Annotated in this window: 61 protein-coding genes, 1 tRNA gene and 1 pseudogene (2 of these 63 only partly in view); 46 read left to right on the top strand and 17 right to left on the bottom strand. The window is 71.4% G+C overall.

Annotated features, from left to right (window positions below; translation table 11 throughout):
- Window positions 1–351 carry the start of a helix-turn-helix transcriptional regulator gene (locus FHU36_RS30575; RefSeq protein WP_185087216.1) on the bottom strand. The gene continues 648 nt to the left of window position 1, outside the view, so 351 of the gene's 999 nt are visible here — the first part of the coding sequence; it begins with the start codon at window positions 349–351; its stop codon lies off the left edge, out of view.
- A 44-nt stretch (window positions 352–395) separates the two neighbouring features.
- On the opposite strand from FHU36_RS30575, the gene FHU36_RS30570 reads away from it, so the two are divergent.
- Genes FHU36_RS30570 through FHU36_RS30565 form a run of 3 tightly spaced genes read left to right on the top strand, consistent with a single transcriptional unit; the run spans window position 396 to window position 1396 of the window.
- Entirely contained in the window at window positions 396–848 is a 453-nt protein-coding gene (locus FHU36_RS30570) for a hypothetical protein (RefSeq protein WP_185087215.1), read from the top strand.
- A gap of 46 nt (window positions 849–894) precedes the next feature.
- Window positions 895–1149, top strand: coding sequence for an NAD-dependent epimerase/dehydratase family protein (locus FHU36_RS46940; protein ID WP_376774164.1), 255 nt, complete (start codon window positions 895–897; stop codon window positions 1147–1149).
- Window positions 1064–1396, top strand: a complete 333-nt coding sequence (locus tag FHU36_RS30565; RefSeq protein WP_376774163.1) for an SDR family oxidoreductase — start codon at window positions 1064–1066, stop codon at window positions 1394–1396. Before FHU36_RS46940 ends, FHU36_RS30565 begins: the two co-directional genes overlap by 86 nt.
- Here the strand turns inward: FHU36_RS30565 and FHU36_RS30560 are convergent.
- Window positions 1390–1851, bottom strand: coding sequence for a hypothetical protein (locus FHU36_RS30560; RefSeq protein ID WP_185087213.1), 462 nt, complete (start codon window positions 1849–1851; stop codon window positions 1390–1392). The two genes, FHU36_RS30565 and FHU36_RS30560, sit on opposite strands and share 7 nt — an antisense overlap.
- Window positions 1852–2029: 178 nt before the next feature.
- Between FHU36_RS30560 and FHU36_RS30555 the strand changes: the two genes are divergently transcribed.
- A complete protein-coding gene (locus FHU36_RS30555) occupies window positions 2030–2815 on the top strand; it encodes a neutral zinc metallopeptidase (RefSeq protein ID WP_185087212.1) in 786 nt (261 codons plus the stop codon).
- 153 nt (window positions 2816–2968) lie between these two features.
- On the opposite strand, the gene FHU36_RS45930 is transcribed toward FHU36_RS30555, so the two are convergent.
- The 3 genes from FHU36_RS45930 to FHU36_RS30540 all read right to left on the bottom strand — a co-directional run bounded on the left by FHU36_RS45930 (window position 2969) and on the right by FHU36_RS30540 (window position 6043).
- A complete protein-coding gene (locus tag FHU36_RS45930) occupies window positions 2969–3958 on the bottom strand; it encodes a lytic polysaccharide monooxygenase auxiliary activity family 9 protein (protein WP_185087211.1) in 990 nt (329 codons plus the stop codon).
- Between the two features lie 75 nt (window positions 3959–4033).
- Complete coding sequence (locus tag FHU36_RS30545; RefSeq protein WP_185087210.1) at window positions 4034–5344, bottom strand: sensor histidine kinase; 1311 nt, start codon at window positions 5342–5344, stop codon at window positions 4034–4036.
- A gap of 21 nt (window positions 5345–5365) precedes the next feature.
- Window positions 5366–6043 carry a response regulator transcription factor gene (locus FHU36_RS30540; protein ID WP_185087209.1) on the bottom strand — a complete coding sequence of 226 codons (678 nt, stop codon included), beginning with the start codon at window positions 6041–6043 and terminating at the stop codon, window positions 5366–5368.
- A 27-nt stretch (window positions 6044–6070) separates the two neighbouring features.
- Here FHU36_RS30540 and FHU36_RS30535 point away from each other — a divergent pair, with 27 nt between their 5' ends.
- Both FHU36_RS30535 and FHU36_RS30530 read left to right on the top strand, forming a co-directional pair.
- Window positions 6071–6586, top strand: a complete 516-nt coding sequence (locus FHU36_RS30535) for a hypothetical protein (protein ID WP_185087208.1) — start codon at window positions 6071–6073, stop codon at window positions 6584–6586.
- On the top strand, window positions 6586–7167 hold the full coding sequence (locus tag FHU36_RS30530) for a TetR/AcrR family transcriptional regulator (RefSeq protein ID WP_185087207.1): 582 nt from the start codon (window positions 6586–6588) through the stop codon (window positions 7165–7167). Before FHU36_RS30535 ends, FHU36_RS30530 begins: the two co-directional genes overlap by 1 nt.
- A 3-nt stretch (window positions 7168–7170) precedes the next feature.
- Here FHU36_RS30530 and FHU36_RS30525 read toward each other — a convergent pair whose 3' ends face one another.
- Window positions 7171–7665, bottom strand: a complete 495-nt coding sequence (locus FHU36_RS30525) for a 2-thiouracil desulfurase family protein (protein ID WP_185087206.1) — start codon at window positions 7663–7665, stop codon at window positions 7171–7173.
- An 85-nt stretch (window positions 7666–7750) separates the two neighbouring features.
- On the opposite strand from FHU36_RS30525, the gene FHU36_RS30520 reads away from it, so the two are divergent.
- The 4 genes and pseudogenes from FHU36_RS30520 (at window position 7751) to FHU36_RS30505 (ending at window position 10021) form a co-directional block, all read left to right on the top strand.
- Complete coding sequence (locus FHU36_RS30520) at window positions 7751–8116, top strand: hypothetical protein (protein WP_185087205.1); 366 nt, start codon at window positions 7751–7753, stop codon at window positions 8114–8116.
- Complete coding sequence (locus tag FHU36_RS30515; RefSeq protein ID WP_185087204.1) at window positions 8113–8493, top strand: hypothetical protein; 381 nt, start codon at window positions 8113–8115, stop codon at window positions 8491–8493. Before FHU36_RS30520 ends, FHU36_RS30515 begins: the two co-directional genes overlap by 4 nt.
- A 31-nt stretch (window positions 8494–8524) precedes the next feature.
- Window positions 8525–9169, top strand: coding sequence for an SRPBCC family protein (locus FHU36_RS30510; protein ID WP_185087203.1), 645 nt, complete (start codon window positions 8525–8527; stop codon window positions 9167–9169).
- Window positions 9170–9401: 232 nt separating this feature from the next.
- A pseudogene (locus tag FHU36_RS30505) lies at window positions 9402–10021 on the top strand (transposase).
- 36 nt (window positions 10022–10057) lie between these two features.
- Here FHU36_RS30505 and FHU36_RS30500 read toward each other — a convergent pair.
- Window positions 10058–11317 (bottom strand): MFS transporter, encoded by a 1260-nt coding sequence (locus FHU36_RS30500; protein ID WP_185087202.1) that lies wholly within the window; start codon window positions 11315–11317, stop codon window positions 10058–10060.
- A 31-nt stretch (window positions 11318–11348) separates the two neighbouring features.
- Between FHU36_RS30500 and FHU36_RS30495 the strand changes: the two genes are divergently transcribed.
- The 11 genes from FHU36_RS30495 (at window position 11349) to FHU36_RS30445 (ending at window position 19136) form a co-directional block, all read left to right on the top strand.
- Entirely contained in the window at window positions 11349–12407 is a 1059-nt protein-coding gene (locus FHU36_RS30495) for a LacI family DNA-binding transcriptional regulator (RefSeq protein ID WP_312891922.1), read from the top strand.
- Window positions 12408–12986: 579 nt separating this feature from the next.
- The gene (locus FHU36_RS30490; RefSeq protein ID WP_185087201.1) at window positions 12987–13421 is read left to right on the top strand and encodes an SRPBCC domain-containing protein; all 435 of its coding nucleotides are present in this window, start codon (window positions 12987–12989) and stop codon (window positions 13419–13421) included.
- The gene (locus tag FHU36_RS30485; protein ID WP_185087200.1) at window positions 13408–13752 is read left to right on the top strand and encodes an ArsR/SmtB family transcription factor; all 345 of its coding nucleotides are present in this window, start codon (window positions 13408–13410) and stop codon (window positions 13750–13752) included. The genes FHU36_RS30490 and FHU36_RS30485 overlap by 14 nt, the downstream gene beginning before the upstream one ends.
- 21 nt (window positions 13753–13773) lie before the next feature.
- Window positions 13774–14157, top strand: a complete 384-nt coding sequence (locus FHU36_RS30480; protein ID WP_185087199.1) for a VOC family protein — start codon at window positions 13774–13776, stop codon at window positions 14155–14157.
- Between the two features lie 211 nt (window positions 14158–14368).
- Entirely contained in the window at window positions 14369–15613 is a 1245-nt protein-coding gene (locus FHU36_RS30475; RefSeq protein WP_185087198.1) for an MFS transporter, read from the top strand.
- Window positions 15610–16434 carry an alanyl-tRNA editing protein gene (locus tag FHU36_RS30470; protein ID WP_185087197.1) on the top strand — a complete coding sequence of 275 codons (825 nt, stop codon included), beginning with the start codon at window positions 15610–15612 and terminating at the stop codon, window positions 16432–16434. Before FHU36_RS30475 ends, FHU36_RS30470 begins: the two co-directional genes overlap by 4 nt.
- A 104-nt stretch (window positions 16435–16538) precedes the next feature.
- Complete coding sequence (locus tag FHU36_RS30465) at window positions 16539–16820, top strand: sigma factor (protein WP_185087196.1); 282 nt, start codon at window positions 16539–16541, stop codon at window positions 16818–16820.
- 155 nt (window positions 16821–16975) lie between these two features.
- The gene (locus FHU36_RS30460; RefSeq protein ID WP_185087195.1) at window positions 16976–18211 is read left to right on the top strand and encodes an RNA-guided endonuclease InsQ/TnpB family protein; all 1236 of its coding nucleotides are present in this window, start codon (window positions 16976–16978) and stop codon (window positions 18209–18211) included.
- Window positions 18198–18497 (top strand): RNA polymerase sigma factor, encoded by a 300-nt coding sequence (locus tag FHU36_RS30455; protein ID WP_185087194.1) that lies wholly within the window; start codon window positions 18198–18200, stop codon window positions 18495–18497. Before FHU36_RS30460 ends, FHU36_RS30455 begins: the two co-directional genes overlap by 14 nt.
- 313 nt (window positions 18498–18810) lie before the next feature.
- Window positions 18811–18981, top strand: coding sequence for a hypothetical protein (locus FHU36_RS30450; protein ID WP_185087193.1), 171 nt, complete (start codon window positions 18811–18813; stop codon window positions 18979–18981).
- An 82-nt stretch (window positions 18982–19063) separates the two neighbouring features.
- Window positions 19064–19136 (top strand) — tRNA-Ala (locus tag FHU36_RS30445).
- A gap of 109 nt (window positions 19137–19245) precedes the next feature.
- On the opposite strand, the gene FHU36_RS30440 is transcribed toward FHU36_RS30445, so the two are convergent.
- Window positions 19246–20172, bottom strand: a complete 927-nt coding sequence (locus FHU36_RS30440) for a helix-turn-helix transcriptional regulator (protein WP_185087192.1) — start codon at window positions 20170–20172, stop codon at window positions 19246–19248.
- Between the two features lie 218 nt (window positions 20173–20390).
- On the opposite strand from FHU36_RS30440, the gene FHU36_RS30435 reads away from it, so the two are divergent.
- Together FHU36_RS30435 and FHU36_RS30430 are read left to right on the top strand one after the other, a co-directional pair.
- Window positions 20391–20531: a hypothetical protein gene (locus FHU36_RS30435; RefSeq protein ID WP_185087191.1), complete on the top strand. Its 141-nt coding sequence runs from the start codon at window positions 20391–20393 to the stop codon at window positions 20529–20531.
- 258 nt (window positions 20532–20789) lie between these two features.
- The gene (locus tag FHU36_RS30430; protein ID WP_185087190.1) at window positions 20790–22679 is read left to right on the top strand and encodes an ABC transporter ATP-binding protein; all 1890 of its coding nucleotides are present in this window, start codon (window positions 20790–20792) and stop codon (window positions 22677–22679) included.
- Here the strand turns inward: FHU36_RS30430 and FHU36_RS30425 are convergent.
- Window positions 22571–23095, bottom strand: coding sequence for a S26 family signal peptidase (locus FHU36_RS30425; protein WP_185087189.1), 525 nt, complete (start codon window positions 23093–23095; stop codon window positions 22571–22573). The genes FHU36_RS30430 and FHU36_RS30425 overlap by 109 nt on opposite strands.
- Before the next feature lie 177 nt (window positions 23096–23272).
- On the opposite strand from FHU36_RS30425, the gene FHU36_RS30420 reads away from it, so the two are divergent.
- Entirely contained in the window at window positions 23273–24169 is an 897-nt protein-coding gene (locus tag FHU36_RS30420; RefSeq protein WP_185087188.1) for a phosphatidylinositol-specific phospholipase C/glycerophosphodiester phosphodiesterase family protein, read from the top strand.
- 97 nt (window positions 24170–24266) lie between these two features.
- Here FHU36_RS30420 and FHU36_RS30415 read toward each other — a convergent pair whose 3' ends face one another.
- Window positions 24267–25007 (bottom strand): NAD(P)-dependent oxidoreductase, encoded by a 741-nt coding sequence (locus tag FHU36_RS30415; RefSeq protein WP_185087187.1) that lies wholly within the window; start codon window positions 25005–25007, stop codon window positions 24267–24269.
- A 104-nt stretch (window positions 25008–25111) separates the two neighbouring features.
- Between FHU36_RS30415 and FHU36_RS30410 the strand changes: the two genes are divergently transcribed.
- The 11 genes from FHU36_RS30410 (at window position 25112) to FHU36_RS30360 (ending at window position 31467) form a co-directional block, all read left to right on the top strand.
- Entirely contained in the window at window positions 25112–25474 is a 363-nt protein-coding gene (locus FHU36_RS30410; RefSeq protein ID WP_376774162.1) for a winged helix-turn-helix transcriptional regulator, read from the top strand.
- Window positions 25475–25763: 289 nt separating this feature from the next.
- Window positions 25764–26324 carry a hypothetical protein gene (locus FHU36_RS30405; RefSeq protein ID WP_185087186.1) on the top strand — a complete coding sequence of 187 codons (561 nt, stop codon included), beginning with the start codon at window positions 25764–25766 and terminating at the stop codon, window positions 26322–26324.
- A gap of 6 nt (window positions 26325–26330) precedes the next feature.
- Window positions 26331–27641 (top strand): SRPBCC family protein, encoded by a 1311-nt coding sequence (locus FHU36_RS30400; protein WP_246502610.1) that lies wholly within the window; start codon window positions 26331–26333, stop codon window positions 27639–27641.
- 27 nt (window positions 27642–27668) lie between these two features.
- Window positions 27669–28085: a gas vesicle protein GvpJ gene (gene gvpJ / locus FHU36_RS30395; RefSeq protein ID WP_185087185.1), complete on the top strand. Its 417-nt coding sequence runs from the start codon at window positions 27669–27671 to the stop codon at window positions 28083–28085.
- Between the two features lies 1 nt (window position 28086).
- Window positions 28087–28917 carry a GvpL/GvpF family gas vesicle protein gene (locus FHU36_RS30390; protein ID WP_185087184.1) on the top strand — a complete coding sequence of 277 codons (831 nt, stop codon included), beginning with the start codon at window positions 28087–28089 and terminating at the stop codon, window positions 28915–28917.
- Entirely contained in the window at window positions 28917–29189 is a 273-nt protein-coding gene (locus tag FHU36_RS30385) for a gas vesicle protein GvpG (protein WP_185087183.1), read from the top strand. Before FHU36_RS30390 ends, FHU36_RS30385 begins: the two co-directional genes overlap by 1 nt.
- A 4-nt stretch (window positions 29190–29193) precedes the next feature.
- Window positions 29194–29655 carry a gas vesicle protein GvpO gene (gene gvpO / locus FHU36_RS43800; protein ID WP_185087182.1) on the top strand — a complete coding sequence of 154 codons (462 nt, stop codon included), beginning with the start codon at window positions 29194–29196 and terminating at the stop codon, window positions 29653–29655.
- An 8-nt stretch (window positions 29656–29663) separates the two neighbouring features.
- A complete protein-coding gene (locus FHU36_RS30375) occupies window positions 29664–30149 on the top strand; it encodes a gas vesicle protein (protein WP_221496628.1) in 486 nt (161 codons plus the stop codon).
- Complete coding sequence (locus FHU36_RS30370) at window positions 30139–30942, top strand: GvpL/GvpF family gas vesicle protein (protein ID WP_185087180.1); 804 nt, start codon at window positions 30139–30141, stop codon at window positions 30940–30942. The genes FHU36_RS30375 and FHU36_RS30370 overlap by 11 nt, the downstream gene beginning before the upstream one ends.
- Complete coding sequence (locus FHU36_RS30365; RefSeq protein ID WP_185087179.1) at window positions 30939–31166, top strand: gas vesicle protein; 228 nt, start codon at window positions 30939–30941, stop codon at window positions 31164–31166. The genes FHU36_RS30370 and FHU36_RS30365 overlap by 4 nt, the downstream gene beginning before the upstream one ends.
- Complete coding sequence (locus tag FHU36_RS30360) at window positions 31147–31467, top strand: gas vesicle protein K (RefSeq protein ID WP_185087178.1); 321 nt, start codon at window positions 31147–31149, stop codon at window positions 31465–31467. The genes FHU36_RS30365 and FHU36_RS30360 overlap by 20 nt, the downstream gene beginning before the upstream one ends.
- 6 nt (window positions 31468–31473) lie before the next feature.
- Here FHU36_RS30360 and FHU36_RS30355 read toward each other — a convergent pair whose 3' ends face one another.
- From FHU36_RS30355 to FHU36_RS30330, 6 genes are all read right to left on the bottom strand, one after another.
- Window positions 31474–32079 (bottom strand): DUF1707 SHOCT-like domain-containing protein, encoded by a 606-nt coding sequence (locus FHU36_RS30355; protein ID WP_185087177.1) that lies wholly within the window; start codon window positions 32077–32079, stop codon window positions 31474–31476.
- Between the two features lie 131 nt (window positions 32080–32210).
- Window positions 32211–36224: an Ig-like domain-containing protein gene (locus tag FHU36_RS46585; protein ID WP_185087176.1), complete on the bottom strand. Its 4014-nt coding sequence runs from the start codon at window positions 36222–36224 to the stop codon at window positions 32211–32213.
- A gap of 101 nt (window positions 36225–36325) precedes the next feature.
- Window positions 36326–38230, bottom strand: a complete 1905-nt coding sequence (locus tag FHU36_RS30345; RefSeq protein WP_185087175.1) for a glycoside hydrolase family 127 protein — start codon at window positions 38228–38230, stop codon at window positions 36326–36328.
- The gene (locus FHU36_RS30340; protein WP_185087174.1) at window positions 38223–38987 is read right to left on the bottom strand and encodes a carbohydrate ABC transporter permease; all 765 of its coding nucleotides are present in this window, start codon (window positions 38985–38987) and stop codon (window positions 38223–38225) included. Before FHU36_RS30340 ends, FHU36_RS30345 begins: the two co-directional genes overlap by 8 nt.
- Entirely contained in the window at window positions 38984–39898 is a 915-nt protein-coding gene (locus FHU36_RS30335; protein WP_185087173.1) for a carbohydrate ABC transporter permease, read from the bottom strand. Before FHU36_RS30335 ends, FHU36_RS30340 begins: the two co-directional genes overlap by 4 nt.
- Complete coding sequence (locus FHU36_RS30330; protein ID WP_185087172.1) at window positions 39895–41157, bottom strand: ABC transporter substrate-binding protein; 1263 nt, start codon at window positions 41155–41157, stop codon at window positions 39895–39897. Before FHU36_RS30330 ends, FHU36_RS30335 begins: the two co-directional genes overlap by 4 nt.
- 122 nt (window positions 41158–41279) lie before the next feature.
- Here FHU36_RS30330 and FHU36_RS30325 point away from each other — a divergent pair, with 122 nt between their 5' ends.
- The 11 genes from FHU36_RS30325 to FHU36_RS30275 all read left to right on the top strand — a co-directional run bounded on the left by FHU36_RS30325 (window position 41280) and on the right by FHU36_RS30275 (window position 53714).
- Window positions 41280–42284, top strand: a complete 1005-nt coding sequence (locus FHU36_RS30325) for a LacI family DNA-binding transcriptional regulator (protein ID WP_185087171.1) — start codon at window positions 41280–41282, stop codon at window positions 42282–42284.
- Window positions 42285–42604: 320 nt separating this feature from the next.
- Window positions 42605–43588, top strand: coding sequence for a LacI family DNA-binding transcriptional regulator (locus tag FHU36_RS30320; RefSeq protein WP_185087742.1), 984 nt, complete (start codon window positions 42605–42607; stop codon window positions 43586–43588).
- 72 nt (window positions 43589–43660) lie between these two features.
- The gene (locus tag FHU36_RS30315; protein WP_185087170.1) at window positions 43661–44647 is read left to right on the top strand and encodes an ABC transporter substrate-binding protein; all 987 of its coding nucleotides are present in this window, start codon (window positions 43661–43663) and stop codon (window positions 44645–44647) included.
- Between the two features lie 90 nt (window positions 44648–44737).
- Window positions 44738–46246 (top strand): sugar ABC transporter ATP-binding protein, encoded by a 1509-nt coding sequence (locus tag FHU36_RS30310; protein WP_185087169.1) that lies wholly within the window; start codon window positions 44738–44740, stop codon window positions 46244–46246.
- Window positions 46243–47256, top strand: coding sequence for an ABC transporter permease (locus tag FHU36_RS30305; protein WP_185087168.1), 1014 nt, complete (start codon window positions 46243–46245; stop codon window positions 47254–47256). The genes FHU36_RS30310 and FHU36_RS30305 overlap by 4 nt, the downstream gene beginning before the upstream one ends.
- On the top strand, window positions 47253–48251 hold the full coding sequence (yjfF, locus tag FHU36_RS30300; RefSeq protein WP_185087167.1) for a galactofuranose ABC transporter, permease protein YjfF: 999 nt from the start codon (window positions 47253–47255) through the stop codon (window positions 48249–48251). The genes FHU36_RS30305 and yjfF overlap by 4 nt, the downstream gene beginning before the upstream one ends.
- A gap of 67 nt (window positions 48252–48318) precedes the next feature.
- Window positions 48319–49944: a ribulokinase gene (gene araB / locus FHU36_RS30295; protein ID WP_376774179.1), complete on the top strand. Its 1626-nt coding sequence runs from the start codon at window positions 48319–48321 to the stop codon at window positions 49942–49944.
- Window positions 49941–50603, top strand: coding sequence for an L-ribulose-5-phosphate 4-epimerase (locus FHU36_RS30290; RefSeq protein WP_185087165.1), 663 nt, complete (start codon window positions 49941–49943; stop codon window positions 50601–50603). The genes araB and FHU36_RS30290 overlap by 4 nt, the downstream gene beginning before the upstream one ends.
- Window positions 50600–52054: an L-arabinose isomerase gene (araA, locus tag FHU36_RS30285; RefSeq protein WP_185087164.1), complete on the top strand. Its 1455-nt coding sequence runs from the start codon at window positions 50600–50602 to the stop codon at window positions 52052–52054. The genes FHU36_RS30290 and araA overlap by 4 nt, the downstream gene beginning before the upstream one ends.
- 23 nt (window positions 52055–52077) lie before the next feature.
- A complete protein-coding gene (locus FHU36_RS30280) occupies window positions 52078–53286 on the top strand; it encodes an FAD-binding protein (RefSeq protein WP_312891920.1) in 1209 nt (402 codons plus the stop codon).
- A gap of 26 nt (window positions 53287–53312) precedes the next feature.
- The gene (locus tag FHU36_RS30275) at window positions 53313–53714 is read left to right on the top strand and encodes a DUF3224 domain-containing protein (protein ID WP_246502609.1); all 402 of its coding nucleotides are present in this window, start codon (window positions 53313–53315) and stop codon (window positions 53712–53714) included.
- Between the two features lie 4 nt (window positions 53715–53718).
- Here FHU36_RS30275 and glpK read toward each other — a convergent pair whose 3' ends face one another.
- Window positions 53719–54345: the 3' portion of a glycerol kinase GlpK gene (glpK, locus tag FHU36_RS30270; RefSeq protein ID WP_185087161.1), read on the bottom strand. 882 nt of this gene lie beyond the right edge of the window; the window shows 627 of its 1509 coding nt (coding positions 883–1509); its start codon lies off the right edge, out of view; its stop codon occupies window positions 53719–53721.

The following is a 54345-nucleotide window of genomic DNA, read 5'->3' as shown; positions in this document are numbered from 1 at the left end:
GGCCCGGTCGCGCAGCTCCACGGGCAGCGCGGCCATCAGCTTGAGCTGGGCGGCGGTCACCACCGCGCCCAGGCCCAGCTCGGCCGCCGGTCCCGGCAGCCCGGCGAGGAACAGCGACTCCGCCTCGTCGCCCGTCAGCCCGGTCAACCTGGTGCGGTAGCCGGCCAGCAACTGGTAGCCGCCGTTCGGGCCGGCGTCGCCGTACAGGGGGATGCCGGCGGAGTGGAGCGACTCGACGTCGCGGTAGATCGTCCGTACCGAGACCTCCAGCCGGTCGGCGAGCTCCCGAGCGGTCATGCGCCCGCGCGTCTGCAGCAGCAGGAGGATCGAGACGAGCCGGGAAGCGCGCATGTCACTGACATTACCTGTCAGTGACTCCGGCTTACGGTCCCTCCATGAACGACTTCGACTTCCTCACCGGCACCTGGAACGTCGCCAACCGCAGGCTGGTCAAGCCGCTGTCCGGCAGCGACGAGTGGGACGAGTTCCCCGGCACCACGGTCGACACCCGGCACTTCGCCGGGGCGGCGAACTTCGACGAGATCGTCTTCCCGACCAAGGGCTTCTCCGGGCTGACCCTGCGCCTCTACAACCCGGCCACCGAGCTGTGGTCGATCTACTGGGCGAGCAGCGCGCGGGGCGTGCTCGACCTGCCGCCCATGGTCGGCCGCTTCGACGGGCCCAGAGGGGAGTTCTACGCCGACGACTCCCACCAGGGCACGCCGGTGCGCTGCCGGTTCGTCTGGACGGTCCACGGGCCGGACTCCTGCCGGTGGGAGCAGGCGTTCTCCGTGGACGGCGAACGCACCTGGGAGACCAACTGGACCATGGACTTCACCCGGGCGTGACGCCGGCCTGCTGTCACATCCGGCGGGCCCGTCCCGTCCCGTAGGCATGACGTGCGTACTGGTGACCGGTGGCAGCGGACGGCTCGGGCGGGCCGTCCTGGACAGGCTCGCGGCGGCGGGCCACGAGGTGCGGGCGGCAAGCCGTACGGGCCGGCGGGGTGCCGTGGACGATCCTGCGGGCGACGCAGTTTCACGCGTTCGTGAACCAGGCGTTCGTGAACCAGGCGTTCACCGCGATGGCGCGGCTCGGCGCCCTGGTGGCCGACCCGGGGGTGCGGGCGCAGCCGGTGGACGTGCGTGACGTGGCCGCCCGCCTTGTCACGCTGGTGGAGCGGGGGCCCGGCGGGCGGGTCGAGGAGATCGGCGGGCCGCAGGTGCTGTCGATGGCGGAGGCGGCGACCCAGTGGCTGCGCGCCCGGGACAGTCGGCGGCCGGTGTTGCGGGTGCGGGTGCCCGGGGGGCCGGGCCGCGCGTTCAGGGCCGGCCACCTGACGTCCGAGGGTGCGACCGGGATGATCAGGTGGGCTGACTACCTGGCCGGTCAGTAGGACGGGCCGGCCGGCGGCTGGGGCGGGTGCTGCCAGCCGGGCTGCTGCTGGGGGTGCGGGCTCTGGGGCTGCGGGCTCTGGGGGTGCGGGCCCTGAGGATGCGGGCTCTGCCAGGCCGGCTGCCGCGGGTCCCGGGCTGGTGGCCGGCGGGCGATCACGGCCCAGATCAGCAGCCCGGTGCCGGTGAAGGTGACCGCCGTCTGGATCACGTTCTCGATCAGGATGACGACCGAGACGGACTGCGTGCCGACCATCTCCACGATCATGGGCAGGGTGAAGGAGCGCACCACGCCCAGGATGAGGCCGAACAGCAGCACCACGCAGCCCCACAGGCCCAGCGTGGCCGCCGAGCCGTGCTCCTTCCGCCCGCGCGCCATGAGGACGACGCCCACCACCAGCAGGACGGCCACGACCAGCGAGAGCAGAACGTTGACGAAGGCGTAGCCCATGCTCATGTCATCCACTTCCGGGAGAGATCCATCGAGGGTACGTTACGCACCCCGGCCGGGTCCCGCCACCGCGAATGGCGACCGGGACAACGAAACAATTCATTCTCGTCAACGGTGAGCGACGCTCGGTGACGACGAATACGCGAGTTGCGGTTACCTGATCCTGGCCTTACTGTCGCGGCTCATGAGAATCCGCTATTTCGCGGTGCCGGCCTGTGCCGCACTGATCCCCCTCGCGAGTGCGGGTGCGGCCGCGGCGCAGACCGCCTATCCCGTCAAGAACGCCACCCTCACCAAGAACGCGCTGTACGAGACGGGTGCCCTGCCCGCCACCACATGCGCGGAAAAGAAAGTGAGGGTCAATGACCGCGCTTTGGCCAAGGCGTACCTCGACGGCATTGTCGAGTGCCTCGACACCACATGGGAGCAGCACCTCACCGGTGCCGGGCTGCCGTTCAAGAAGATTCGCGTGAAGCACGTCGCCAAAGCGCCCAAGAAGTGGTGTGGATTTACCACGGGCAAGGACGACTCGCAGGCCTACTACTGCGCGGGCAACAACACCCTCATGATCCAGCTCGGCAGGTCGTGGCTGGGCCAGCCGCACGACCTGTGGCTCGCCTACGTGGCCTCGTCCCTGTACGGCCTCCACGTGCAGAACCTCGTCGGCGTCGACGCCGCGTACGAGAAGCTGCCGTACCGCACCACGTCCGAGGACATGGAACAGACGCGGCGGAGGAACCTGCAGACCGAATGCCTGAGCGGCGCCTTCCTGAAGAGCGTCTGGCCGCTGGACGGCAGGCACTCCAGGGACTGGCAGCAGCTCCTCGGCCTCATGGAGGGCGACCGCAGCGGCGAGGGCCGCTGGTACGGCAGGACGTCCAGCATCAAGGCGTGGCTGAAGGCCGGGTACGCGACGGGTGACGTGGGCTCGTGCAACACGTGGGCCGCGTCCTCCAAGAAGGTCGCTTGACCTCCCTGTGCCGGTGAACCGGCCCCTGTGCCGCACCGGCACAGGGGCCGCGCCCGTCTCCCGGACGCGTGCTGATCCGCGTCCCGCGCCGGGGCGGTGGGATTCCCCGGGGACGCGGGTGGGGGGTCGGCCCGGGAGACGGTCTGGGGGAGGTCAGCCGGTGACCTTCAGGGTGGTGCGTGCCAGGGAGCCGTCCGCGCAGGTCGCCGTGACCGGGAAGGTGCCCGTTCCGGCGGCCTTGAGCGTGGTGGTCCAGGAGCGCGTCGTCGCCGGCGGGGAGGTGCGGCGCGGGGTGAAGGCGCCGGAGGTGACGGCGCGCACGCCCGAGCCGCAGACGGCCGTGACCTTCACCTGGGAGCCCGGTCCGGCTGTGCCCGTGCCGAGCCCGATGCCGGCGTTCATCCGCGCCACCGGGGTCCCGCCGCCGGGCTGGTCGGTGGGCGTCGGCGTGGGCTTGGGGGTGGCGGTGGGGGTGCCCGTCGGAGTGGGTGCGGGGTTGGGGTTGCCGCCGCCGAAGGTGACGTCGGAGCAGGAGTAGAACGCCTCGGGGCTGTCGCTGCGCTGCCAGATGGCGTAGACGAGGTGCCGGCCGCTCTTGACCGGCAGCCGGCCGCTCAGGGTGTACGCGCCGTTGGACAGGGCCGGGTCCCGCTGCGTGAGGAAGGGCCTGGACTCCAGGTCCGACCACTTCAGCGGCTTGGTGGGGTCGTAGCCGTCCTTGGTGACGTAGAGCTCGAAGGCGCCCTTGTGCGGGGCGGTGGCCCGGTAGGTGAAGGTGTGGGCGGCGCCGCTCGTCAGCGAGGTGCTCGGCCAGTCGGCCCGTGCCTGGTCGAAGCCGCGGTACTTGTCGCGGCCCGCGCTGCACAGCCTGCCGTCCGGGATCAGCTCCCGGTGCCGGCCCGCGGCGGCGGCGAGGTTGACCTCGTTCCAGTCGTAGAGCGGCTGGGTGCCGCCGAGCTCCACGGCCTTCCTGCAGGCGGCCGAGTCCGGGCTCTCCGGGCCCTCGGTGTAACAGACCATGGTCCGGCTGGGCGGGTTGTTCATGGTGCCGTGGGCGACGGCGGGGGCGGGTGCCACAGTCAGGGTGAGCAGTGCGGGGGCGACCAGGGCGGTGGCGACGAGCGCCTTGCGGGTGATCTGCATGTGGATCACCTTGGACCACGAAAATCGGCGAAATATGGCGCTTAATCCGCCTTTAAGGTCGGCTTGAGTGCCTCTTCAGCCCCGGCGTCCGGAGCGGCCCCCGCGGGGGCGGTCCAGCGGGGTACGACGGAGCCAGAGCTGCACCTGTGCCCCGCCCAGCGACGAGCGGTCCAGCCGCAGCGAGCCGCCGGTCGACTCGGCCAGCCTGCGCGCGATGTCCAGCCCCAGCCCGGTGGATCCGGCGCCGCTCGCCCCTCGCTCCAGCGCGGCGTCCGGGTCGCGGATGCCGGGCCCGGCGTCGGCCACGAGGATGCCCACCGCGTCCTCGCCCTCGTGCAGGGTGACGCCGAACGCCGTGCCCTCGGCGGTGTGCCGGAAGACGTTGCCGAGCAGCGCGTCCACGGCGGCGGTCAGCTCGCCCGCCGGTACCGGCACGGACACGGGCAGCGTCGCGCCGGTGAGCCGCCACGGTCGGCTCTGGTCCTCGGCCAGCGCCGACCAGAACGTCAGCCGGTCACGCAGCACCTCGGCGGCGTCGCACGACCGGGGCGCCCGGGCGGGCCGCCGGGCCGCCGTGATGATCGTGTCGACCTCCTCCTCCAGCCGGGCGAGCGCCCGCCTGCTCGGCTCGGCCGGCGGGCCGAGCTGGTCGAGGCTGAGCCGCAGCGCGGTGAGCGGCGTGCGGAGCCGGTGCGACAGGTCGGCCGCCAGCTCGCGTTCGGCCGCGAGCAGCCTGGTCACCCGGGCGGCCATCGCGTTGAACGCCGTCGCCGCCGCGACCAGCTCGGCCGGCCCGTCCGGGTGGATGCGTTCGCCGAGATCCCCCTCGCCCAGCGCGGTGGCCGCGGAGCCGAGCCGGCGCGCAGCGCGGACCACCCGCGCGCCGAGGCGGTCCCCGACCAGCACCGAGCCGAGCACCAGCACCACCGCCACCCCGCTCAGCACCGCCCACGAGGCGGTGACGCCCCGCGTCAGCTCACCGGCGGGCACGAACACCTCGATGACCGCGCCCCGGTCCTCGTCCAGCGCGACCGGCCGCAGCAGCGCGTACCCGCCGGGCAGCTCGACCCGGCTCGCGCTCGTCCGCGCCACCGCCCTGGCCACCTCACCGCGCGGCGCCCGCGAGACGCCCGTGGTCGGGCCGTCCTTGACATGGATCGCCAGCCGGCCGTGCCGGCCCGCCTCGGTGCGGGCCATCGCCAGGCCCAGTTCGTCCGCCTCGGTCGTCAGCGCGAGCACCGGCACCAGCGCCGACGCCTGGCGCTCGGCGTCCGACAGCGCTCGCGACCGCGCGGTCTCCTTGACGACCAGCGCGAGCGGCACGAGGAACGCCAGCGCCACCATCGAGGTGACCGCGACCATCAGCACGGCCAGTGTCCGCCTCATGAGGCCCGCCGCATCCGGCCGCTACCGGGGAGCGGAGAGCATCACGCCGACGCCGCGCACCGTGTGCAGGTAGCGGGGCCGCGCGGCGCTCTCTCCCAGCTTGCGGCGCAGCCACGACAGGTGCACGTCGATCGTCTGGTCGTCGCCGTACGCCTGCCGCCACACCTCGGTCAGCAGCTCCTGCCGGCCGACCACCCGGTCGGCCCGGACGGCCAGGTAGGCGAGCAGGTCGAACTCCCGCCTGGTGAGCGAGATCGGTCCGCCGTCGAGGACGGCCTCGCGCCGGTTGACGTCCACGACCAGCCCGCCCACCCTGACCGCCTCCGGCGGGGCGGCCGGCCTGGCCCTGCGCAGCACCGCGTCCAGCCGGGCGCCCAGGTGGTCCCCGGAGAACGGCTTGACCAGGTAGTCGTCGGCGCCCGCCTCCAGCAGCCTGACGATCTCCGCCTCGTCGTCACGGGCCGTGGCCACGATGACCGGCACGTCGGAGACGCCGCGGACCATCCGCAGGGCCTCCGCGCCGTCCAGGTCGGGCAGGCCGAGATCGAGGACGACCGCGTCGGGCGCCCGCTGGGAGATCTCCCGCAGCGCGTCCAGAGCGCAGCCCGCGCTGCGGACCGCGTGCCGCCGCCTGGCGAGCTCATGGATGATGGCAGACCTGACCAATTCGTCGTCTTCGACTACGAGCACCGTCGCCATGCGCACCAACCGTACATAATGCCTCTCATGCGGCGGGCCCTTCGATACGCGGCGATCTGGTGCGGAGCCACCGCGGTCGCCGTGTCGGTGTCGTGGTTCGGCGTACGGGGGGTGCTGGGCGGCGGGTTCGCCGGTGACGTGCGGCTGCTGCCGTTCGCGCCGGAGGCGGTCGCGGACGGCGCCACCCCCACCCCGCCCCGGGCCGTCACGCGCACGCCCGAACGGAGGACGGCCGGCCCTTCCACGTCAGCACCCTCCACGTCAGGGCCCGCCGCGCAGCGGCCTCGCCGGTCGTCCCTGCCCGCGAAGACCCCGGCCGCCGGCGGCGGGGAGCTCAAGGTGGTGACGGTGAGGGGCGGCGAGGTGGCGTTCAGGCTCGGCGCCGCGGACTGCCGCCTGGTGTCCGCCACCCCCGCCACCGGTTACACCGCGAAGGTCACCCGCGCCACCGGCTGGATCAGGGTGGATCTGGCCAGGGGGGAGCACGGCACGGGTGTCTGGTGCATCGGCCACGAGCGGCGTACCGACACCTGGGAGTACTGATGGGCGGCAGCCGCCGCTGGGGCCGGTCCACCAGCACCCGCGAGGCGCTGCTGCGCGCCGCCCGCGAGGTGTTCCTGGCCAGGGGGTACGGCGAGGCCACGGTGGCCGACATCGTCCAGGCGTCGGGCATCAGCGTGGGCAGCCTCTACCACCACTTCGGCGGCAAGCCGGGCCTGTTCCTCGCCCTGTGGGAGCAGTTCATGCGCGGCCAGGAGGAGCGCACCTCGCGGGCGGCCAGGGCGGTCGGGGGCACCGGCGAACGGTTCCTCGCCGGGGCCCGCGCCTACCTCGAAGGCTCCTGGGAGGACCGCGACCTGGCCCGGTTGTTCCTGGAGAGCGACGGGCCGGCCGAGTTCGACGCGGTGCGCAGGCAGCGCGGCTGGGACTGGATCGGCGGCAACAAGCGGCTCCTCGGCCTGGACGACACCCGGCGCAGCCACGTGCTGGTCGTGCTCCTGACGACCATGATGCGCGAGGCGGGCCGCGAGGTGGCCGTCTGCGAGTCGGAGCGCGAGGCCACCGAGACGATCGACGAGGCGATCCGGCTGGTCAGGCGGGTGCTGCCGGCGTCGGCCGACTGACGGTCACGACTCCAGGACACGCAGGTGGTCGGCGGCCTCGGCGAGGTGGTCCTCGGTGAAGACGCGGATGCCGTTGGCCTCCAGCAGCGCCGCGGTGACCCCCTGGCCGGGCGTGCGCCGGCCCTGGAACGTGCCGTCGTAGATCGCCAGGGCGCCGCACGACGGGCTGCCCTCCTTCAGCACCGCCAGCCGTACCCCGAAGGACCGTGCGACCGCGAGCGCCGCCTGCGCGCCCGACAGGAACTCCGCCGTCACGTCGGAACCGTCGGCGGCCAGCACCCGCGCCGCGCCCGCCAGCACCGCGGCGCCGCCCGCCCCGCCCTCGATCTCGGCGGCCGGCCGCGGCGTCGGCAGCCCGCCCTCCACCTCGGGGCAGAACGGCACCAGGCGGCCCTCGTCGCGCCACTCGGCCAGCCGCGCGTCGGCGCTGGTCTTGGCGCCGCCGTCGTAGCGCACCCGCCGGCCCATGAGGCACGCGCTGACCAGGATCCTCTCCATGCCTTCGATCCTACGAGCGCCCCGGGTGCGGGGCGGCGTCGGCGGAATCCGGGGGCGGCCCCCGCGGGCGATAACCTTTGCGCTGATGAACACCACCGTCGCCACGATCGTCATCACCGGGTCCCTGCTGCTCGCGCTGGCGAGCCTCGTCACGGCGATCCGGGACCGGGCCATGGGCATGGTCCTGCTGGTCGGCTTCGTGCTGCTGGAAGTTGCCGTGCTGGCCCAGGCCGGCATCGTGATCGCGGCCGTCGCCGGAGGCGAGGGCGCGGACGTGTCCAAGGGCACGCTGTTCGGCTATCTCGGCGGCCAGGCCGTCATCCCGCCCGCCGGGGTGTTCCTGGCGCTGGCCGAGCGCAGCCGGTGGGGTTCGGCGATCCTCGTCGTGGCCGGGTTCGCGATCGCGGTGATGACGGCGCGGCTGCTGCAGATCTGGCAGGGCGTGGCATGAGCGTGCCGTCGACGGGCACCGGGCCGGGCCGCGCGCTGGTCGCCGTCTACGGGCTGTTCGCGCTCGCCGCCGGGGCTCGGGCCACCGTGCAGATCCTCACCAGGTTCGGGGAGGCGCCGCTGGCCTACTCGCTGTCGGCCTTCGCCGCGCTGGTCTACGTGCTGCTCACCGTCGCGCTGGTGCGCGGCGCGCGGCGGCTCGCGCTGGCGGCGCTGTTCGTCGAGCTGGCGGGCGTCCTGGTCATCGGCACGGCCAGCCTGCTCGATCCGGCCGCCTTCCCCGAGGCGACCGTGTGGTCGGTGTACGGCAAGGGCTACCTGTTCATTCCGCTCGTGCTGCCGCTGGTCGGCCTCTACTGGTTGCTGCGCCGACGTTAGGCCCGGCGCCGTCGGGGAAGCCAGCATCTCCATGAGTACGATCGAGCATTCCGTAGACGTCAACGTTCCGATCAGGGTCGCCTACAACCAGTGGACCCAGTTCGAGAGCTTCCCCGAGTTCATGGAAGGCGTCGAGTCGGTCAAGCAGCTATCCGACACGCGCACCCACTGGATCACCGAGATCGCCGGGGTGAAGCGCGAGTTCGATGCGGAGATCACCGAGCAGCACCCGGACGAGCGCATCGCCTGGCACTCGATCGACAAGCCGCGCCAGGCCGGGGTGGTGACGTTCCACCGCCTCAACGACGACACCACCAAGGTCACGCTCCAGATGGAGTACGACCCCGAGGGCTTCGTCGAGACGGCCGGTGACTGGCTGCAACTCGTCCGCCTGCGCGTCCGCGGCGACATGGAGCGGTTCAAGGCGTTCATCGAGTCGCGCGGCGGCGAGACCGGCGCGTGGCGCGGCGACGTGCCCGGCCCGCACCAGCACGGCTCCGGCTACGACGCCGGCGGCGCCGTGCCGCCCGGCACCGGCGGGAACGTGCCTCCCGGGACGGTCGGCGGCCCCGACCTCACTCCCGGCGGCACCCCCGGCAGCGGCTCCACGCTGCCCCCGCCCGGCCCGATCCCGACCCGCGACGAGCCGCCCCAGGGCCCGCGTCCCGTCCTCTGACCTGGTGACGCCTCCGCTAAGAGGTACCTCACCCAGGGCGCACGAAGCCCCCGAGCGATCGGGGGCTTCGCTTGCGTTCTGAGGTGATCGTCCGGTGACAGCGACCCTTCGAGCTTGTGTCATCGAACTTCGACCGACTTAGAAGTGCTAGCAAAATGATCACTATGGTCTCTTGGGAGCCGGTGGGCCAGTTGGATCACGGTTTGTGAGGAAAGGTGAGCAGCCGCCGTGGATGGTGCGTGACAGCCTGTGGGAGCGGGTCGAGCCGCTGCTGCCGAAGGTGGAGCGGCGCGCGCGTCATCCGGGTCGTAAGCGCCTGGACGATCGCAAGGTGTTGTGCGGGATCTTGTTCGTGCTCTACACCGGGATCCCGTGGTAGTTCCTGCCTCAAGAGCTGGGGTTCGGGTCGGGAATGACCTGTTGGCGCCGCTTGCGGGACTGGCATGAAGCCGGGTTTGGGAGCGGCTGCATCAGACCTTGCTGTCGGAGTTGCACGCCGCGGGGCAGCTGGACTGGTCGAGGGCGGTGATCGACAGCTCGCACGTACGCGCGCTCAAGAAGATCCCATCGGTCCGCGGACGGGTCGGGCGGCCCCGCAAGCGGCCCGACTGCCTGCTCGCCGACCGCGGCTACGACCACGACAAGTACCGGCGCCTGGTGTGGAGTGCCGGCATCAAGCCGATCATCGCTCGCCGAGGCACCCCGCACGGTAGCGGCCTGGGCGTGCATCGCTACGTGGTCGAGCGGACCATCGCGCTGCTGCACTGGTTCCGCCGTCTGCGCATCCGTTGGGAGGTCCGCGATGACATCCACGAAGCCTTCATGACTCTGGCCGCTGCCATCGTCTGCTGACGCCGCCTCGTCCGCTGATCATTTGTTTGAAGCCTCTTAAGGCTCCGGGGTCCTGTGCGTTCGGGCTGGTCGCGTGCGAATCGAGTACGGCGTCTCGTCGGGAGAGCGGACGTCCGCTGCTCGCTTGAGCGCCGACAGTACCGGGATCGTCGCCAGAAGCACGGCGGTCAGTGCGGCGATGCCCAGAAACGCCTGCTGCACTCCGGTGGCGTCAGCGAGCAGGCCGAAGAATGCGGGGCCGGCGAGGTAACCGACATAGGCGACTGTGGAGATGGCGGACGTGGCTCGTCCGCGTGACTCGTCGGGGATCGGTCGAAGCCCGTAGGACAGCAAGGTGGGAAAGAGTATCGAGGTGCCTGCTGCGGCAGTGACGATGCCCACCAGTGCGAGCGGCAGCGTGGGCGCGAACGCCGTTAGGACGCCTCCGGTCGTGGCGATCACGCTTCCGCTGGCCAACGTGACGATCGGGCGTCGGAATGTGATCGTGGCGGCGGCGAAACGGGCCAGCGCGGCCGTCGTGGCGAACGCCGCCGGCGCGACGGCGGCCAGCGGGGACGAGGCTGCGAACTCGTCGGTCAGCAGGACAGCACACCAGGACTGGTAGGCATTCTCCGATGCGAACGCCAATGCGCCGACCGCACCGATCATGAGCAGGGCGATCCACCGCAACGCGCGACCGGCGTGCGTCGGCGCGTCCTGGCTCTTGGGTACGACAGCGTCCTGAGCGGGGACTGAGCGCGTCGCGGCGATAACGGCCAGACCGAGGGCCACGGTGACTACGGCGGCGGCGGCGAAGTTCGCCAGCAGGCTGTCGGCCAGTCCGGTAAGCGCACCGGCGCCCAGGCTGGAGACGGCGACCGTGGCGGAGAACGCCGCGTGTGAGCGGGCCACGATGGGGCGTCCGGTCCGCTTTTCAACCGTCGCCGCCAGCGTGTTGATCGCCACATCAGACGCTCCCGAACTGGCTCCTGCCAGGAGGATGCCGGCGCATAATGCGGCATAGGTCGCCGACGTGACGGAAACCACGAGGCCCATGACGCCCAGCAGTGCGAGCAGCACGCCGGCGACACGGAGCCCGAGCGCGTCGATGAGCCGCCCGGTCAGCAGCATGGCGGGCAGAGCCCCGGCGGCCACGAAGAGCAGTGCGATGCCGAACTCTGCATCGCTCACCTCGGCTTGGGTTCGCAGCAGGGGGAGGCTGGCACCCCACACACCCCAGAAAGTGCCGAATCCGGCGAAGCCGAGGAACGGCGCGGCACGGAGCACTGTGGCGGGGCGAGCGATCTGAGTCGACATATGTGTAACGCTACACAGATAGGATGGTCCTGTGCCAACCAGCCGTAGACGTGTGACGCTGAAGGACGTGGCGGCTCGTGCGGGAGTGTCACCCATGACCGCCTCCTATGCCTTCACCCGGCCTGCACGGGTCGCGACCGCCACCCGCGAGCGCGTGCGCCGCGCGGCCAGCGAGCTGGGGTATCGCCCGGACGCCGTGGGGCGTGCGCTGAAATCCGGTCGTACGCACCAGCTCGGGGTGGTTTTCAGCGAGCACCTGGCGTATGCCTTCGACGATCCCCAAGCGGCACAGTTCCTGGCCGGGGTCGCAGAGGTCTGCGTAGAGGAAGGCCGAGGTCTCACCTTCATCCCCACGCGCGGCGACGCCGCAGACGCTGATCGGGTGCTGTCCGCGGCAGTCGATGGTTTCGTGTTGTGGACCACCGCGGAGGACGATCCGGTGCTGGCGGCGGTCGGCGGCGATCCCCGCCCCGCCGTCATCCAGGGGGGTCCACCACGTCAGGGAATCACGTGTGTCACCCAGGACGACTACCGGGCCGCACGCGCGGTCGCCTCCCATGGACTCCGTGACGGCCGGACGCCCGTACTGATCTCATTCCCGCTCGATCGCCACCGCGAGCACATGGTGACGACCGTCGCGAACCTGCCGTCACGCGCACCGTTTCCCGTCACCGACGCCCGTCTGCGCGGCTACCGTACCGCCATCGAACAGGCCGGGCTCAGCTGGACGAGTACACCCGTCGCTGTCGTGGCACGCAACACTCAGGCAGATGGCGCCGCGGCAGCGCGAGAACTCGCCCCCCAACTCACTCCCCATGCGCTCATCATCGCCATGAGCGACGAACTCGCCCTAGGAGCCCACCAGACCCTCCGCGAGACTCACCCGGAGGCGGCCTACCTCGGCTGGGACGCGTCACCAGCCGGCCAACGGCTCGGCATCACGTCCGTCACCAACCCGCTACGAGACCAAGGCCGCCGCTGCGCGCACCTGGCGCTCAACCCCGACCAGCCGAACGGCCAAGAGATCCCATGGTCCATCACATCCGCATCCGCCTCCAGTACCGGCGCCTCCGACGCCCACGGGCTATAACCCCTTGAGCGGGCCCCACACGTGCATCACTCGGCGGTTGGACAGGCCTCAACATCGGCGGTTCGCCGCGATGATGTCCGGCCTGGACATTCACATTCAATACGACCTCGGTGAGGGACACCCGCTGCTCGGACGCCGTATGCCTGATCTCGACCTGGTCACCGCGGCCTCGACATCGCTCCATGGGCAGTTGATCGACGCCGAGGGATCAGCCGCTCGATAACCACCCACAGCTCATCACTGACCTCCCACGGCTTCAGCCGCGCCATCCTCTCGCCTTCGCTACCGCGAGCGATCAAGCACAGACAAAGATCATTCTGTTAGGGGTTCTTAGGACGCCGTCTGATCGCGGAGGCGTCGATCAGGACGGCATCGATCCCGGCCCGGCGAACCTGGTGAGGGCACGCCCCGACCAGGCCGCCGGTCCGGTCGTGCAGGTGGCCGTCCAAGCCGGTGAGGGATCCCGCATGTGCGGGTGCGTAGGAGGTCGCCCTCCGTGCCGGGGCTGCTTGCGGGCAACGATCGCAACCTGTAGGTTGCCTCTTAATGGCAACCTACAGGTTGCGAAGGAGGGTGGGCATGGTTTCGGACACGATCGAACGTGTGGCGGTGCTACGACACCCCATCGAGCGGGTGTGGGCCGCGCTGACCACCGCAGAGGGGCTCTCGCGGTGGTTCGGCTCGGCAGCGGAGATAGATCTGCGGCCCGGCGGGCGAGCGTTCTTCCGTTGGGACGACCTCGACGAGGAATCCGTCGCCACGATCGCGGTGGTCGACCCACCACGCCGTTTCGCGTTCAGGTGGGGAATCGAGGGCCTGCCGGAGGATGACGCACCGCAGACGCTTGTCGACTTCACCCTGGAGCCGGTGCCGGGCGGCACCCGGCTGCGCCTCGTGGAGAGCGGGTTCGCCCAGGCCGCCGATGACGTGGCCCGCTCCGCCCGCAAGGCCAACAGTCAGGGATGGGACACAGAGCTCGTCGACCTGGAGACCTACCTCGATGCGGCCGCCTGATTCACAAGGGCAGGCCGTCGCGGTGTTCGCGGCGCTCACCGATCCGACGCGGCGGGCGCTGCTGGAGGAGCTCGCCCGCGCCGGGCCCGCAACCGTCACTGATCTGGCGCGACGGTTGCCGATCAGCCGCCAGGCGGTCGCCAAGCACCTGGGCCAGCTCGCCGAAGCGGGCCTGATCAGCTCCGGCGAACCGGCCGGCCGCCGCCATCCCTACCGGTTGGAACCGGCCGCCATTCGCACGGCCCAGGTGTGGCTGGCCAGGCTCGCCAACAGGTGGGATGACCGGCTGGCTGCGCTGGAACGTGCACTTGACGCCACCGACACGGACTGAAACTGAAGGAGTCACGCAACAGTGAGCAAGCCTGAATTCACGGCCGGCCTGAACCTCGCCATGAAGATCCCCAAGGCACAGTACGAGGCCACCGTGGCCTTCTACCGCGACACCCTGGGCTTCGACGTCAAAGAGGACGATGTCTCCTACGCCCCGACCGTCTCGCGAACTCATTCGGTGCGGTTCGGTCCCACTACGCTGTGGCTCGACTGTGTCGACAACTACAGCCGGCCCGACCTGTGGCTACAACTGCACACCGATGACCTCGACGCGGCGACGAGCAAACTGGCCGACATCGGTATCCACCCGTGTGACGAGGTGGAGCCCCTGGAGAACCTCGATTCCAGAACCCACTGGATCAAGAACCCGGCCGGTATCGTCCATCTGCTCGCCGAGTCCGGCTGATCCTGATGTCCTGGTGAGGCATCCCGGTGAGGTGAGCAGCCACCCGCCCCAGGATGTGGGCCGGGCGTACGGCACACGGGCGAGGGTGGGTCCTGGCCGGACGGGTGACCTTGAAACGCGAGCTTCGCCATATGCCAGGAATAAAACGCCATTTCGGGCCTGTTAGCATGCGAGTCATCCCATGACCCCATGACCGAAGGATCGACTCCGCATGACTGTGCTCGCCCCCGAGTCCAGAGACCGGACCAGGCCCCTGGCCTGGCTGCTCGTGCTGGGGATCGTCCTCGCAGCGCTGAACCTGCGCACCGCCGTGACCAGCGTGGGGCCTCTGCTGGACCAGCTCGCCGGCGCGCTCGGCATGACCAGCGTCGGCACCGGGCTGCTCACCACCCTGCCCGTGCTGGCGTTCGCCACCGTCGGCGCGGTCACGCCCACCCTGGCCCTCCGGATCGGCGAGCACCGCCTGCTGCTCCTCGCGCTCGTCACGCTCGGCGTCGGACTGCTCGTGCGGTCGGTCGTCGGCTCGGCGACGGTCTTCCTGCTCAGCAGCGCGCTCGCCCTGTCGGGCGGCGCCGTCGGCAACGTGCTCATCCCGACGCTGATCAAGCGGCACTTCCCGGCCCGGACCGGGGTCATGACCACCGTCTACACTACCGCCCTCGCCGCGGGCACGATGCTGGCGGCCGCCGCCACGGTGCCCATCGAGCGGGCCTCGGGCGACTGGCACATCGCGCTCGGCGTGTGGGCCGCGCTGGCCGCCGTGGCCGCGCTCCCGTGGCTGGCGCTCCTGGGCAGCGAGCCCGAGCGCCGCGGCCGGCAGGGCACCGGCCTTCGCCGGCTCGCCCGCAGCCGGCTCGCCTGGATGGTCGCCGTCTACTTCGGCACCCAGTCCACGATCGCGTACGTCATGTTCGGCTGGCTGCCCACGATCCTCACCGACGCCGGCTACAGCACCGGGCAGGCGGGGGTCGTGCTCGGCGTCTTCACCGCCCTGAGCATCCCCATCTCGATCCTGGTGCCCACGGTCGCCGCGCGCTTCCGCGACCAGCGGCCGGTCGTGGCCGGCCTGGTGGCGTTCTACGCGGTGGGGTTCCTCGGGCTGTGGTTCGCGCCGCCCTCGACCGCGATGGTCTGGGTGATGCTCATCGGCGTCGGCATGGGCTCGTTCCCGCTGGCGCTCATGATGCTGGCGCTGCGCACCCGCACCGCCGAGGCCACGGCCGCGCTGTCCGCCTTCGGGCAGAGCGCCGGCTACCTCATGGCCGGCGCCGGGCCGCTCGCCGTCGGCGTGCTGCACGACCTGAGCGGCGGTTGGGCGCTGCCGTACGTGCTGCTCTTCGCGGTCCTCTCCGCGCAGCTCTACACCGGCCTGTACGCGGGCCGCGAGCGATTCATCGAGGACGAGCGCGGGGCGGAGCGTCGCGCCCGCGCCGGAGCTGGCAAGATGGCCGCGTGAATTCGACAGTTGTCACCTTCCCGAACGGTCATGTCACCGGCCGCTCGGAGATCGTCGGGGCCGTGCCGGTGGGGGCCCGGCACGGCCTCGTCGTCAGCGAGACCCCGTTCCACCCGCTCGACCACACCTGGCCCGACCAGCCCGCCGACCTGGGCACGCTCGGCGGGCTGCCGGTCGTCGACTGCGTGACGGGCGCCTGGTCCGAGCAGGAGGGCCTCCACCTCGGGGCGGACATCCCCGTACGGCGCGGCGCCGACGACTGGCAGTGGCTGGTCGTGCACGTGACCGACACCCCGCTGCCGGTGGGGGAGACCGTCGACCTGGTGGTGGACGCCGAGCACCGGGCCGCCCTGTCGGCCGGGCACACCGCCTGTCACCTGGCCGCCCTCGCCCTGAACGCCGCCCTCGCCGGTCACTGGCGCAAGGAAGCGGCGCGTGACGGACTCGGGCATCCCGACTTCGACCAGACGGCGATCACCTCGTCCCGCATCACGCCGTTCGGCAGCGTGGACGTCTACCGGCTGGGCAAGTCGCTGCGCAAGAAGGGCTTCCCCGCCGACGACCTGGACCTCGACCGGATCGCCGCGGACGTGAACGAGCGGCTCGCGACCTGGGTCGCCGCCGGCGCGCCCGTCCGGATCGACGTGCCCGGACCCTGGCTCACCGCCCGCCGCACCTGGCACTGCGCGCTGCCCGAGGGGGAGGTCTCGATCCCGTGCGGCGGCACGCACGTCGCGCGGACGTCGGAGCTGGGCGCGGTCACCGTCTCGCTGTCCCGGGAGGACGCGACCCTCACCATGCGCACCACCGTGACCCGCTGACCGGCCGCGCGGGGGTGCAGGACGCCGGTACGCGGTCGCCGTGAAGAAAGCGGGAGCGCGCGGGCAATAACGGTGTCCGCTGCCCGACGAAAGGCATCTCCCGCATGAGACTCAGCAGCGATCACCCACCGGATCGCGCCCTGCTGGACCCCGTCCTCACCCCCCGGCTCGGCGCGGGTGGCGCCGGCTCGCCCGACGACACCGACGCCGAGGTGATCCGGCGCTCCCTGCACGACCCCGAGGGGTTCGCCGAGATCTTCCGCAGGCACTTCACGGCGATCCACCGCTACGCCGCCGCCCGGCTGGGCGCCGCCGCGGACGACGTCGCCGCGGAGACGTTCCTCGCGGCGTTCCGCCAGCGGGAGCGCTACCGGAATCGTCGGTAGTGCTCCGGCCTTCAGGCCGGGGGTGAAGCCGACCGTCCCGCGTAGCGGGACAGGGATAGCCGATTCGCCGCCAGGCGGACCGGCGTCCACCTGGCTCACAGGGGCCGGTTCTGATATCGCCGTACTCGGCCATAAACCAACTGTAGGGTGATCGGGTGCAGTTGCGGTACTCCTACCGGATCGACCCGACCCCCGGCCAGCGGATCGACCTGGCCAAGGCATTCGGGTGCGCCCGCGTGGTGTTCAACGACGCGCTCGCGCTGCGCAATCACGCTCATGAGCAAGGACTGCCGTTCCTCACCGACGCCGACCTGTCCCGCGCTGTGATCACCGAGGCGAAGAAGACCCCGCGGCGGGCCTGGCTGGGCGAGGTGTCCGCCGTGGTACTCCAGCAGGCCCTGGCGGACTGCACCACCGCGTTCCGCAACTTCTTCGCCTCTGTCTCCGGCAGGCGCAAGGGGCCGAAACTCGCGCCGCCCCGCTTCCGGTCCCGCAAGGACAACCGGCAGGCGATCCAGTTCACCAAGAACGCCCGCTTCTCGATCACCGCGCAGGGCAGGCTGCGCTTGCCGAAGATCGGGGATGTGGCGGTGCGCTGGTCACGGGAACTGCCCGCCGAGCCGTCGTCGGTCACGGTCTTCAAGGACGCGGCCGGGCGATACTTCGCCTCGTTCGTGCTCCAGGTGACCCAGACGGCGTTGCCCGAGACGGGTGCCGAGACGGGCACTGAGACCGGCACTGAGACCGGCGCTGAGACGGGGATCGACCTGGGGCTGGGGCACTTCGCCGTCCTGGCCGACGGCACCAAGGTGTCCTCGCCGAGATTCCTGCGCCGTGCGGAGAAGAAGCTTAGGAAACTCCAGCGGGCGCTGTCGCGCAAGCAGAAAGGATCGAGCAACCGGGCCAGGGCCCGCCTGCGGGTTGCCCGCCAGCACGCCAGGGTCGCCGACGCGCGCCGCGAGTTCCACCATCAGGCCTCCACGCGGATTATCCGCGACAACCAAGCGGTGTATGTGGAGGACCTGGCGGTCAAGGGACTGGCCCGCACCCGGTTGGCCAAGAGCGTCCACGATGCCGGGTGGTCGGCGTTCGTGGGCATGCTGGAGTACAAGGCGAAGCTGTATGGCAGGTACTTCGCCAAGGTCGGCCGGTTCTTCCCCTCCTCCAAGCTGTGTTCGGCGTGCGGTGTCGTCGCCGAGGCGATGCCGCTGTCGGTGCGGGAGTGGACCTGCCCGTGCGGGGTCACCCACGACCGGGATGTGAACGCCGCGATCAACATTCTCGCCGCCGGACGGGCGGAGAGGCAAAACGCCTGTGGAGATCAGGTAAGACCCGGATCCGTCCGGGCACAGGTCAGCGAAACAGGAAGCCGGGGAAGTGCCGCCGCGTGAACGGGACGGCACAGGCCAGAATCTCCGGGTTTCAGCCCGGAGAGCGCGTCAAGACACCACACGACAGGACGCTCGGGCGTGGCTGTTCGGCATCGCCACCAACCTGATCCGGCGCCATCACCGCGACGAGGCGCGCCTGTACCGGACGTGGGAACGGGCGCGTGACGCCTCGCTCGTCGACGGCGGCGCGCTGACCGAGGACTCCGGCGACCAGCAGCGCAGGCTCTCGGCCGCCCTCGGCGCTCTGCGGCCCGGGGATCGGGACGTGCTGTTGCTCGTCGCGTAAGGCGGGCTCAGCTACGTCGAGGTGGCCGACGCGCTCGGCAGGCTGCTCGCCGAGGCCCGCGAACCGTCCCCGCCCCCGCCGGTGACCCGCCTCGGGCGGTTCGGCCGGACGGTCCGGCGGGCGGGGGCGGGCGGGGGCGGGCGCGGTGCGGCCGCGCATGACCAGGGGCGTGGCGGGAGGGGGACCCGGAGATAGCCGTGTTCCTCTGCGAGGACGACTCCTTGTGGCCCAACTGCGGAGGCCGCGGCCTCCCCGAGGGCGACGGCGAAGGCCCGCCGGAGCCCGTCGGCGGGGGAAAGGCGGCCACGCTGACATGCCGGAGTCGTTCGAGGTGAAGCTGAAGCGGGACGCCGACGCGAGAACCGTCCTGGAGGCGGCCGGGCGGCTGCCGGGGATGTCCACCGCGATCAACCGTGAGTGCGTGGCGCGGAGCTTTCTGGAGCGGCTCCTGACGGATCGGGACGAGTGCCGTTCGACGCCGTGAGCGGGGCGAGGCGGGTCGCCGCCGTGGGATCGCGGTGTGGCACGCGGGTGCCGGGATTCCGATACACTTGGCGACGGCTCGCGGGGCTATGGCGCAGTTGGTAGCGCGCCTCCATGGCATGGAGGAGGTCTGGGGTTCGAATCCCCATAGCTCCACCGCAGTTCGGTTCCGCCCGACAACCCCTCCCTCGTGGAGGGGTTTCGTGTTTTCCGGCGGTCCGCACCCGGTGGCCCGCTCCGCGCGGGCCACCGCATGCTCCGCGGGCTAGATCCAGCCCTGCCGCTGGGCGAACAACGCCGCCTGGAAGCGGTTGGCGGCGCCGAGCCGGTCGAGCAGTTCGGCCACGTGCCGGCGATACGTCCGCAGGCTCACGCCCATCTCCCTGGCCGCCACCTCGTCCTTGCCGGCGCTGGACAGCAGGTGCAGGACCTGCCGTTCCCGTGGCGTGAGGGCCGGCGCCTGGTCGGGTTCGAGGTCGGTCGCGTGCGCCCACACCCGCTCGAACAGGTCCACCATCGTGGCCACGGCCCCGGCCTGCCGGAACATCAGGGCACCCGAGCCTGACGCGTTCGGCACGGTGGGGACGAACGCCATGGCCCGGTCGAAGATCACCATCTGCTGCGCGGGCTCCTCGATGACCCGGTGGTGATCGCCCGCGCGGTGCAGCGCGAGGACGTACTCGATGACGTCCTGGCGGCGCAGACTGCCCCGCGGGACGATGGTGCGCCACCGGACGCCCTCGGTCAGCCGCTTCAGGTACGTGGGCAGCATCTCGGGGACGGCGCGCCGCCGGACGGACTGGATGGTCATCACCTCGTACGCGTCGGCCGCCATGGACCACAGCCGCTCGTTCACCTGCTCGACGCCGTCGATCCGCTCCACCCCGATGGCGGAGCCGGTGCTCTGGTCCTCGGCGGTCAGCATGTGCAGCGTCTCCCAGGCGGCCGAGATGCGGCGCTGCTCCGCACTGGTCTCCAGCAGGCGCCGCCTGATCAGGCGGCTGATCGCGAGGCCCGGCTCGATGGCGACCGCCTTGCCGTCGGCGTCCAGCCGCACCAGCTCGAGCTGCGTGAGCCGGGCCATGGACGCCCGCGTCGCTCCGGGGTCGCCGGGGGGCGCTCCGTCACCGCGTAGGAGGGCTCGATAGACCGTCTCGTCGAGTGCGGTCAGTCCGAGACTGCTCAGGCTCATGGGCGCTCCCGAAGTCAAGCATGAGGGGGGCGAAGCGGGCAGGCGCGCCGGCCTGACATCAACCTGCACGAGAGTGCAGGTTGATGTCAGGCAACCGTGCTTACCCGCGTTGTGCGTCTGGGGCTATTGTCCTGCCGTCGGCGAGGTTGATCACCACGGTGCCGCGCCGGCCCCCCTGGCGACCGCAGCCGCCAGGCCGTACTACGAGGAGGACCACCATGATCCGCTCCCTCAACAAGATCGCGGACCGCATGCTCACCAGGCTGCTCCCAGCCTCGACCGCCCAGGCCGACGTCTGCTTCTGGACGCCCACCGGCGTCAGGTGCTGCGTCATCGCCGGCAAGACCTACTGCAGGTGACCGACCGCCGACGCCGACACCTGCTGGTGGACGAAGTACGGCACCCGGTGCCGCATCGTGGCAGGCATCACCACCTGCCGCTGATCGGCTGAGCGTGTCCGGTGGCCGGCCCGCGCCGGCCACCGGACCGCACGACCGGCCGCCCCCACCATCCCCTCCCCGCCCACCGTTAGGGACGCAGGTGACCAGTCTCATGCCCGCCGGCGGGCAGAGCGCCATGATCGCGCAGACCGTACCTTCTGTGGAATATTGACCGGCATGGCGGGTTCCACGTTACGGCGCATCCGCATCGTCGCCGCGCTGGCCTGGCAGGCGAACCCCGCGGCCACCGCCGGTGCCGCGTTCCTCGGCGTCTGCACCGGCCTCGCGCCCGTGGTCACGGCCTGGCTGACCAAGCTCGTGCTCGACGCCCTCGCCCGCGGCGAAGGCGCCGCCGGCCTGGTGCCCCTGGCCGCCGGCCTGGCCGTCGCCGGCCTGGCGATCATCGTGCTGCCCCACGTGGCGGAGTACGCCCAGTCACAGCTGCGCAGGGACCTGCGCCTGCTCATCTACGACCGGCTGTTCCGGGCCGTCAACACCCACCCGGGTCTCAGCCGGTTCGAGAACCCCTCCTTCCACGACACCCTCCGGCTGGCCTACGAGTCCAGCAACAACGCGCCCGACCGGCTCATCGTGGGCGCCCTGATGATCGGCCAGGCGGTCATCACCCTGTCGGGCTTCGCCGTCACACTGCTGGCCGTCAACCCGCTCATGGTCGCTGTCATCGTGGTGGCCGCGCTGCCCTCGGTCCGCATCCAGCTCGTGCTCAGCCGCCAACGGGCCGAGGTGATGTGGGACATCACCCCCGCCATGCGCAGGCAGATCTTCTACGGCGACCTCCTGACCAGGCCCGAGGCGGCCAAGGAGGTGCGGCTGTTCGGCCTGGGCGACCACCTGCGGGGGCGGATGCTCGACGAGGTGCGCGGAATCAACCGCGCCGAGCGCGACCTCGATCGCAGGACCCTGCGCAGCCAGGGGGTGATGGCGCTGCTCGGCAGCGTCGTCGCGGGCGGCGGACTGCTGTGGGCCATCCTGAGCGCCGCCTCGGGCGGCATCACCGTCGGCGACGTGACGGTGTTCGTCGCCGCCGTCGCCGGGGTGCAGGGAGCGCTGACCACGATCGTCGGCCAGTGGGCGGACGCCCACAACGCCCTGCTGATGTTCGGCCACTACACGGAGGTCGTGGAGGCCGAGCCCGACCTGCCCGTCCCCGCCGATCCGGCACCGCTGCCCGCCCTGCGCGCGGGCATCGAGCTGCGCGACGTGTGGTTCCGCTACAGCGAGGAACACCCCTGGATCCTGCGCGGCGTCGACCTGTTCATCCCGTCGGGCCGCACCGTCGCGCTCGTGGGGGTCAACGGCGCGGGCAAGAGCACCCTGGTCAAGCTGCTGTGCCGGCTGTACGACCCGGAACGCGGGCACATCAGGTGGGACGGGGTGGACCTGCGCGAGGCGCATCCGTCGCAGCTCCGCGAACGGATCGGCGCGGTGTTCCAGGACTACATGGACTACGACCTGAGCGCGGCCGACAACATCCGGCTCGGCGACCTCAGCGCGGGTGACGACCGCGAACGCGTCCAGGACTCGGCCCGCCAGGCCGGCATCCACGACGCGCTCACGGCCCTGCCGCGCGGGTACGACACGATGCTCAGCCGCATCTTCGGCGACCGCGACGACCAGGCCGGGGTCGCCCTGTCGGGCGGGCAGTGGCAGCGCCTCGCCCTGGCCCGCGCGTTCATGCGCCGCCGCCAGGACCTGCTCATCCTGGACGAGCCCAGCTCCGGCCTCGACGCCCAGGCGGAGCACGAGGTGCACGCCAGCCTGCGCCGCTACCGGGGCGACCGGACGAGCGTGCTCATCTCGCACCGGCTCGGCACCGTGCGCGACGCCGACCTCATCGTGGTGCTGAGCGACGGGCGCATCATCGAACGGGGCACGCACGAGGAGCTGATGGCCACGGGCGGAGAGTACGCCCGGCTGTTCACCCTGCAGGCGAGCGGCTACGAGAGCGGTGACGACGGTCCCGGCTCGCCGGGCGACGCGGCGGCGGACGTGCCGGACGAGAGCCCGCGCACCACCACGCCGAGGATGCGGTCGGCCGGCACGTAGCCCCACATCCGCGAGTCGGCGCTGTCCGTGCCGTCACCCAGCACGACCAGCGAGCCCTCGGGCACCGTCGCACCGGCGTCCGCCGCCACCGCGCGCAGCACGTCGGCCGGCACCGGGTCGCCCGGCAGCGCGGCGACCCGCTTGATGGCCCACGTCGTGCTGCGCGGCGCGGGCAACGGCCCGGCGGGCCAGCCACCGGGCCGGGCCGACTCGAACACCACCACCTGGCCCCGGCTCAGCTCCCGGGAGGCGACGCGCCGCACGAGCACCCGGTCGCCCGGCGCGTACGTGGGCCACATGCTCACACCGCTCACCTCGACCGCCACGAACCTGCGCCTCAGCACCACGACCAGCAGCGCGAGCGCCACGACGAGCAGCGCGACGAACCCGCCGGCGAGGACGACCGCGTTCGACATGGCCTCACTCTAGTGCTGTGGCGATCTTCGACACCGCCCCTACAGGCACACATCATGCCGTCTTCGCCTATTTGGCGAAATGTCACTCCGGTAACACCTGACACGCATAGCGTGGCACGTGATCACTGCTCGCTCCCCGCATCCGTGACCCGCTCCCCGCATCCCCAAGGAGACGTGATGTTCCGTCGAGCCCTCGGCGCGCTGGTCGCCGCAGGCGCCCTGCTGCTGCCGGCCGCCCCCGCCGCGGCGACGACCGGCGCCGAGCCGCTGGCCCGTGCCCACGCCCACAACGACTACGAGCACGAGCGACCCCTCCTCGACGCGCTCGACCACGGCTTCACCAGCGTCGAGGCCGACATCTACCTCGTGGACGGCGAGCTGCGCGTCGGGCACGACCCGGAGGATCTGCGGCCGGGCCGCACCCTCCAGTCGCTCTACCTCGACCCGCTGGCCGGCCGCGTCCGTGAGGGGCACGGGCGGGTCTTCCCCGGCAGCCGCCAGCGGCTCCAGCTCCTCGTCGACATCAAGAACAACGGCGCCGCCACCTACACCGAGCTGGACCGCGTGCTGCGCTCGTACCGCAAGATGCTCACGGCCTACCACCGCGGCAGGGTCAAGCCCGGCGCCGTGACCGTGGTCGTCAGCGGGGACCGGCCGCGCGACCTCATGGCCGCCCAGCGCGATCGGTACGCCTTCTACGACGGCCGGCTGGCCGACCTGGGACTCGGCGGGGCGTCGCTCATCCCGCTGATCAGCGACAACTGGACCAAGCACTTCACCTGGCGGGGCGACGGCGAGATGCCGCAGGCCGAGCGGGACCGGCTGCGTGAGATCGTCCGGACCGCGCACCGTGACGGGCAGCGGGTGCGCTTCTGGGCGACCCCCGACACCGCCGGGCCCGCGCGCGAGGCGCTCTGGCGTGAGCTCGTGGCGGCGGACGTGGACCACATCAACACCGACGACCTGGCCGGGCTCCAGCGGTTCCTGCGCGCCCACGACGCCGACCGCCTCCAGGCGGACGCCCCCGACCAGGGCCAGGAGGGTGAGCAGGACCAGGAGCGCGCCGCCGCGTAGCGGCCGTCGGCACCCGTCGCGCTCCGGGTGCCGCCTGCTCTGATGACGTATGGCCGGGGGTAGTCACCCTTGCCTCCCTGGGGCCTCCCTGGGCCGGTCAGGGGCCGGCGACGGCGGCCAGGGTGCGGTGGTGTGCGGGCGTCTCGACCTCGTCGATCAACGCCACCGCGAGGTCCGCGTACGGGAACGGGGTGTCGCCGGAGGACGGGAGCACCTGGCCGCCGCCGATCCGGTAGCGGCCGGTGCGCGGGGCGTCGTCGAGGAAGACGGGCGGCGGCGCCAGCACCAGCCAGTCCACGCCGGTGTCGGCGTCGCGCAGCACCTCCAGCTCGGCGGCGTGGCCGAGGGAGAACGCCCGCGCATCGGGCGGGAAGCCCGGCGTGTCGTGGACCATGACGCCGGGCGCCGCCTCCAGGGTGGTGCCGATGCCGGCCAGCACGAGGCGGCCGACGCCCGCGCGGGCGAGGCCGTCGAGCAGGGCGTGCGCCGCGGCCACGTAGAAGTCCACCGAGGGCACGTCGAGACGGGCCGCGACGCTGATCACCGCGTCGTGTCCCGCCGCCGCGGCCGCCACGCTCCCGGCGTCGGTGACGTCACCGGCGACCAGCCTCACCCCGCCGACCCCGGGCATGGCCCGGCCACCGCCACGCTCCCCGTCCACCCTCAGGCTTCCGCCCTCGGCCGGGTCCCCCTCCGTTGCGGGGTGGAGGCGGAGGAGCTCGCGGTGCTTGGCCGGGTCGCGGACGACGGCGGTGACGTGGTGGCCGCGGGCGACGGCCTCCGCCACCACGTGGCGGCCCGCACGCCCGCCCGCGCCGAAGATGACGATCTTGCTCATGAGGGATGCTCCGTTCGCCGGACCGGCCCGGTCGCCGGCCGATGTGGCGGACGCTAGCGGGCGCCCCCTTGGTTTCCGCAACGATACCTGCGTACGCTCGCCCCGTGACGCAGCCCCTCGACCCCGACATGTTCCGCGCGTGCGCGCAGGTCACACCGCTGATCCAGGTCGGCGACAAGTGGACCGCGAAGATCATCAGATGTCTGGAGGCGGGCCCCAGGCGCTTCTCCGAGCTGCGGGTGCCGTTGCGCGGGATCACGCCGAAGGTGCTCACCGAAACCCTGCGGGCGATGGAACGCGACGGGCTCGTGACGCGCACCGTCTACGCGGAGGTGCCGGCCCGGGTCGAGTACGAGCTGAGCCCGCTCGGCCGGACGCTGCTGAAGCCGCTGGCCGCCGCCTGCGAGTGGGCCGTCGCGCACATGGCCGAGGTGACGCACGCCCGTCAGGTGTACGAGCCCCTGTAGGGCCTTTCCGGATGGCGGGACGGCCCCGTGAGCCCCGTCATGCGTGCAGGACGAACGCCGGGTGGCGCACCCCGATGTGTCATGCCCGCCCGGCGGCGTTTTGACCTGCGGATTCGCGCCTCCGCGCTGGTAAACGGGACCGATCCCAAGATCTCTGTAAATCGGCAGCTTACAAAATGTCAAGTCTGTCCGCTTTATTGCCATTTGGGTTTCTCTATCCCCTTCATGGGCATGTGCCACCCGGCTGGTGACGGCCAGCCGGTGCTCGACACAGTTGGGAGCGCATGTCATGAATGACCGGGCCAGAGTGGCGATGGCCCTCGCCGCGGGCTACTACCTCGGGCGGCGCCACAAATTGCGCTTGGCGACGATGTTGGCGGCAGCCGGTGTCGCTCGCAACCTGCGAAAGGGCGACAGCGGCGGCCTGCTGAAGCACGGGATCAAGCTGCTGGGCCAGTCTCCTCAGATGGAGGAGATGACGAACCGGCTGCGCGGGGAGCTCATGGAGGTCGGCAAGGCCGCGGCCGTGGCCGCGACCAGCAGGCAGCTCGAAACCCTGACCTCAAGGCTCCACGAGCGCGCCGAATCGCTGCGCCAGCCGGGCGAGCCCGAGGGCGGGCGGGCGCGTGACGAGGAAGACGAGTACGACGAGGAAAGCGCGTACGACGAGTTCGACGAGGAAGAGCCCGAAGAGGAGCCCGAAGAGGAGAAGCCCAAGCCCCGCGCGAGAAGCACGAAGAGCACCAAGAGCACCAAGAGCACCGCCGGCACGAAGAGCGCCGCGAGCGCGGACAAGCCGGTCACCAGAACCCGTCGTCCCACTGCCGGCACGAGCCGGGCGGGGAGGTGAATCCGCATGGCTGACGTGACGAAGGCGACCCGGCCGGCGCGCCAGGCGGCGGGCCGGGGACGGCAGGCCGCGGACCAGGCCGTGGGCAAAGGGCGGCAGGCCGCCGAGGAAGGCCCGCAGAAGATGCTGCCGGACGGGCTGACGAGTGAGCTGGGGTCGGCGCTGCAGAACGTGGCCATGGCCCTGGCCGAACGAGCCCTGTCCTCCGTGACGGGCAAGGTGGAGGGCGTCACCGGGAGGCTCACCGACTTCGCCCAGGGCGACGGCGGTGGTGGCGGCCTGCTGGGCGCGATCACCGGCTCCGACAAGTCGCCCGGATCGGTCCTCGCCGGGGCGGCGACGGGCGCGTTCAAGGGCGCGGTCGGCAGCCTGTTCAAGGGCAAGGGCAAGGGCAGCAAGAAGCTCAAGCTGACCAACATCATCGAGACCATCGACGTGGGAGCGCCGCGGCGGGTGGTCTACAACCAGTGGACCCAGTTCCAGGAATTCCCGTCGTTCATGAAGAAGGTCGAGAAGGTCAACCAGGAGTCCGACGAGAAGCTCTCCTGGAAGGCGCAGATCTTCCTGTCGCACCGGGAGTGGAAGTCGACCATCCGCGAACAGGTGCCGGACGAGCGGATCATCTGGCGATCCGAGGGCGCCAAGGGATACGTGGACGGGGCCGTGACCTTCCACGAGCTGACGCCCGACCTCACCCGCGTGGTCGTCGTCCTCGAGTACCACCCGCAGGGCCTCTTCGAGCGCACCGGCAACCTCTGGCGCGCGCAGGGCCGGCGGGCGCGTCTGGAGCTGAAGCACTTCAGGCGGCACGTCATGACGAACGTCATGCTCCACCCCGAGGAGATGGAGGAAGGCGGGTGGCGCGGCGAGATCCACGACGGCGAGGTGGTCAAGGATCACGAGACGGCCATGAACGAGGAGCGCGAGCGGGAGGAAGGCGAAGAGGAGGAGCCGACGGACGAGCTCGAGGAAGGCGAGGAGGAGCCCGAGGAGGGCGAGCGCGCCAAGGCCGAAGAGGAAGAAGAGGAAGAGGAAGAGGAGCCCGAGGAGGGCGAGCGCGCCGCCGAAGAGGAGGAGGAAGAGGAAGAGGAAGAGGAGCCCGAGGAGGAAGAGGAAGAGGAGGAGGAGCCTGCCGAGACCGCCGAGGCCGAGGAGGAGGAGCCCGAGGAGGAAGAACCTCCGCGCCGCGCCCGCGCCGCTCCGGCCGCCCGTGGCAGGAGCCGTGGCCAGGGCGCCGAACGTCCGGTACGGCGCCGCCGCACGGGGGCCGAGGAGGAAGCGCCGGCACGTCGCAAGGCGGGTTCCCGCGGCAAGTGAGGCCCGCGCCGATCAAGGAGTGAACACATGACTGTGCAGCCCGCGTCATCCGGCGCAGTGGCCCAGCAATCCTCCGCGTCGGGTCTGGCCGATGTGATCGACACGATCCTGGACAAGGGCCTGGTGATCGACGCCTACGTCCGGGTGTCACTCGTCGGCATCGAGCTGCTGACCATCGACGCGCGCATCGTGGTGGCCAGCGTCGACACCTACCTGCGCTTCGCCGAGGCGGTGAACCGGCTGGACCTCGCCGAGACGGGCGACCAGCAGGGGCTGCCCGAGCTGATGCAGAACGTGACGAAGAGCGGCGCGGCCGGCAAGACCAAGGGGGCCGCCCAGGGCGTCCTGGAGGCGGCCGGCGACAAGCTGCAGGACATCGTCGGCGAACTGGCTCCGGACGCCGAACGGGGGTCCGCCCGGGGGCGACGCAAAGGGGAGGGCTGACATGGCCAGACGTACTGCCACCAAGACCGGCGCGGCCTCCGCGGCCGGTGAGCGGGAGGACGAGCGGGCCCGCCCGCAACGGGTCGGCACCTACCTGTACGGGATCGTGCCGGCGGACGTCGAGGTGGCCGAGGACGCGCGGGGCGTGGGAGACCCGCCCGCCCCGGTGACGCTGCTGCGGCACGGGGAGGTCGGCGCCCTGGTGAGCGACCTGACCGGCAAGGGGCCGCTCGGGACGCCGAACGACCTGCTCGCGCACGAGCGGCTGCTCGACGCCACCGCCGCCGAGGTGCCGGTGCTGCCCATCAGGTTCGGGGCGGTGGTGACGGGCCCCGACGAGATCGTGGCGGAGCTGCTCACCCCGTTCCACGACGAGTTCCTCTCGGCGCTGAAGCAGTTGGAGGGGCGGGCCGAGTACGTGGTCAAGGGCCGCTACGACGAACGGACGGTGCTCGCCGAGGTGCTGGAGGAGAACCCCGAGGTGGCGCGGCTGCGCGACCAGATCAGGGAACAGCCCGAGGAGGTGACCCGCGACGCGCGCATCCAGATCGGGGAGATCGTCAGTGCGGCGATCACGGCCAAGCGGGAGGCCGACACACAGGCGGCGCACGACGCCCTGGCTCCGCTGTCCGTGATGGTCGCCGTGCGCGAGCCGACCCACGAGCAGGACGCCGTCCACCTGGCGCTCCTCGTCGAGACGGAACGCCAGGGCGAGCTGGAGGAGGCCGTGAAGGAGCTCGCCGGACAGTGGGCGGGACGGGTGACCACGCGCCTGCTCGGCCCGCTGGCGCCGTACGACTTCGTCGTGACCCCGGCCGCGGGTGAGGGCTGATGGGGCTCCTCGGGCTGCTGTTCGGCTGGCCGCTGGCGCCGGTCCGCGGCGTGATCCGGCTGGGCGAGCTCATCCAGGAGCAGGTCGAGCGTGAGATGAGCGACCCGGTCGCCGTCCGGCGGGAGCTGGAGGAGCTCGACCGGGTCGCCGCCGCCGGCCTCATCTCGGAGGAGGAGCACGCCGAGCGGATGCAGGAGGTGCTGCAACGCATGATCGGCCCGCCCGCAGAGGTCGACGCGGCCGCGACGGAGCCCGAGGACGGGGAGAGGTGATCTCGTGCCTGCCAGGCGAAGGACACGCGACACGCGAGAGGCCGACGACGTGGAGCCCGTCGAGCAGTACGACGAGGAGCCCGTCGGCCAGTTCGAGGACGGCGACGAGGAAGACGCGGACGAGAACGACGACCAGGACGCCGACCTGGACGACTACGAGGACGAGGAAGACGAGGACGAGGACGAGGCGCACGCGCCGCTGAACGCCATGACGGCCGGCGCGGCCGGGCTGCGCCACATCACCGAGCTGACCTCCCAGCCGGCTCAGGGCGTCACGCTGGTGAAGCCCGAGGGCGGGGGCTGGCTGGTCGGTGTGGAGGTGGTCGAGGACCGCCGCATCCCCTCGTCCGGCGACATCCTGGCCCTCTACGAGGCCGAGCTGGACGAGGAGGGCAACCTGCGGTCCTACCGGAGGCTGCGGCGCTACCGGCGCGGCAGCGGCGACCTGGGTGAGGCGGCGCGATGATGGAACCGATGCGTCAGGGGCCCGCCGGACGCGTGTCGACCGGCTCGGCCGGGGGCCGCGAGCCGACGAACCTGGGCGACATCCTGGAGCGGGTCCTCGACCGGGGCGTGATCATCGCCGGTGACATCCGGGTGAACCTCCTGGACATCGAGCTGCTGACGATCAAGTTGCGGCTCATCATCGCCTCGGTCGACACGGCCAAGGAGATGGGCATCGACTGGTGGGAGCACGACCCGTGGCTGTCCGGGGGCGACCGGCACCTCAGGGCGGAGAACCGCCGGCTGCGCGAGCGCGTCGCCGAGCTGGAGGAGGGCCGCCCGGCGCACCCCTCCATCGAGGGGACGGTCGAGTACGAGGACGAGGAGCCGCCGCGCAGGCCGCGGACCGAGTACGAGGAGGAGGAGCCGCCGCGCAGACCGCGGACCGGGTCCACGGCGGAGCGGGACCGCCGCCGCGCGGCACGGCCGGAGGAAAGGAGGCGGCATGGCCGCTGACGCGGGCACGTACCTGTACGCGGTCGCGCGCGACGCCGGGACCACCCTTCCGGCGGACCTGACGGGCATGGCCGGGTCGGCGGTGCGGGCGATCACCGGGTCGGGCCTGGCCGCCTACGTGAGCACGGTACCGCTCGACGAGTTCGGCGAGGAGCCGCTGCGGCGGTCCATGGAGGACCTCGACTGGCTGGACCGCACCGCCCGCGCCCACCACCACGTGGTGGAGGCGGTGGCACGGCTGGCCCCGACCGTCCCGGTCCGGCTGGTGACCGTCTACTCCGGCGACGATCAGGTGCGCGCGCTGCTGGACGAGCGGCACGACGACTTCGAGCAGGCCCTCGCCCGTGTCGCCGGCCGGCGGGAGTGGGGGGTGAAGGTGTACGCGGGAGCCGGGGAGGGGTCCTCCGGCGACGCGCCGGACGAGGGGGCGCGGGCGGCCTCGCCCGGGACGGCGTACCTGAAACGGCGGCAGGCGAGTCTGCGCAGCCGCGAGGAGGCGTTGCGGCGGGCCGGCGCCCGCGCAGAGCACGTCCACGACGTGCTGCGGTCCATCGCGGCCGCCAGCCGGCGGCACCGGGCGCAGGACCCGCAGCTTTCCGGGCGCGCGGAGGGGATGGTGCTGAACGGCGCCTACCTGGTGGACGACGACCGCGGCGAGGAGTTCGCGCGCGCCCTGGAGGAGCTGCGCGCCCAGGGTGGCGAGATCGAGCTCACGGGCCCGTGGGCGCCCTACTCGTTCGCGGTCCTGGACGACCCGGCAGGAGACGTCCGCGGGGACGGGGGCGCGGCGTGACGTTCGAGGAGACGCGCGGCGCCGCCCTGGCCGCCGAGGGGCGCCTGCCGTCGGAGCGGGTGGCCCTGGTCGACCTGCTGGACCGGCTGCTGGCCGGCGGCGTGGTCATCAGCGGCGACCTCGTCCTGTCCATCGCCGACATCGACCTGGTCCGCATCTCCATCCGGGCGTTGATCACCTCGATCCGGGAGTCCGAACCCTACGATGTCCTCGACCAGCCCTGACCGGCCCGGCCGGGAGGCGCGCTCGCCCCGGCTGCGCATCGAGACCGATCCCGAGGCGGTGGAGCGCGACCTGTCCCGGCTCGTGCTCACGCTCGTCGAGCTGGTGCGCCAGCTCGTCGAGCGCCAGTCGATCCGCCGGATGGAGCAGGGCGACCTGTCGGACGAGCAGGTCGAGACGCTGGGGTTGACGCTGATGAAGCTGGAGGAGGCCATGAACGAGCTGTGCGAGCGGTTCGACCTGACCCCGGCCGACCTCAACCTGGATCTGGGGCCGCTCGGCACGCTCCTGCCGGAGGACTAGGCGGGACTATCCGGCGCTGTCGTCCTTGCGGCCCTCGCGGCGCTTGCGCATGGTGCCGACCCCGCCCCAGAACGCGAGGCCGGTGACCACCACCCGGGGACCGCCCGGCCGGCCCGGCCCGTTGGCCCGGTGGTCGAAGCCGCCCATGATCCCGACGCCGGAGACCTCCACGTCGGCGTCCTCGGGGACGATGACGCCGACGCCGCCCATGATCGCGAACGCCCTGATCCGGATCTCGTTCCCGTCGAGGATCGCCTCGCGCAGGTCGATCGTGCCGCCGCCCCACACCGTCACGGACGTGAACGTCCGGGCCGCCCGCCAGCGGCCGGCCCGGGTGAAACCGCCCATGAACGCCAGCCCCAGCTTGCCGGCCCGGCTGCGCGCCCCGCCGCTCGCGGGCTCCGTCCGCGGCGTCGTGTCGGGCAGGTCGTGGGTGATCCGCTCCAGCTCGCCGTAGGTCCTGGCGGAGTAGACGAGGTCGAGCCGCTCGTGGAACTCCGTCATCGGCAGCCGGCCCTCCTCCGTGGCCGCGCGCAGGATGTCTAGCGTGCGGTCGCGATCACGGTCGGAGGGGCGCATCTGCCGGGGATCGCGATCGGGGAGGTCGGACATGGTTGCGAGCGTAGCGGTCATTCCACCAGATTTCATGTCCGCACGGCCTCGTGTGGATCACGCTTCACCGCCGGTGCGAGCGGGCCGGCCCCCGCCCGCGGGAGGGGCGGGCGGGGGCGGGACGAATGGTCCTACTCGACGGTGACCGTCGCCCTGGCGGCGACCGTGGTGCCCGCCACCTCCCCGGTCACCGTGAACGTGCCCGGCGCGGCGTACTGCTCAGGCGAGATCGCCGCCCAGGTGACGGCGGCCGAGCTGTCCTTGGAGCCGTCGTTGTAGGTGGCCACGACGGTCGACGGCATCGACGGCGCCGTGCCCGCCTCGGTCCGCACCTGCTCCTCGCCGACAGAAGTGATCGTCACGGCCGGGTTCGCCCGGACGTACACGGTGGCCCGGACCGGCTCGCTCAGTCCCTCTGCCAGGCCGGTGACGGCGAAGCTGGTGCCCCCGGTCCGCACCTGCTCGGGCGTCACCTGCTGCCAGGTCACGGCGGCCGTGCCGCGGCCGCCGTCGGCGTACAGCGTCTCGACCGAGGCGGGCAGCCTGGGCAGCGTGCCGGCGGCCGTCGGCACGTGCACGGGGCGCACCGAGTCCGGCGGCACCGCGTACGTCCTGACCTCCAGCAGCCCGACCGACGCCTGCGCGGCTTCGAGCTGGACGCGCAGCCGGGTGGTGGCCACGGTGTCGAAGGAGACCGCGTTGTAGGCGTCGGCGGCCACCGGGTAGGACCCCGCCCCGGTGACGTCGGCGAACTCCTGGCCGTTCCACGCCTGGATCTTCCACGACGCGGGGACGCGGACGCCGCCGCCGTCGTCGAAGAAGTACACCTCGGCCTTGTTCAGCCGCACCGGCGACGGCCATTGCAGTTGCACCCACTGGGTGCCCTGCTGCGGCCAGGTGCCCCAGCGCGGGTTGGCGCCGTCGTTGGAGCGCGGCGGGTCGATGCCGTCGTTGACCGCCGCGACCTTCTCCCACGGTGAGGTGTAGGAGGCGGTGGCCGTCGCGGAGGGGGCGACGTTGACCTGGGCGCTGAGCGGGGTGACGGTGACGGTCACCGTGCTCGACGCCGACTTCGCGCCGTCCGTGGCGGTGAGCCTCAGCCGGTACGTGCCCGCCTCGGTGAACGACGCGACCGTGCCGGTGCCGGCCGGGTCGGTGAAGAACGCCTCACCGGGACCGTCCACCACGCTCCACTGCGTGGTCAGCGCCCCCGACGGCAGAGCGTCGTCCTTGACGACCGCCTCCAGCCGCGCCTGGCCGGGCCGGCTGAACGTCGCGTCGGGCACGGCCAGCACGTACGGCGCCGCGTTCGACACCGGCGGCGGCGTCGAGCCCGTCGCGTACGCCTGGACCTCCTTCAGCCCGGTCGCGTGGCCGGGGCGGTGGGTGACGAGCACCCGCAGCCTGGCCGTCGTCACCTCGCCGAAGCGCACGGTGTTGAGGTTGGCCCGCGGGTAGACGGGCTGCCTGGCCTGCTCAGGCACGTCCTTCCAGGTGTCGCCGTCGAGCCACTGCACCGAGTAGAACGCCGGCTCGCTGTAGCCGTTCGCCTTGCGGTCGTTGGTGAAGTACAGCCGCACCAGGTCGACCGGCCGGGCCGTGCCCAGGTCCACCTCCAGCCAGTCCTGCGGCCTGCCGGAACCCTTGCTGCCCCAGTACGGCTCGTTGACGGTGAAGCCGTCGGCCGCCGGGGCGGCGTCGCCGTGCGAGGCCGTCGCCTTGACGACCAGGTTGTCCCGGGTGGAGCGCAGGTCCACGCCGGCCTTCTGGAACAGGTCCTCGACCCGCTCGCCCGTGAGCCTCACCTGCTCGGGGGAGCGCATGGCCGGGGCCTTCTCGGCGTGCAGCACGGTCCCGCCCTCGACCTTGCCGGTCGCCGGGTCCCAGACGGCGTGCTCCAGCCCGGACAACGTGACCTTGCGCTTGCCGTCCACGAGGACGGAGTAGCCCTCGGGCACGCCCTCGTAGTGGGTGGTCCCGTCGCCCGGCCGGTCCCAGACGATGGTCAGGTCGCTGCCGCGGTAGTTGATCCCGTTGACGGTGAAGCGGTCCCAGCCGATGTCCACCGGCCACAGCTCGACCTTGCCGTCGGAACGGGGGCGCAGACCCATCGCGTCCTCGATGACGGTCCAGTTGCTGCTGCCGAGGATCGTGTGGTGGATCCACGACCGGTAGTTGATCGTCTTGGTGTTCGGGTTCCAGTCGGCCCAGAACTCGTTGGCGTCGGGATAGCGGGTGTCACCGCCGACGAACTGCGACCAGGCGTTCCAGTAGAGGAGCTGCTTGTACTGCTCGGCCGTGATGTGCGGCGAGGCGTAGTCGCGCAGCGCCTTGGAGAACAGGGCGAAGTTCCGGGTCGAGTTGATCTGGGAGAAGTTGTTGGAGCCCGGCTTGCCCTGGGCGGCGGCCTCCGCCTTGTCCTTCTGGTTGGCGGTGTAGGCCGGGAAGATCGGGTACTCGGCGGGGTCGGACCACAGGCGCAGCGCCTCCCGGTACTTCGGGTCGTCCGCCGGCACCAGACCCGTCGCGTACGGGATGTAGTTGTTGGACTCCTTCCACGGGATCAGGTCGCCCGTCTGCAGGTCGCGATGCTTGAACAGCTTGTTCTCGTCGTCCCAGAGCAGGCTGAGCATGCCGGTCCGCACCTTGTCGGCCACGCCGCGCAGCTCCGCCGCCTTCGCCGGGTCGCCGATCAGCGTGTACGCCTGGGCCGCCGCCATCGCGTTGGCGTAGACGTAGGCGCCTTCGAGCCGCTCGTTGGCCCGGTCGTAGTAGTGGAACGACACCGCGTCGGCGTCGTTGCCGGTCATCGCCTCCCAGTCGTACTCGATGATCCCGTTGTCGTTGGAGTCGTAGGCGGCGAGCTGGCCGTAGACGTCCTTCTCGGCATAGCGGGCCAGGTTGCGCAGGATCCCCGGCTGGCCGCCGTGGAGCTGATAGCTCTCCAGCGCCGCGGCCGAGATGTACTGGGTGTAGCTGTTGGACCAGTTCTCCGGGTCGCCGGGGTTGTCGGTGTACCTGGAGTTGCGCGACACCTCACCCGCCGACACCCACGGCCCGTAGGAGTAGATCGGGTCGCGCAGGTACTTCAGGTCCTGGACGAACATCGGCACGGTCAGCACGATGGCGTTGTTGTAGCCCAGCGCCCCCTCGACCGACGTCGGGAACTGGAAGTCGTTGCCCGGGATGTCGGCGTCGAGGAAGTTGAACCGCATCAACCACCAGCGGTAGTAGACGTGCTTCTTGATGTTCTCGTCGGGCACGTCGATGTAGGGCAGGTTCTCGGCCCACCAGGCGTTGTAGTCCTGGAGCTGCCGCCTGAGCGCCTTCTGGGGCGAGCGGCCCTTGTAGCCGTCGTACTCGGGGCGAGAGCCGGCCAGCTCCTCGGTGACGAAGCCCATCTGTACCTTGGTGTGCTCGGTCCTGCCCGGCTGGACGGTCAGCGTGCCCTTGAGCTCGCCGCCGGCCGCCTTCAGGCCGTCGCCGCTCAGCCTCGGGAAGATCGTGGTGAGCCGGTTCTTCGCGGTGACCACGCCGGTCAGCTCGCGGTCGCCGTCGGCGGTCCTCGCGTACGGCGAGACGACGCTGACCGGCACGTCCCGTGGGGCGTCACCGGTGTTGGTGACCGCCAGCGTGGTGACGGCCACGTTCTCGTGGGTGATGAACTTCTTGACGCTCACGGCCAGGCCGTCGCCGGTGTACCGGCCGGTCCAGTGGCTGGGCATCTGCAGCCGGCCGGCCTTGTCCTCGGTGAGGTCCGCGCCCAGGGAGATCGTGTAGGCGTCGCGGTTGTCGATGCTCTCCCAGTAGGCGACGCTGCCGCCGAACCCGAGCTTCGCCGGGTCGTGCTCCTTCATGAACAGCGCCCGGCCGCGGGTCATCAGCCACGGCCCGGCGGGGTCGTCGCCGGGGCGGGCCAACATGCGGTCGATCCAGTAGGAGTCGCCGCCCTTCTCCTTCTTGTAGATCTCCTCCATCATCTTGCGCGGGTGGTAGCCGACGGGCTCGTCCGGGACCGGGTCGGGGCCGGTGAAGACCGGCATGCCGAGGGTGTCCTGGACGGCCCGCGCCGACGCCGGCGGGGCGCCGGCGACCAGCCCGCCCGCGAGGGCCAGGGCGACCAGGCAGGGCAGAGATTTGCGCACAGGTCCTCCAAACAGGAGTGGTACACGGCGGCCGTCGCCTGGCTCGGCGACGCGCCGCCACGAGGGGGTGCTGCTCGGGATGAGGGCGCGGTGCCGGTCCGTCAGGGACGCTCGCCGGCGACGGGGAGCCAGACGCGCATCGTGGCGGGGCCGCGGTTGCCCCACCGGTGGTACGGCACGAGCCGCAGCACGGTGTCCGTGCCGCCGCCGGTGCCGCCGGGCCGGTCCTGCTCCGCGCGGTACGGCCAGCCGTTCGCGTCCGGAGCGGCCCGGACGGCGGCGATCTCCAGTTCGACCACCTCGTCGCCGGGCCTGTCGGCCGGCACGTCGGCGGGCGGGGTCGTCACCCGGGCGGCCAGGTCCGCGAGCGGCGGCTCGTCGCCCACCGACTCGGCGCAGTAGACGAGCGGCCCCCGCTCGACCGTGACGGTGCCGCGCAGCGCGTCCACCCGCCGGTCGGGGAAGGTCCAGCGGGGCGCCATGGGCAGCTCCAGCCGGATCTCGTCCCCGGCCCGCCACTCGCCCTCGGCGACCGCGTACCCCGGCGCGACGGGCACGGCCGCCGGCGAGCGGCCCGCACCGGCCGGCGGCGCTCCCGCCGCACCTGAGGCACCGGACCCATCGGGCGCGCAGGCGCGCGACAGGGTGGCGCCGGTCGCCCAGGACGGCACGCGCAGCGAGATCCGCCCGCGCCCGTCCGCCAGCACCCGCACCGTCACCCCGCCCGACCACGGATAGCCCGTCTCCATCTGGAGCGCCAGCCCGCCGTGCCGGATCTCGCCGGGCGTGAAGTGGTGGATCTGCACGCCGCCCGCATCGGCCGTGGCCACGTAGGCGGGCAGCGAGGCCAGCGTCCGGGCGATGTTGTTCGGGCAGCACGACACGTCGAACCAGGGGGAGCGCAGCCCGACCTGCTCGGCGTGGCTCACGACGCCCTGCGGCGGCTCGGCCGGCACCCGGACGTGCAGCGGATTGGCGTAGAAGAACGACTTGCCGTCCAGCGCCAGCCCGGTGGCGAGCATGTTGTACAGGGTCCGTTCGGTCATGTCGGCGTAGCGGGCGTCCCCGGTCGCCAGCAGCAGCCGGTGCGCCAGCATGATCGAGGCGATGCTCGCGCACGTCTCGGCGTAGGCCCGGTCCGGCGGCAGCTCGTAGTCCTCGCCGAACGACTCGTCGGCGTGCCGCGAGCCCATCCCGCCGGTCACGTGGGTGCGCCGGGCGATGGTGCGCTCCCACTGCGCCTCGACCGCCTTCAGCAGCTCCTGGTCGCCGGTCTCCACGGCCACGTCCACCACGCCGCAGGCCAGGTAGAGCGCCCGTACGGCGTGCCCGCCGAAGACCTTCGCCTGCCGTACCGGGACGTCGTCCTGGAAGTAGGCGCGGCCGAAGTGGATCGGGCCGAGAGCGGGCAGACCACGCCGTTCGACGAAGCGGCGGGCCATCTCCAGGTAGCGGTCGGTCCCGGTCGCCCGGTACAGCTCGACCAGGGCCATCTCGATCTCGGGGTGGCCGCACGTCTCCGTGGTGTCCATGAACCGGCGGCAGACGTGGTCGGCCGCCCGGATCGCCACCTCGGTCAGCCGGTCCTCGCCGTGCGTGCGCAGCCGGGCCACGCCCGCCTGGATGAGGTGGCCGTAGCAGTAGAGCTCGTGGCCCCACTCCAGGTCGGTGTAGCGGTTTCCGGACCAGCGGGTGTTGAGGTAGCCGTCGCCCTCCTGGGCCCGGGCCACGGTCTCGGCCAGCTCGGGCAGGTCCGGGTGCCCGGCCCAGGCCATGCCCTCCAGTAGTTTGTAGATCTCCGAGTCGCTGAACTCCCGGCCCCGGCGTGGCCGCCTGCCGCGGAAGTTGTCGATCCAGCCTTCGCGTTCCATCCATTCCCGGCAGTGGGCGATCGTGACCTCGCGGTCGAGCGTCACGCGGTCGCCCCAGAATCCGGGGGCGAGCCGTACCGCGTCGAGACCGAGAGGAGACAGCACGCCGGTGGAGGGCAGGACAGGGTTAGCCACGCAGAGCTCCCGACATGAATCCGCGCACGTAGTGGCGCTGCAGAAGGATGAAGAGGATGAGGCAGGGGACGGCCATCACCATGACGCCGGCCTGGAGCATGCCGTAGTCGATCGCGCCGAAGGTGCGTTGCGTCATGCTGACCACGGCCACCGGCAGGGTGAAGGACGAGCCGTCGTTGAGCAGGATGAGCGGGGCGAAGAAGTCGTTCCACGAGGCGAGGAAGGCGAACAGGCCGACCGTGACGAGCGCCGGGCGGACGGCGTGCAGCAGGATCCGGGAGAAGGCCCGGAACGTGCCGCATCCGTCGACCAGCGCCGCCTCCTCCAACTCGCGCGGGATCGCCTCGAACGCGTTGCGCATCATGAACAGCGCGAACGGGAGCTGGAACATCACGAACACCAGCGACAGCCCGGCCAGGGAGTTCTGCAGGCCGAGGTAGCCGAGCAGCACGTACAGCGGGATGAGGATCGTCGCGTACGGCACCATGAGGATGGCCAGCGTGGCCAGGAACAGCAGGTTCTTGCCGGGGAAGTCGAATCTGGCGAACGCGTAGCCGCCGAGCGCCGACACGACGAGCGTGCCCGCGACCGTCATGAACGACACCAGGACGCTGTTGGCGGCGTACGTGCCGACGCCCTCGCCGAACCTGGCCATCTCCAGGTAGTTCGAGGGGTCCTCCAGCGACGCCCAGCCGCTCCACACCAGGGGGAACAGGAAGAGCACGGCCAGGGCCGACAGGGTGATGGCGCGTGTCACCGCAGCCTCCGCATCATCAGGGTGTTGAGCCCGACCAGGCCGACGAGCAGCACGACCGACAGGGCCGCCGCGCCGCCGAGGTCGAAGCGGAAGAACGCGTCGCGGTAGACGACCATGACCATGGAGACGGTGCTGTTGTCCGGGCCGCCGTTGGTGAAGATGAAGAACTGGTCGAAGGCCAGCAGCGAGCCGGTCACGCTGAGGATGAGCATGAGCGCCAGCGTCGGCCGCAGCAGCGGCAGTGTGATCTTGGTGAAGATCTGCAGGCGGTTGGCGCCGTCGCTCCTGGCCGCCTCGTACACCTCGACGGGGATGGCCTGCAGGCCGGTCAGCAGGATGAGCATGTTGAACCCGGCGAAGCGCCACAGCACGAGCACGATCGTCGAGAACAGCGCCATGTTCGGCGTGCCGATCCACTTGACCGGCTCGTCGATGACGCCGAGGTCGCGCAGGATCGGATCGATGGGGCCGAAGTCGTTGTTGAGCATCCCGTAGAAGAGCAGGGCGGCGGCGGCGAAGCCGACGGCGCCCGGCAGGAAGAACGCGGTGCGGAAGAAGCCGACCCCCGGCCTGCGCTCCTGCACGAGCAGGGCCAGGCCGAGCGCGACGGACGACAGCAGCACCGTGGTGATCGCCGTGTACTTCAGCGTGAAGAGCACCGCGTCCACGAACAGCGGGTTGTCGGCGATCTTGGTGTAGTTCTCGGGGGCGTTGAACCGGGCGGGCCCGAGCAGCGGCCAGCGGTGCAGCGACATCCACACCACCAGCGCCAGCGGGGCGAGGAACAGCACGCCCACGATGACGGCGGTCGGCGCGGCGTACAGCCAGCCCTGGACCTTCCTGCTGTGCCGGCGGGCGGGCGGCGCCGAGTGCGCCGCCCGCCGCCCGGCTCGGCGGAGCGTCAACGTCATTGCTGCAGTGACTTCGTGATCTCGGCGTTGAGCTGCGGCACCTTGGCGGCGTCACCGAAGATCGCCTCGCGGGCCAGGCGCAGCCACGGCCCCTGCGGGTCGTTGAAGGTCTGTCCGAAGCGCAGCGCGTACGGTGTCTGCCCCTTGGCGACCAGCGAGTTGATCAGCACCACGCGCGGATCCTCGGCCGAGTACTTGTTGCTCGCCAGGTCCGTGCGGGCGACCACGTCCTTGTTCTTGGCCATGACCTCGACCTGCGCCTCGTCGGACATGGTCCAGGACAGGAACTCCCAGGCCGCGTCGGCGTGCTCGGAGGTGGCGGAGACGCCGATCGAGTCGCCGCCGATGAACGTCGACTCGCCGCCGTCCGGACCGGCGATCGGCGCGACGCCGATCTTCATGTCCGCCGGCATCGCGCCGAGCGTGGTCGAGGGCATCGGCATGACGCCGATCTCGCCCTTGGGGAAGAACCCGGTCCAGGTCGGGCCCTGCTCCTCCTTGGCCGTCGGGCCGGTCACCTTCTTGTCGTACATCTCCCGCCAGATCTTGAAGACCTCGGTCATCGCGGGCTGGTCGTTGAGCGAGGTCGTGCCCTCGGGGTTCATCACCTGGCCGCCGGCCGCCCAGACCGAGGGCCAGAAGGTGAAGACGTAGCAGCCGCCGCAGTTACCGCCGAAGAAGGTGCCGTGCACCTTGCCGTCCTTGCCGGCCTTCTCCTGGATGGCGGTGGCGTGCTGGGCGAACTCCTTCAGTGACTTGGGGCCCTGCTCGGGGTCGAGGCCCGCCTTCTCGTAGAGGTCCTTGTTCCAGAACCAGACCGAAAGGTCCAGCGTGTGGGGGATCGTGTACTGCCTGCCGTCGAGCGTGCCCAGCTTCATGTGCGAGGGCGCGAGCTTGTCCTTGAACGGCAGTGCGGCGATCCGGTCGGTGACGTCCAGGAACAGGCCCTGGGAGGTGTAGTTGGGCACGAAGATCACGTCGGCCGCGAACACGTCGGGAAGCTGCTTGGCCCCGGCCGCCGAGGCGATGCGCGGCTGGTAGTTGTCCGTCGGGATGACGGTCAGCTTGACCTGGTTCTTGTGGCTGCCGTTGTAGGCCTGGACCAGTCGCTCGCTCTGCGCCTGCGTGGCGGCGCGGGTCCACATGGTGATCGTGACGGGGCCGTCGGCGGGATCAGGCGCGCCGCCGTCGCCACCTCCGCAGGCCGTTGTGAACGTTAACACTCCGAGGATGGCGATCCCGGCCAGCCGTCGTCTCATGGTCTCTCCTTGGGGATCCCCGAGAACTAAAAGGTTTTCGGAAACGTAGAAGAAACATTCGTGCATGTCAATGGGTGTTATGGTTCGCTCCAGATGTCGGTTACTGAAAAGGGTTTCGAAACATGGCGGGTCGGCGCGCGACCATCAACGACGTGGCGTCCCTGGCGGGGGTGTCGATCGCCACGGCGTCCAAGGCGCTCAACGGGCGGCAGGACGTCCGGGCCTCGACGCGTGAGCGGGTGCTGGCCGCCGCCGAGCAGCTCTCCTTCCAGCCGAACGCGCTGGCCCGCGGGCTGCTGTCGGGGCAGACGCGCACGGTGGGGCTGCTCACCTCCGACAGCGTCGGCAGGTTCGGCATCCCGGTGCTGCTCGGCGCGGAGAACGCCTTCGGCGCGGGCGAGATGGCGGTGATGCTGTGCGACGCCCGGGGCGACGCGATCAGGGAGCAGCACCACCTGCGCGCCCTGCTGTCGCGCCGGGTGGACGGGCTGATCGTGGTGGGGGAGAGCACCAACCCGCGCCCCTCCGTCAGCAGGGACCTGCCGGTGCCCGTGGTCTACGCCTACGGCCCCTCCGACGACCCGGACGACGTGTCGTTCGTGCCCGACGACGTGGGCGGGGCGAGGCTGGCCGTCGAGCACCTGCTGGCCCTCGGGCGGCGCGGGATCGCGCACATCACCGGACCCCAGCACTACCAGGCCGCCCGCGACCGGGCCGAGGGGCTGGGGCGGGCGCTCGCCGCGGCCGGGGTGCGGCAGGCGGGCGAGACGCTCTGGGGCACGTGGTCGCAGCGGTGGGGGCGGCACGCCGCCGAGATGCTGCTCATGGCCGAGCCCGAGGTGGACGCGGTGTTCTGCGGCAGCGACCAGATAGCGGCCGGCTTCGTCGAGGCCGCCCGCGAACGCGGCCGGTCGGTGCCCGGCGACATCGCGGTGATCGGCTACGACAACTGGGAGGTGCTGTCCACCGAGACCCGGCCCGCCCTGACCACCGTGGACCTGAACCTGGAGGAGCTCGGCCGCACCGCCGCCCAGCACCTGTTCGCCGCCATCGACGGCAGGGCGACGCCGGGCGTGCACCGGATGCCCTGCCGGCTCGTCATCCGCGACTCGACCGCCGCCGGGTGAGCCGTGCCGGACCGGGCGCGCAGCACGCCGTCCGGCCCGGCGGCGCGGCCCGCGACCGGCCGCACACCTGAGACGGGTCTCTTGGCAGGGGAGGTTCCTCAGCTATACTGTTAACGCTAACACGAGCATGCGGGCGTTGCCAACGGAGAGCTGGGCGCCCCCGTCGAGGCGTCCTCACCATCCGCGTCAAGGTCCTCCGGGCGTAACGCGACCGTAATCGAGACGCCTCTTGACGAGACCCGTTGTTAACGTTCACAGTCTTGCCAAGCCAGGAAAAGGAGCAGCTCGTGGGATCGACCTCGGAGCGCCGCCCGCCGGTCATGGCCGATGTGGCCAAAGAGGCCGGCGTGTCGCACCAGACGGTCTCACGCGTGCTCAACGAGCACCCCAACGTGCGCAGCGAGACCCGCGCCAAGGTGCTCGTGGCGATCGACAAGCTCGGCTACCGCCGAAACCTCGTCGCCCGCGCGCTCGTCACCCGGCACTCCCGGACCCTCGGCGTGGTCAGTTTCGACACCACGCTGTACGGCCCGGCGAGCACCGTCTACGGCATCGAGCAGGCGGCCAGGGCCGCCGGCTACTTCATCAGCATCGTCAGCCTCAGATCGATCGACCGGAGCGGCGTCCGCGACGCCCTCGACTACCTGGCCGACCAGGGCGTCGACGGCATCGTCGTGGTGGCGCCGCAGCGTTCGGCCGCCCAGGCGCTGGCGGACCTGCCCCTCGGCGTGCCCACGGTCGCGGTCGAGGGCGGCGAGGCCGGCGAGGTGTCGGTCGTCTGCGTCGACCAGGTCGAGGGCGGCAGGCTCGCCACGGAGCACCTGCTGTCCCTGGGGCACGAGACGGTCTGGCACGTCCGCGGTCCCTCCGACTGGCTGGAGGCCGAAGGGCGCGTGGCCGGGTGGCGGGCCGCGCTGGCGCGAGCGGGCCGCGAGGCCCCGCAGCCGCTCGCCGGGGACTGGAGTCCGCGCTCGGGTTACGAGGCGGGCCGCAGCCTGGCGAGCATGACGGACGTGACCGCGGTCTTCGTCGCCAACGACCAGATGGCGCTCGGGGTGCTGCGGGCGTTCACCGAGCGGGGCGTGAAGGTCCCCGGCCGGGTGAGCGTCGTCGGTTTCGACGACATCCCCGAGTCGGAGTTCTTCTCGCCCCCGCTGACCACCATCAGGCAGGACTTCGGCGCGGTGGGCAGGCACAGCATCGAGGTGCTTCTACGGCAGATCGAGGGCCGGGAGCCACACGGGCGCGAGCGTCTCGTGGTCCCGCCCTCCTTGGTCGACCGGGCCAGCACGGCCCGGATCTAGTCGGGGACAGGTTTGGCGCGGCGCTGACGCGGCCTTCGCTGTTAGCGCTCACATCAGAAAGGAACTCCCCACGTGTTGAAGAGGATCTCGACGCTGGTTCTCGCCGGGCTCACCGCGGTGACGCTGGCCGGCTGCGGTGGCGGTGGCGGTGCTGACACCAGCGCCTCCAGCGGCGGCGACGGCTCGATCACCATGGGCTTCTCGCAGGTCGGCGCGGAAAGCGGCTGGCGGACGGCCAACACCAAGTCGGTCCAGGAGTCGGCCAAGACGGCCGGCATCACCCTGAAGTTCTCCGACGCCCAGCAGAAGCAGGAGAACCAGATCAAGGCCATCCGCTCCTACATCCAGCAGAAGGTGGACGTCATCGCCTTCTCGCCGGTGGTGGAGTCGGGCTGGGACACGGTCCTGAAGGAGGCCCAGAACGCCAAGATCCCGGTCATCCTGACCGACCGGGCCGTGGACTCCAAGGACACCAGCCTCTACAAGACCTTCCTCGGCTCCGACTTCGTCGAGGAGGGCCGCAAGGCCGGCACGTGGCTGCTGGAGGAGTACAAGTCGGGCACCGACCCGGTGAACATCGTCGAGCTGCAGGGCACCACGGGCTCCGCTCCGGCCAACGACCGCAAGGCCGGGTTCCAGGAGGTCATCGGCGGCGAGGCCAAGTTCAAGGTCATCGCCTCGCAGACCGGCGACTTCACCAGGGCCAAGGGCAAGGAGGTCATGGAGGCCTTCCTGAAGGCCCACCCCGACATCGACGTCCTCTACGCCCACAACGACGACATGGGTCTGGGCGCCATCGAGGCCATCGAGGGCGCGGGCAAGGTGCCCGGCAAGGACATCAAGATCATCACGGTCGACGCCGTCAAGGACGGCATGCAGGCCCTCGCCGACGGCAAGATCAACTACATCGTCGAGTGCTCCCCGCTGCTCGGCCCGCAGCTCATGGACCTCGCCAAGAAGGTGGTCAAGGGTGAGTCCGTCCCCGCCCGCGTGGTGACGGAGGAGACGACCTTCACCCAGGAGCAGGCCAAGGCCGCGCTGCCCCAGCGCCAGTACTGACCGGTGGCCGGGCCGGACCCAGGTCGGCGACGACGCTGGGGCCCGGCCCGGCCGCGTGCGACGAGCGCGAACAGGAGAGGGGACGCCGCGATGGCCGAACCCGCACCCATCCTGCGCATGAGCGGGATCGGTAAACAGTTTCCCGGAGTGAGGGCCCTCGACGGCGTCGACCTGAGGCTGCTCCCGGGCGAGGTGCACGCGCTGATGGGCGAGAACGGCGCGGGCAAGTCCACGTTGATCAAGGTGCTGACCGGGGTCCACCCGTGCGACGAGGGCAGCGTCGAGCTGGCCGGGCGGAGCGTGGCCTTCGCCGGCCCCCTGGAGGCCCAGCGGGCCGGGATCAGCACGGTCTACCAGGAGGTCAACCTCTGCGCCAACCTCTCGGTGGCGGAGAACGTCTTCATCGGCCGCGAGCCGCGCCGGCGCGGGCGCATCGACTTCAGGCGCATGCGGGCGCGGGCGGCCGAGCTGCTGGCCCGGCTGGAGCTGGACGTCGACGTCTCGGCGCCGCTGTCGTCGTGCTCGCTGGCCATCCAGCAGATGGTCGCCATCGCCCGCGCGATCGACGTCGACGCCCGGGTGCTCATCCTGGACGAGCCGACCTCCAGCCTCGACGCGGGCGAGGTCGAGCAGCTCTTCCGGGTGATGCGCACGCTCAAGGAGGAGGGCATCGCGATCCTCTTCGTCTCCCACTTCCTCGACCAGATCTACGAGATCTCCGACCGCATGACGATCCTGCGCAACGGCCGGCTCGTGGGCGAATACCTCACCAGCGAGCTCAGCCAGGTCGACCTGGTCGCCAAGATGATCGGCCAGGAGCTGGCCGACCTGGAGAAGCTGCACGGCGAGGCCAGGGTGTTCGACCGGCCGCTGGTCGAGGCGCGCGAACTGGGCCGGACCGGCGCCATCGAGCCGTTCTCGCTCACCATCCACGAGGGCGAGGTCGTCGGCCTGGCCGGGCTGCTCGGCTCCGGCCGTACCGAGATCGCCCGGCTGCTCTTCGGCGCCGACCACGCCACCGCCGGCGAGGTGGCGGTCGGCGGCGCGGCCGTGTCGCTGCGCACGCCGCGCACCGCGATGACGCACGACATCGCCTTCTGCTCCGAGAACCGCAAGCAGGACGGGCTCATCCCCGACCTCACGGTCAGGGAGAACATCATCCTCGCCCTGCAGGCCACCCGCGGCTGGACCAGGCCGGTGCCGCGCGAACAGCAGGACGAGCTGGTCGGCCGGTACGTCAAGGCGCTGCGGATCAGCCCGCCGAACCCCGACCACCTCGTGCGCAACCTCAGCGGCGGCAACCAGCAGAAGGTGCTGCTGGCCCGCTGGCTGATCCTGGAGCCGAAGCTGCTCATCCTCGACGAGCCCACCCGCGGCATCGACGTGGGCGCCAAGACCGAGATCCAGCGCCTGGTCGCCGAGCTGTCCGACGGCGGCATGGCGGTGCTGTTCATCTCCGCCGAGCTGGAGGAGGTGCTGCGGCTCAGCCACCGGGTCGGGGTGCTGCGCGACCGCAGGCTGGTGGCCGACCTGCCCAACGACGACGCCTTGACCACGGACGTGCTCCTGGAGACCATCGCGAGCGGAGGGCGGGCATGAGACGACTGCTGTGGCCGCTGGCCATCCTGGCGGCGCTGATCCTGCTGAACGTGGCGTTCTCGCCCGGATTCCTGTCGATCCAGATGCGGGAGGGCCACCTCTACGGCAGCCTGATCGACATCCTGCGCTTCGGCGCGCCGCTCATCCTGGTGTCGCTGGGCATGACGCTGGTCATCGCGACGGGCGGCATCGACCTGTCGGTCGGCTCGGTGGTGGCCATCTCGGGCGCGCTGGCCTGCCTGCAGCTCAGCCAGGACGCGAGCGTCCTCACCTCCGTGGTGCTGGCACTCGGCCTGTCGGTGCTGCTCGGGGCGTGGAACGGCTTCCTCGTCGCCGGGATCGGCATCCAGCCGATCATCGCCACGCTGATCCTCATGGTGGCCGGGCGCGGCCTGGCCCAGCTCATCACCGACGGGCAGATCATCACCGTCAACAGCCCCGCCTACAAGCTCATCGGCGGCGGCTACCTGCTGACGATCCCGTTCGGCATCCTGCTCGTGCTGGTCGTGCTGGGCGTCACCGCGTTCCTCACCCGACGGCTCGCGCTCGGCATGCTCATCGAGTCGGTCGGCGGCAACGCCGAGGCCAGCAGGCTCGCCGGCATCCGCGCGCGCGGGATCATCGTCATGGTCTACGCGTTCGCGGCGCTGTGCGCGGGCGTCGCCGGGTTGATGATCAGCTCGAACGTCTCCAGCGCCGACGGCAACAACGCCGGCCTGTGGATCGAGCTGGACGCGATCCTCGCGGTGGTCATCGGCGGCACCTCGCTGGCGGGCGGGCGCTTCTCGCTCGGCGGCACGGTCGTCGGCGCGCTCATCATCCAGACGCTGACCACCACGATCTACTCGGTGGGTGTGCCGCCGGAGACCACGCTGCTGTTCAAGGCGCTCGTGGTGGCCGCGGTCTGCCTGATCCAGTCCCCGTCGTTCCGTGAGAAGGTGTTCCGCCGCCGCGGGACCCCGGCCGGGCCGCGCCCGGCGGCCGAGGAGAAGGTGCGGGTGACGGCATGACGCCCCCTGCGATGACGCTCGACCGGGGCGTGCTGCGGGCCGTCCCGGCCAGGTACGTGCCCGTGCTGGTGACGGCCTGCCTGTTCGTGGCGATGTTCGTGGCGGGCGGCGTCCGCTACGAGGGCTTCGCCAGCGGGCAGGTGATTCTCAACGTCTTCATCGACAACGCCTTCCTGCTGGTCGTCGCGGTCGGCATGACGTTCGTGATCCTCACCGGCGGCATCGACCTGTCGGTCGGCTCGGTGGTCGCGCTGTCCACGATGATCTCGGCGAGCCTCATGGCCGGGCCGGGCTGGCCGCCGTACCTGGTCGTCCCGCTGGTGCTGCTCATCGGCTCCACGCTGGGGCTGGTGATGGGCTACATCGTGCACGTCTTCGACATCCAGCCGTTCATCGTCACCCTGGCCGGGATGTTCCTGGCCAGGGGCCTGTGCTACACGATCGGCACCGACTCGATCCCGATCGAGGACCCGACGTTCACCGCGTTCGCGCAGACCAGGATCGACCTGTTCGCCGACCTGTGGATCTCGCCCAGCGTGCTCGTCGCGGCCGTGGTGGTGCTGGTGGCGGCGTACGTGCTGCACTACACGCGGCTCGGCCGGACCGTGTACGCCACCGGCGGCAGCGAGCAGTCGGCGCAGCTCATGGGCCTGCCCGTCGGGCGCACCAAGATCGCCGTCTACACGATCAGCGGGTTCTGCTCGGCGCTCGGCGGCGTGCTGCTGTCGTTCTACATGCTCTCGGGATACGGCCTGCACGCCGTCGGCATGGAGCTCGACGCGATCGCCGCGGTCGTCATCGGCGGCACGCTGCTGACCGGGGGCTCCGGATTTCTGTTCGGCACGGTGCTGGGCGTGCTGGTGCTGGGTCTGATCCAGACCGTCATCAGCTTCGAGGGCACGCTGAGCTCGTGGTGGACGAAGATCTTCATCGGCCTGCTGCTGTTCGTCTTCATCCTGTTGCAGCGTCTATTCTCGGCGCGGCGCCGTACGTGACCGGTTGTGCGGCTGTGCCGTGCCCGACCTTGGGGAGTGTTGTGTGAGCGCTAACAGCGACAGCTATGTGATCGGCGTCGACTTCGGGACGCTGTCGGGGCGCGCCGTCGTGGTACGCGTGTCCGACGGGGCCGAGCTGGGCACCGCCGTCCACGAGTACACCCACCGTGTCATCGAGGACCGGCTGCCCGGCACGGACGTGCGCCTGGCGCCCGACTGGGCGCTCCAGTCGCCGCACGACTGGCTCGACGTGCTGCGCACCGCGGTCCCCGAGGCCGTGGCCGCCGCCGGGATCGACCCCGCCCGGGTGATCGGGCTCGGCACCGACTTCACCGCCTGCACCGTGCTGCCGGCCAGGGCGGACGGCACGCCGCTGTGCGAGGAGACGCCCGAGCGGCCGCACGCCTGGCCGAAGCTGTGGAAGCACCACGCGGCGCAGGCGCACGCCGACCGGATCAACGCGCTGGCCGCCGAGCGCGGCGAGACGTGGCTGCCGCGCTACGGCGGCAAGATCTCCTCGGAGTGGCAGTTCGCCAAGGCGTTGCAGGTGCTGGAGGAGGACCCCGAGGTCTACGCCAGGACCGACCGGTGGATCGAGGCGGCCGACTGGATCGTCTGGCAGCTCACCGGCGTGGAGACCCGCAACGTCTGCACCGCCGGCTACAAGGGGATCTTCCAGGACGGCGGCTACCCCTCCGCCGGGTTCCTGACCGCGCTCAACCCGGGCTTCGCCGGCTTCACCGCCAAGCTGGGCCAGGAGCTGTCCCCCCTCGGCGGGCTCGCCGGCCGGCTGACCGCGCAGGCCGCCGGGTGGACCGGGCTGCCCGAGGGCATCGCCATCGCCGTCGGCAACGTCGACGCGCACGTCACCTCGGCCGCCGCCGACGCGGTCCGGCCCGGCCAGATGGTCGCCATCATGGGCACGTCCACCTGCCACGTGATGCCCTCCGACCAGCTCGCCGAGGTGCCCGGCATGTGCGGCGTCGTCCGCGACGGGATCGTGCCGGGGTTGTGGGGCTACGAGGCCGGCCAGTCGGGCGTGGGCGACATCTTCGCCTGGTTCGTCGACAACGGCGTGCCCGCCTCCTACACCCGGGCCGCCGAGGAGCGCGGCCTGTCGGTCCACGCGTACCTGACCGAGCTGGCCGCCGCCCAGCGGGTGGGCGAGCACGGGCTGGTGGCGCTCGACTGGCACAACGGCAACCGCTCGGTGCTGGTGGACCACAACCTGTCCGGCGTGATCGTCGGCCAGACGCTCAGCACCCGGCCCGAGGACGTCTACCGCGCCCTCATCGAGGCCACCGCGTTCGGCGCCCGGATGATCGTCGAGACGTTCGAGAAGGCCGGCGTGCCGGTCGAGGAGTTCGTGGCCGCCGGCGGGCTGCTGAAGAACCGGTTCCTCATGCAGATCTACGCCGACGTGCTGCGGCGCCCCCTGTCGGTGATCGGCTCCGACCAGGGCCCGGCCCTCGGCTCGGCCATCCACGCGGCCGTCGCGGCGGGGGCCTACGCCGACATCCAGCAGGCCGCCGCCGCGATGGGCACGCGGCGCGACGACGCCTACCTGCCCGACGAGGCCAGGGCCGACGCCTACGACCGGCTCTACGCCGAGTACCGCACACTGCACGACTACTTCGGGGACGGACGGATGCTGCACACGCTGCGCGCGATCAGGAACGAGGCCAACGGATGACCGTCGCCGACATGCGGAAGACGATCAGCGACCTGCACGCCGAGCTGGTGCGCAACAACCTCGTGGCCTGGACCGCCGGAAACGTCTCCGGCCGGGTGCCCGGCGAGGACCTGTTCGTCATCAAGCCGTCGGGGGTGAGCTACGACGAGCTGTCGCCGGCCACCATGGTCGTCTGCGACCTCGACGGCAACCTGGTCGAGGGGGCGCACTCCCCGTCCAGCGACACCGCCGCACACGCCTACGTCTACCGCAACCTGCCCGAGGTCGGCGGCGTCGTGCACACCCACTCCACCTACGCCACCGCCTGGGCGGCCCGCGGCGAGGCCGTCCCGTGCGTGCTCACCGCGATGGCCGACGAGTTCGGCGGCGAGATCCCCGTCGGGCCGTTCGCGCTCATCGGCGACGACTCCATCGGCCAGGGCATCGTCGAGACGCTCAAGGGGCACCGTTCGCCGGCCGTGCTGATGCGCAGCCACGGCGTCTTCACGATCGGCAGGGACCCGAAGGCCGCCGTGAAGGCGGCCGTCATGTGCGAGGACGTGGCCCACACCGTGCACATCGCACGGCAGCTCGGCGAGCCCCTGAAGATCGCGCAGGACGACGTCGACCGCCTCTACGACCGCTACCAGAACGTCTATGGACAAAGGAGCCCGCGTTGAACATCTGGTTTCTGACCGGCAGCCAGGGGCTGTACGGCGAGGAGACGCTGCAGCAGGTCGCCGAGCAGTCGCGGCGCATCGCCGAGGCGCTCCCGCTGCCCGTGGAGTGGAAGCCCGTGCTGACCGACGCGGCGGCGATCCGGCGCGTCATGCTGGAGGCGAGCGCCGACGACACGTGCGCCGGGGTGATCGCCTGGATGCACACCTTCTCGCCGGCCAAGATGTGGATCGCCGGGCTCGACGCGCTGCGCAAGCCGCTGCTCCACCTGCACACGCAGGCCAACGTGGAGCTGCCGTGGAGCTCCATCGACATGGACTTCATGAACCTCAACCAGGCGGCGCACGGCGACCGGGAGTTCGGCCACATCCAGACGCGGCTGGGCGTCGCGCGCAAGACCGTGGCCGGGCACGTGAGCGACCCGTACGTGGCCGACCGCGTCCTCGCCTGGGCGCGGGCCGCCACCGGCCTGGCCGAGGTGCGCACGCTCAAGCTCGCCCGTTTCGGCGACAACATGCGCGACGTCGCCGTCACCGAGGGCGACAAGGTGGAGGCGCAGCTCCGCTTCGGCGTCTCGGTCAACACCTACGGCGTGAACGACCTGGTCGAGGCCGTGGACGCCGCCTCCGACGCCGACGTGAACTCCCTGGTCAAGGAGTACGAGGAGCTCTACCGGGTGGCGCCCGAACTGCTCGGGGAGCGGCGCGAGTCGCTGCGCTACGCCGCCCGGATCGAGCTGGGCCTGCGCCACTTCCTGGAGGCAGGCGGCTTCAGGGCGTTCACCACGAACTTCGAGGACCTCGGCGGGCTGCGGCAGCTTCCCGGCCTGGCCGTGCAGCGGCTGATGGCCGACGGCTACGGCTTCGGCGGCGAGGGAGACTGGAAGACCTCGGTGCTGCTGCGTACGCTCAAGGCCATGACGCCAGGCGGTACGTCCTTCATGGAGGACTACACCTACCACCTGACGCCGGGCGAGGAGCTCATCCTCGGCGCGCACATGCTGGAGGTCTGCCCGTCGATCGCCGACGGCACGCCGTCCTGCGAGATCCACCCGCTCGGCATCGGCGGCCGGGAGGACCCGGTCCGGCTCGTGTTCGACGCGACGCCGGGCCCCGGCGTGGTGGTCGGCCTGGCCGACATGGGCGACAGGTTCCGGCTGGTGGCCAACGAGATCGACCTCGTGGCCCCGCCCGAGCCGCTGCCCGAGCTGCCGGTCGCCCGAGCGGTCTGGCGCCCCCGGCCCGACCTGCGCACCAGCACCGAGGCGTGGCTGACCGCCGGCGCGCCGCACCACACCGTGCTGTCCACGGCGGTCGGCACCGAGGAGCTGACCGACCTGGCCGACATGCTGGGCGTGGAGCTGCTGGTCATCGACGCCGACACCACGATCCGGCAGTTCGCCAAGGAACTGCGCTGGAACCAGGCCTACTACCGTCTGGCCCAGGGCCTGTAGTGGCGGCCGCACCGTCCGCCGGGGTGACCAACTGGGCAGGCAACGTCGCCTTCCGCGCGGGCGGCGTGCGTCGGCCAGCCACCCTGGACGAACTGCGGCGGCTCGTCGCCGGCGGCCCCCGGGTGCGGGCGCTGGGCAGCGGCCACTCCTTCAGCGACGTGGCCGACACCTCCGGCGAGCTGGTCCGTCTGGACCGCATGCCGCAGGAGATCGCGCTCGACGGGGCGGCCGGGCGGGTGCGGGTCGGCGCGGGCGTCACCTACGCCCGGCTGGCCGCCGCCCTGCACGCCGGCGGGTTCGCGCTGGCCGCCATGGCGTCGCTGCCGCACATCTCGGTGGCGGGTTCGGTGGCGACGGGCACGCACGGCTCCGGCGACGGCAATCGGAGCCTGTCGGCGGCGGTCTCGGGGCTGGAGCTCGTCACCGCCGACGGCTCGCTCGTCACGCTGGAGAGGGGCGACGCCGACTTCCCCGGCGCGGTGGTCGCGCTGGGGGCGCTCGGCGTCGTCACGACGCTCACCCTCGACGTGGTGCCCGCCTACGAGCTGCGCCAGTACGTCCTGGAGGACCTGCCGTGGGACGCGCCGTTCGACGAGGTCCTGGCCGCCGGCCACAGCGTCAGCCTGTTCACCGACTGGAGCACGGTCCGCGTGTGGCTGAAGCGCCGCGAGGAGTTGGCGGCCGGTGAGCGGTGGGGCGCCCGCCCGGCTGACGGGCCGCGCCACCCGGTGCCGGGCATGCCGGCCGACGCCTGCACGGCGCAACTCGGCGTGCCGGGGCCGTGGCACGAGCGGCTGCCGCACTTCCGGGCCGAGGCGCCGCCCAGCAGCGCCGGGGACGAGCTGCAGTCGGAGTTCGCGCTGCCCAGGGCCTGCCTGGGCGACGCGCTGGCCGCGCTGCACGCCCTCGGTGACCGGATCCGGCCGGCGCTGCAGATCTCGGAGGTGCGCACGGTCGCCGCGGACGACCTGTGGCTCAGCCCGTTCCACGGCCGCGACAGCGTGGCCGTGCACTTCACCTGGGTCGGCGACTGGGCCGTGGTGCGTCCGGTGCTGCGGCTGGTGGAGGACGCGCTGGCGCCGTTCGACCCGCGGCCGCACTGGGGCAAGCTGTTCACCCGGTGGCCGGCGTGCCCGCCGCGCTTCGCGGAGCTGGTGCGCAGGTACGATCCGGACGGAAAGTTCGGCAACGACTTCGTGCGCCGGCTCGTCGACATACCTGACGCCACCTGACAGGTATCTTCGGCACGATGCTTCGTATGACATTCGCGCAAGGCCCCTTCGACACCGCCGACTGGAACGCCCGGCCGCCCTTCGACGACCGCGACGGCGTCGCGCTCGCGCAGGTCACGCTGAGCAAGACGTTCCGCGGTGACCTGACCGCCACGTCGGTGGTGCACATGCTGATGGTGACCACCGAGGTGGCGGAGTCGCGCGCGTACGTGGCGGTCGAGCGGATCGAGGGGACGTTGCGCGGCCGCACGGGCTCGTTCGTCGTCCAGCACAACGCGGTCAGCGACGAGGGGGAGCGGTCGCTGCGCGTCACCGTCGTCCCCGACTCCGGCACCGGCGGGCTGCGCGGCATCCGGGGCGAGATGGAGATCGCCGTCGCCCCCGACGGCTCCCACTCCTACGCCTTCGACTACCGGCTGCCCGGCTGACGCCTCAGCCGCGCGGCCGCATCCAGTCGAAGCTCCGCTCCACCGCCCGGCACCAGTTGTCGTACTCCGCCGCCCGGCGCTCGGGCTCCATGGCCGGCAGCCACTGGGCGGCGCGGTGCCAGTTGCGGCGCAGCCCCTCCAGGTCCGGCCAGTAGCCGACGGCCAGCCCGGCGGCGTACGCGGCGCCGAGCGACACGGTCTCGGCCACCATGGGACGCACCACCGGTACATCCAGAACGTCGGCGATGTACTGCATGAGCAGGTTGTCGGCGGTCATGCCGCCGTCCACCTTGAGGGTGCGCAGGGCCAGCCCGGAGTCGGCGTTCATCGCGTCGACGACCTCGCGGGTCTGCCAGGCGGTCGCCTCCAGCACCGCGCGGGCGAGATGCCCCTTGGTGATGTACGAGGTCAGGCCGACGATCACGCCGCGGGCCTCGCTGCGCCAGTGCGGGGCGAACAGCCCTGCGAACGCGGGGACGATGTAGCAGCCGCCGTTGTCGTCCACGGTCTTGGCCAGCGTCTCGATCTCCGCGGCGCTGTTGATCAGGCCGAGCCCGTCGCGGAACCACTGCACCAGCGCGCCCGTCACGGCGATCGGCCCTTCCAGGGCGTACACGGCCGGCTGGGCGCC

Source organism: Nonomuraea muscovyensis (genome assembly GCF_014207745.1).
GTDB classification, from domain to species: domain Bacteria; phylum Actinomycetota; class Actinomycetes; order Streptosporangiales; family Streptosporangiaceae; genus Nonomuraea; species Nonomuraea muscovyensis.
Note: the sequence above shows the minus strand (reverse complement) of the source record. Positions and strands in the feature narration are given on the sequence as shown.

Coding starts and splice junctions, on each gene's coding strand:
- FHU36_RS30515 (WP_185087204.1), top strand. CDS start 8,113: ATGAGCGTGCCGTCGACGGGCACCGGGCCGGGCCGCGCGCTGGTCGCC.
- FHU36_RS46940 (WP_376774164.1), top strand. CDS start 895: ATGACGTGCGTACTGGTGACCGGTGGCAGCGGACGGCTCGGGCGGGCC.
- FHU36_RS30510 (WP_185087203.1), top strand. CDS start 8,525: ATGAGTACGATCGAGCATTCCGTAGACGTCAACGTTCCGATCAGGGTC.
- FHU36_RS30525 (WP_185087206.1), bottom strand. CDS start 7,665: ATGGAGAGGATCCTGGTCAGCGCGTGCCTCATGGGCCGGCGGGTGCGC.
- FHU36_RS30405 (WP_185087186.1), top strand. CDS start 25,764: ATGAATGACCGGGCCAGAGTGGCGATGGCCCTCGCCGCGGGCTACTAC.
- gvpJ (WP_185087185.1), top strand. CDS start 27,669: ATGACTGTGCAGCCCGCGTCATCCGGCGCAGTGGCCCAGCAATCCTCC.
- FHU36_RS30385 (WP_185087183.1), top strand. CDS start 28,917: ATGGGGCTCCTCGGGCTGCTGTTCGGCTGGCCGCTGGCGCCGGTCCGC.
- FHU36_RS30415 (WP_185087187.1), bottom strand. CDS start 25,007: ATGAGCAAGATCGTCATCTTCGGCGCGGGCGGGCGTGCGGGCCGCCAC.
- FHU36_RS30370 (WP_185087180.1), top strand. CDS start 30,139: ATGGCCGCTGACGCGGGCACGTACCTGTACGCGGTCGCGCGCGACGCC.
- FHU36_RS45930 (WP_185087211.1), bottom strand. CDS start 3,958: ATGCAGATCACCCGCAAGGCGCTCGTCGCCACCGCCCTGGTCGCCCCC.
- FHU36_RS30305 (WP_185087168.1), top strand. CDS start 46,243: ATGAGACGACTGCTGTGGCCGCTGGCCATCCTGGCGGCGCTGATCCTG.
- FHU36_RS30320 (WP_185087742.1), top strand. CDS start 42,605: ATGGCCGATGTGGCCAAAGAGGCCGGCGTGTCGCACCAGACGGTCTCA.
- FHU36_RS30360 (WP_185087178.1), top strand. CDS start 31,147: ATGTCCTCGACCAGCCCTGACCGGCCCGGCCGGGAGGCGCGCTCGCCC.
- FHU36_RS30475 (WP_185087198.1), top strand. CDS start 14,369: ATGACTGTGCTCGCCCCCGAGTCCAGAGACCGGACCAGGCCCCTGGCC.
- FHU36_RS30400 (WP_246502610.1), top strand. CDS start 26,331: ATGGCTGACGTGACGAAGGCGACCCGGCCGGCGCGCCAGGCGGCGGGC.
- FHU36_RS30275 (WP_246502609.1), top strand. CDS start 53,313: ATGACATTCGCGCAAGGCCCCTTCGACACCGCCGACTGGAACGCCCGG.
- yjfF (WP_185087167.1), top strand. CDS start 47,253: ATGACGCCCCCTGCGATGACGCTCGACCGGGGCGTGCTGCGGGCCGTC.
- FHU36_RS30310 (WP_185087169.1), top strand. CDS start 44,738: ATGGCCGAACCCGCACCCATCCTGCGCATGAGCGGGATCGGTAAACAG.
- FHU36_RS30290 (WP_185087165.1), top strand. CDS start 49,941: ATGACCGTCGCCGACATGCGGAAGACGATCAGCGACCTGCACGCCGAG.
- FHU36_RS30435 (WP_185087191.1), top strand. CDS start 20,391: ATGATCCGCTCCCTCAACAAGATCGCGGACCGCATGCTCACCAGGCTG.
- FHU36_RS30355 (WP_185087177.1), bottom strand. CDS start 32,079: ATGTCCGACCTCCCCGATCGCGATCCCCGGCAGATGCGCCCCTCCGAC.
- FHU36_RS30335 (WP_185087173.1), bottom strand. CDS start 39,898: ATGACGTTGACGCTCCGCCGAGCCGGGCGGCGGGCGGCGCACTCGGCG.
- FHU36_RS30375 (WP_221496628.1), top strand. CDS start 29,664: ATGCGTCAGGGGCCCGCCGGACGCGTGTCGACCGGCTCGGCCGGGGGC.
- FHU36_RS30325 (WP_185087171.1), top strand. CDS start 41,280: ATGGCGGGTCGGCGCGCGACCATCAACGACGTGGCGTCCCTGGCGGGG.
- FHU36_RS30420 (WP_185087188.1), top strand. CDS start 23,273: ATGTTCCGTCGAGCCCTCGGCGCGCTGGTCGCCGCAGGCGCCCTGCTG.
- FHU36_RS30530 (WP_185087207.1), top strand. CDS start 6,586: ATGGGCGGCAGCCGCCGCTGGGGCCGGTCCACCAGCACCCGCGAGGCG.
- FHU36_RS30430 (WP_185087190.1), top strand. CDS start 20,790: ATGGCGGGTTCCACGTTACGGCGCATCCGCATCGTCGCCGCGCTGGCC.
- FHU36_RS30465 (WP_185087196.1), top strand. CDS start 16,539: ATGAGACTCAGCAGCGATCACCCACCGGATCGCGCCCTGCTGGACCCC.
- FHU36_RS30490 (WP_185087201.1), top strand. CDS start 12,987: ATGGTTTCGGACACGATCGAACGTGTGGCGGTGCTACGACACCCCATC.
- FHU36_RS30450 (WP_185087193.1), top strand. CDS start 18,811: ATGCCGGAGTCGTTCGAGGTGAAGCTGAAGCGGGACGCCGACGCGAGA.
- FHU36_RS30485 (WP_185087200.1), top strand. CDS start 13,408: ATGCGGCCGCCTGATTCACAAGGGCAGGCCGTCGCGGTGTTCGCGGCG.
- FHU36_RS30500 (WP_185087202.1), bottom strand. CDS start 11,317: ATGTCGACTCAGATCGCTCGCCCCGCCACAGTGCTCCGTGCCGCGCCG.
- FHU36_RS30520 (WP_185087205.1), top strand. CDS start 7,751: ATGAACACCACCGTCGCCACGATCGTCATCACCGGGTCCCTGCTGCTC.
- FHU36_RS30440 (WP_185087192.1), bottom strand. CDS start 20,172: ATGAGCCTGAGCAGTCTCGGACTGACCGCACTCGACGAGACGGTCTAT.
- FHU36_RS30330 (WP_185087172.1), bottom strand. CDS start 41,157: ATGAGACGACGGCTGGCCGGGATCGCCATCCTCGGAGTGTTAACGTTC.
- FHU36_RS30535 (WP_185087208.1), top strand. CDS start 6,071: ATGCGGCGGGCCCTTCGATACGCGGCGATCTGGTGCGGAGCCACCGCG.
- FHU36_RS30570 (WP_185087215.1), top strand. CDS start 396: ATGAACGACTTCGACTTCCTCACCGGCACCTGGAACGTCGCCAACCGC.
- FHU36_RS30555 (WP_185087212.1), top strand. CDS start 2,030: ATGAGAATCCGCTATTTCGCGGTGCCGGCCTGTGCCGCACTGATCCCC.
- FHU36_RS30560 (WP_185087213.1), bottom strand. CDS start 1,851: ATGAGCATGGGCTACGCCTTCGTCAACGTTCTGCTCTCGCTGGTCGTG.
- FHU36_RS30390 (WP_185087184.1), top strand. CDS start 28,087: ATGGCCAGACGTACTGCCACCAAGACCGGCGCGGCCTCCGCGGCCGGT.
- FHU36_RS30540 (WP_185087209.1), bottom strand. CDS start 6,043: ATGGCGACGGTGCTCGTAGTCGAAGACGACGAATTGGTCAGGTCTGCC.
- FHU36_RS30545 (WP_185087210.1), bottom strand. CDS start 5,344: ATGAGGCGGACACTGGCCGTGCTGATGGTCGCGGTCACCTCGATGGTG.
- FHU36_RS30425 (WP_185087189.1), bottom strand. CDS start 23,095: ATGTCGAACGCGGTCGTCCTCGCCGGCGGGTTCGTCGCGCTGCTCGTC.